50 protein-coding genes and 1 tRNA gene (1 of these 51 running past the window's edge) are annotated in these 57,671 nt (G+C 48.7%); 23 read left to right on the top strand and 28 right to left on the bottom strand.

The genetic code is table 11. The annotated features are described in order from the left end of the window. The 4 genes in view from H6F93_RS20130 to H6F93_RS20115 are tightly spaced (at most 19 nt apart) and all read left to right on the top strand, a layout consistent with a single transcriptional unit that may run on beyond the window. Window positions 1-1,462 carry the 3' portion of a DEAD/DEAH box helicase gene (locus H6F93_RS20130; protein ID WP_190684403.1) on the top strand. It extends 152 nt beyond the left edge of the window, so the window shows 1,462 of its 1,614 coding nt (coding positions 153-1,614); its start codon lies off the left edge, out of view; its stop codon occupies window positions 1,460-1,462. Further along, window positions 1,462-3,282, top strand: a complete 1,821-nt coding sequence (locus tag H6F93_RS20125; RefSeq protein WP_190684400.1) for an ATP-binding protein — start codon at window positions 1,462-1,464, stop codon at window positions 3,280-3,282. The genes H6F93_RS20130 and H6F93_RS20125 overlap by 1 nt, the downstream gene beginning before the upstream one ends. Before the next feature lie 19 nt (window positions 3,283-3,301). Then, window positions 3,302-4,255, top strand: coding sequence for a phospholipase D family protein (locus tag H6F93_RS20120; RefSeq protein ID WP_199313848.1), 954 nt, complete (start codon window positions 3,302-3,304; stop codon window positions 4,253-4,255). 2 nt (window positions 4,256-4,257) lie between these two features. Further along, window positions 4,258-5,430, top strand: a complete 1,173-nt coding sequence (locus tag H6F93_RS20115) for a cysteine desulfurase family protein (RefSeq protein WP_190684397.1) — start codon at window positions 4,258-4,260, stop codon at window positions 5,428-5,430. Between the two features lie 33 nt (window positions 5,431-5,463). Here H6F93_RS20115 and H6F93_RS20110 read toward each other — a convergent pair whose 3' ends face one another. After that, the gene (locus tag H6F93_RS20110) at window positions 5,464-6,120 is read right to left on the bottom strand and encodes a PD-(D/E)XK nuclease family protein (RefSeq protein ID WP_190684394.1); all 657 of its coding nucleotides are present in this window, start codon (window positions 6,118-6,120) and stop codon (window positions 5,464-5,466) included. A gap of 151 nt (window positions 6,121-6,271) precedes the next feature. Then, window positions 6,272-6,643: a hypothetical protein gene (locus H6F93_RS20105; protein ID WP_242043537.1), complete on the bottom strand. Its 372-nt coding sequence runs from the start codon at window positions 6,641-6,643 to the stop codon at window positions 6,272-6,274. Window positions 6,644-6,947: 304 nt separating this feature from the next. On the opposite strand from H6F93_RS20105, the gene cas12k reads away from it, so the two are divergent. Continuing rightward, a complete protein-coding gene (cas12k, locus tag H6F93_RS20100) occupies window positions 6,948-9,038 on the top strand; it encodes a type V CRISPR-associated protein Cas12k (RefSeq protein WP_190684390.1) in 2,091 nt (696 codons plus the stop codon). 1,185 nt (window positions 9,039-10,223) lie between these two features. Here cas12k and H6F93_RS20095 read toward each other — a convergent pair. From H6F93_RS20095 to H6F93_RS20085, 3 genes are all read right to left on the bottom strand, one after another. Continuing rightward, a tRNA-Ala gene (locus tag H6F93_RS20095) sits at window positions 10,224-10,296 on the bottom strand. Window positions 10,297-10,332: 36 nt separating this feature from the next. Next, the gene (locus H6F93_RS20090; protein ID WP_190644002.1) at window positions 10,333-11,055 is read right to left on the bottom strand and encodes an HAD family hydrolase; all 723 of its coding nucleotides are present in this window, start codon (window positions 11,053-11,055) and stop codon (window positions 10,333-10,335) included. Between the two features lie 7 nt (window positions 11,056-11,062). Further along, window positions 11,063-11,929, bottom strand: a complete 867-nt coding sequence (locus H6F93_RS20085) for a class I SAM-dependent methyltransferase (protein ID WP_190684387.1) — start codon at window positions 11,927-11,929, stop codon at window positions 11,063-11,065. 206 nt (window positions 11,930-12,135) lie between these two features. On the opposite strand from H6F93_RS20085, the gene H6F93_RS20080 reads away from it, so the two are divergent. Together H6F93_RS20080 and H6F93_RS20075 are read left to right on the top strand one after the other, a co-directional pair. After that, window positions 12,136-13,806: an FAD-dependent oxidoreductase gene (locus H6F93_RS20080; protein WP_190644000.1), complete on the top strand. Its 1,671-nt coding sequence runs from the start codon at window positions 12,136-12,138 to the stop codon at window positions 13,804-13,806. Window positions 13,807-14,126: 320 nt separating this feature from the next. After that, window positions 14,127-16,340 (top strand): ATP-binding protein, encoded by a 2,214-nt coding sequence (locus H6F93_RS20075; protein WP_190684383.1) that lies wholly within the window; start codon window positions 14,127-14,129, stop codon window positions 16,338-16,340. Between the two features lie 14 nt (window positions 16,341-16,354). On the opposite strand, the gene H6F93_RS34760 is transcribed toward H6F93_RS20075, so the two are convergent. From H6F93_RS34760 to H6F93_RS20060, 4 genes are all read right to left on the bottom strand, one after another. Beyond that, window positions 16,355-16,489: a hypothetical protein gene (locus H6F93_RS34760; protein WP_277881960.1), complete on the bottom strand. Its 135-nt coding sequence runs from the start codon at window positions 16,487-16,489 to the stop codon at window positions 16,355-16,357. Window positions 16,490-17,094: 605 nt separating this feature from the next. After that, on the bottom strand, window positions 17,095-17,523 hold the full coding sequence (locus H6F93_RS20070; protein WP_190643998.1) for an ATP-binding protein: 429 nt from the start codon (window positions 17,521-17,523) through the stop codon (window positions 17,095-17,097). 3 nt (window positions 17,524-17,526) lie between these two features. Then, window positions 17,527-19,242, bottom strand: coding sequence for a SpoIIE family protein phosphatase (locus H6F93_RS20065; RefSeq protein ID WP_190684380.1), 1,716 nt, complete (start codon window positions 19,240-19,242; stop codon window positions 17,527-17,529). Between the two features lie 275 nt (window positions 19,243-19,517). Next, entirely contained in the window at window positions 19,518-20,231 is a 714-nt protein-coding gene (locus H6F93_RS20060) for a response regulator (protein ID WP_190643996.1), read from the bottom strand. Window positions 20,232-20,512: 281 nt separating this feature from the next. Between H6F93_RS20060 and H6F93_RS20055 the strand changes: the two genes are divergently transcribed. Next, the gene (locus H6F93_RS20055; protein WP_190684375.1) at window positions 20,513-21,940 is read left to right on the top strand and encodes a PAS domain-containing sensor histidine kinase; all 1,428 of its coding nucleotides are present in this window, start codon (window positions 20,513-20,515) and stop codon (window positions 21,938-21,940) included. A 49-nt stretch (window positions 21,941-21,989) separates the two neighbouring features. On the opposite strand, the gene H6F93_RS20050 is transcribed toward H6F93_RS20055, so the two are convergent. The 3 genes from H6F93_RS20050 to H6F93_RS20040 form a co-directional block, all read right to left on the bottom strand. Continuing rightward, the gene (locus H6F93_RS20050) at window positions 21,990-22,691 is read right to left on the bottom strand and encodes a Crp/Fnr family transcriptional regulator (RefSeq protein WP_190643994.1); all 702 of its coding nucleotides are present in this window, start codon (window positions 22,689-22,691) and stop codon (window positions 21,990-21,992) included. A 400-nt stretch (window positions 22,692-23,091) separates the two neighbouring features. After that, window positions 23,092-24,153 carry a helix-turn-helix domain-containing protein gene (locus H6F93_RS35360; RefSeq protein WP_190643993.1) on the bottom strand — a complete coding sequence of 354 codons (1,062 nt, stop codon included), beginning with the start codon at window positions 24,151-24,153 and terminating at the stop codon, window positions 23,092-23,094. 945 nt (window positions 24,154-25,098) lie between these two features. Continuing rightward, a complete protein-coding gene (locus H6F93_RS20040) occupies window positions 25,099-25,965 on the bottom strand; it encodes a pentapeptide repeat-containing protein (protein ID WP_190643992.1) in 867 nt (288 codons plus the stop codon). 230 nt (window positions 25,966-26,195) lie between these two features. Here H6F93_RS20040 and H6F93_RS20035 point away from each other — a divergent pair, with 230 nt between their 5' ends. Continuing rightward, complete coding sequence (locus tag H6F93_RS20035) at window positions 26,196-28,031, top strand: hypothetical protein (protein ID WP_190684372.1); 1,836 nt, start codon at window positions 26,196-26,198, stop codon at window positions 28,029-28,031. Window positions 28,032-28,159: 128 nt separating this feature from the next. After that, window positions 28,160-28,813 carry a lipase family alpha/beta hydrolase gene (locus H6F93_RS20030; protein WP_190684369.1) on the top strand — a complete coding sequence of 218 codons (654 nt, stop codon included), beginning with the start codon at window positions 28,160-28,162 and terminating at the stop codon, window positions 28,811-28,813. Here the strand turns inward: H6F93_RS20030 and H6F93_RS20025 are convergent. Then, window positions 28,767-29,198, bottom strand: a complete 432-nt coding sequence (locus H6F93_RS20025; RefSeq protein WP_190684366.1) for a VOC family protein — start codon at window positions 29,196-29,198, stop codon at window positions 28,767-28,769. The genes H6F93_RS20030 and H6F93_RS20025 overlap by 47 nt on opposite strands. An 18-nt stretch (window positions 29,199-29,216) precedes the next feature. Further along, a complete protein-coding gene (locus H6F93_RS20020) occupies window positions 29,217-30,104 on the bottom strand; it encodes a DUF1963 domain-containing protein (protein ID WP_190684364.1) in 888 nt (295 codons plus the stop codon). 92 nt (window positions 30,105-30,196) lie between these two features. On the opposite strand from H6F93_RS20020, the gene H6F93_RS20015 reads away from it, so the two are divergent. Both H6F93_RS20015 and H6F93_RS20010 read left to right on the top strand, forming a co-directional pair. Then, on the top strand, window positions 30,197-30,979 hold the full coding sequence (locus H6F93_RS20015; protein WP_190684359.1) for a TIGR00297 family protein: 783 nt from the start codon (window positions 30,197-30,199) through the stop codon (window positions 30,977-30,979). A gap of 57 nt (window positions 30,980-31,036) precedes the next feature. Further along, a complete protein-coding gene (locus H6F93_RS20010; protein ID WP_190684355.1) occupies window positions 31,037-32,563 on the top strand; it encodes a thioredoxin-like domain-containing protein in 1,527 nt (508 codons plus the stop codon). 52 nt (window positions 32,564-32,615) lie between these two features. Here the strand turns inward: H6F93_RS20010 and H6F93_RS20005 are convergent, their stop codons facing one another. Both H6F93_RS20005 and H6F93_RS20000 read right to left on the bottom strand, forming a co-directional pair. After that, a complete protein-coding gene (locus H6F93_RS20005; RefSeq protein ID WP_199313847.1) occupies window positions 32,616-32,912 on the bottom strand; it encodes a hypothetical protein in 297 nt (98 codons plus the stop codon). A 99-nt stretch (window positions 32,913-33,011) separates the two neighbouring features. Continuing rightward, window positions 33,012-33,533, bottom strand: a complete 522-nt coding sequence (locus tag H6F93_RS20000; RefSeq protein ID WP_199313846.1) for a DUF1643 domain-containing protein — start codon at window positions 33,531-33,533, stop codon at window positions 33,012-33,014. A gap of 136 nt (window positions 33,534-33,669) precedes the next feature. Here H6F93_RS20000 and H6F93_RS19995 point away from each other — a divergent pair, with 136 nt between their 5' ends. Next, window positions 33,670-34,539, top strand: coding sequence for a DUF4349 domain-containing protein (locus tag H6F93_RS19995; RefSeq protein ID WP_190684352.1), 870 nt, complete (start codon window positions 33,670-33,672; stop codon window positions 34,537-34,539). Here the strand turns inward: H6F93_RS19995 and H6F93_RS19990 are convergent. Further along, window positions 34,523-34,792, bottom strand: coding sequence for a hypothetical protein (locus H6F93_RS19990; RefSeq protein WP_190684349.1), 270 nt, complete (start codon window positions 34,790-34,792; stop codon window positions 34,523-34,525). The genes H6F93_RS19995 and H6F93_RS19990 overlap by 17 nt on opposite strands. A gap of 141 nt (window positions 34,793-34,933) precedes the next feature. Between H6F93_RS19990 and H6F93_RS19985 the strand changes: the two genes are divergently transcribed. Both H6F93_RS19985 and H6F93_RS19980 read left to right on the top strand, forming a co-directional pair. Next, the gene (locus H6F93_RS19985; RefSeq protein WP_190684346.1) at window positions 34,934-35,839 is read left to right on the top strand and encodes a double zinc ribbon and FHA domain-containing protein; all 906 of its coding nucleotides are present in this window, start codon (window positions 34,934-34,936) and stop codon (window positions 35,837-35,839) included. Window positions 35,840-36,043: 204 nt separating this feature from the next. Continuing rightward, window positions 36,044-38,173 carry a serine/threonine phosphatase gene (locus H6F93_RS19980; protein WP_190684343.1) on the top strand — a complete coding sequence of 710 codons (2,130 nt, stop codon included), beginning with the start codon at window positions 36,044-36,046 and terminating at the stop codon, window positions 38,171-38,173. 157 nt (window positions 38,174-38,330) lie between these two features. Here the strand turns inward: H6F93_RS19980 and H6F93_RS19975 are convergent, their stop codons facing one another. Next, window positions 38,331-38,567 (bottom strand): DUF4327 family protein, encoded by a 237-nt coding sequence (locus tag H6F93_RS19975; protein WP_242043536.1) that lies wholly within the window; start codon window positions 38,565-38,567, stop codon window positions 38,331-38,333. A gap of 480 nt (window positions 38,568-39,047) precedes the next feature. Between H6F93_RS19975 and rpsD the strand changes: the two genes are divergently transcribed. After that, entirely contained in the window at window positions 39,048-39,656 is a 609-nt protein-coding gene (rpsD, locus tag H6F93_RS19970) for a 30S ribosomal protein S4 (RefSeq protein ID WP_190684338.1), read from the top strand. A gap of 137 nt (window positions 39,657-39,793) precedes the next feature. Here the strand turns inward: rpsD and moaA are convergent, their stop codons facing one another. Further along, window positions 39,794-40,780, bottom strand: coding sequence for a GTP 3',8-cyclase MoaA (gene moaA, locus H6F93_RS19965; protein WP_190684581.1), 987 nt, complete (start codon window positions 40,778-40,780; stop codon window positions 39,794-39,796). A gap of 122 nt (window positions 40,781-40,902) precedes the next feature. Between moaA and cbiD the strand changes: the two genes are divergently transcribed. Next, window positions 40,903-42,036, top strand: coding sequence for a cobalt-precorrin-5B (C(1))-methyltransferase CbiD (gene cbiD, locus H6F93_RS19960; protein ID WP_190684335.1), 1,134 nt, complete (start codon window positions 40,903-40,905; stop codon window positions 42,034-42,036). Between the two features lie 117 nt (window positions 42,037-42,153). Beyond that, on the top strand, window positions 42,154-43,761 hold the full coding sequence (gene guaA / locus H6F93_RS19955) for a glutamine-hydrolyzing GMP synthase (RefSeq protein WP_190684332.1): 1,608 nt from the start codon (window positions 42,154-42,156) through the stop codon (window positions 43,759-43,761). A gap of 241 nt (window positions 43,762-44,002) precedes the next feature. On the opposite strand, the gene H6F93_RS19950 is transcribed toward guaA, so the two are convergent. The 4 genes from H6F93_RS19950 to H6F93_RS19935 form a co-directional block, all read right to left on the bottom strand. Beyond that, a complete protein-coding gene (locus H6F93_RS19950) occupies window positions 44,003-44,200 on the bottom strand; it encodes a hypothetical protein (RefSeq protein WP_242043535.1) in 198 nt (65 codons plus the stop codon). Window positions 44,201-44,207: 7 nt separating this feature from the next. Then, window positions 44,208-45,008 carry a pyrroline-5-carboxylate reductase gene (proC, locus tag H6F93_RS19945; protein ID WP_190684329.1) on the bottom strand — a complete coding sequence of 267 codons (801 nt, stop codon included), beginning with the start codon at window positions 45,006-45,008 and terminating at the stop codon, window positions 44,208-44,210. 209 nt (window positions 45,009-45,217) lie between these two features. Next, complete coding sequence (locus tag H6F93_RS19940; protein WP_190643978.1) at window positions 45,218-45,805, bottom strand: cell division protein SepF; 588 nt, start codon at window positions 45,803-45,805, stop codon at window positions 45,218-45,220. 677 nt (window positions 45,806-46,482) lie between these two features. Next, window positions 46,483-47,163, bottom strand: a complete 681-nt coding sequence (locus tag H6F93_RS19935) for a YggS family pyridoxal phosphate-dependent enzyme (protein ID WP_524537978.1) — start codon at window positions 47,161-47,163, stop codon at window positions 46,483-46,485. A 320-nt stretch (window positions 47,164-47,483) separates the two neighbouring features. Here H6F93_RS19935 and H6F93_RS19930 point away from each other — a divergent pair, with 320 nt between their 5' ends. From H6F93_RS19930 to H6F93_RS19920, 3 genes are all read left to right on the top strand, one after another. Beyond that, window positions 47,484-47,852, top strand: coding sequence for a response regulator transcription factor (locus tag H6F93_RS19930; RefSeq protein WP_190644127.1), 369 nt, complete (start codon window positions 47,484-47,486; stop codon window positions 47,850-47,852). 125 nt (window positions 47,853-47,977) lie between these two features. Continuing rightward, a complete protein-coding gene (locus H6F93_RS19925) occupies window positions 47,978-48,892 on the top strand; it encodes an alpha/beta fold hydrolase (RefSeq protein ID WP_190684326.1) in 915 nt (304 codons plus the stop codon). A 49-nt stretch (window positions 48,893-48,941) separates the two neighbouring features. Beyond that, complete coding sequence (locus H6F93_RS19920) at window positions 48,942-49,643, top strand: esterase/lipase family protein (RefSeq protein WP_190684322.1); 702 nt, start codon at window positions 48,942-48,944, stop codon at window positions 49,641-49,643. Window positions 49,644-49,656: 13 nt separating this feature from the next. On the opposite strand, the gene H6F93_RS19915 is transcribed toward H6F93_RS19920, so the two are convergent. Further along, entirely contained in the window at window positions 49,657-49,845 is a 189-nt protein-coding gene (locus H6F93_RS19915) for a ribbon-helix-helix domain-containing protein (RefSeq protein WP_190643975.1), read from the bottom strand. A 142-nt stretch (window positions 49,846-49,987) separates the two neighbouring features. Between H6F93_RS19915 and map the strand changes: the two genes are divergently transcribed. Next, window positions 49,988-50,845: a type I methionyl aminopeptidase gene (gene map, locus H6F93_RS19910; RefSeq protein WP_524537977.1), complete on the top strand. Its 858-nt coding sequence runs from the start codon at window positions 49,988-49,990 to the stop codon at window positions 50,843-50,845. Here the strand turns inward: map and H6F93_RS19905 are convergent. The 3 genes from H6F93_RS19905 to H6F93_RS19895 all read right to left on the bottom strand — a co-directional run bounded on the left by H6F93_RS19905 (window position 50,840) and on the right by H6F93_RS19895 (window position 55,241). Continuing rightward, the gene (locus H6F93_RS19905; RefSeq protein WP_190684320.1) at window positions 50,840-52,582 is read right to left on the bottom strand and encodes an ATP-binding protein; all 1,743 of its coding nucleotides are present in this window, start codon (window positions 52,580-52,582) and stop codon (window positions 50,840-50,842) included. The genes map and H6F93_RS19905 overlap by 6 nt on opposite strands. A 362-nt stretch (window positions 52,583-52,944) precedes the next feature. Then, complete coding sequence (locus tag H6F93_RS19900) at window positions 52,945-54,270, bottom strand: HetZ-related protein (protein WP_190684317.1); 1,326 nt, start codon at window positions 54,268-54,270, stop codon at window positions 52,945-52,947. Window positions 54,271-54,596: 326 nt separating this feature from the next. After that, window positions 54,597-55,241, bottom strand: coding sequence for an L-threonylcarbamoyladenylate synthase (locus tag H6F93_RS19895; RefSeq protein WP_190684314.1), 645 nt, complete (start codon window positions 55,239-55,241; stop codon window positions 54,597-54,599). A 127-nt stretch (window positions 55,242-55,368) separates the two neighbouring features. On the opposite strand from H6F93_RS19895, the gene larC reads away from it, so the two are divergent. Then, entirely contained in the window at window positions 55,369-56,826 is a 1,458-nt protein-coding gene (gene larC / locus H6F93_RS19890) for a nickel pincer cofactor biosynthesis protein LarC (protein ID WP_190684311.1), read from the top strand. Here larC and H6F93_RS19885 read toward each other — a convergent pair. Further along, window positions 56,823-57,275: an ATP-binding protein gene (locus H6F93_RS19885; protein ID WP_190684309.1), complete on the bottom strand. Its 453-nt coding sequence runs from the start codon at window positions 57,273-57,275 to the stop codon at window positions 56,823-56,825. The two genes, larC and H6F93_RS19885, sit on opposite strands and share 4 nt — an antisense overlap. Between the last annotated feature and the right edge of the window lie 396 nt (window positions 57,276-57,671).

Raw genomic sequence — 57,671 nt, 5'->3', positions numbered from 1 at the left:
GAGTCTACTTCTATCTAAAGAATACCGAAATCTACTGATAGAGTTACTACGTCCGGAACAGGCAAAAATTCTTGCAGTTATTCTAAACCAACCTAATCACTCAGATACTTTTGAACAACTGAAGAAGTTAAGAATACGGCATGGTTCAGAACAAGAGCGTACCTTGCTTGAGTTTTTTGAAGTTTCTTTTATTGAACCTGAGCTTACCAATAAAACTTCTCCAACAGAGCCAATCACTCCAGCTTATTCACTATTTAGTCACCAACGTAAAGCGGTTCGGAAAGTTAAACATTACCTTAATTTAGAACCTAAGCGAGTTCTGCTTCATATGCCTACAGGTTCGGGAAAGACTCGTACAGCAATGAATATTGTTACAGACTACTTGCGATCGCAAGAACCAGCTTTAGTTGTTTGGTTAGCGTATAGCGAGGAACTCTGTGAGCAGGCTGCTACTGAGTTTCAGCGAGCTTGGCAATATTTGGGCGATCGTGATGTCTCTCTCCATCGATTCTGGGGGAATCATGATCTTGAACTCGATCAAGTGCGAGACGGAATTGTTGTGGCAGGTCTATCCAAAATCTACAGTCGGGCTAAGACCAGCATCCAGTTTATCAATAGACTGGGAAGTCGCAGTTCCCTCGTTGTTATTGATGAAGCCCATCAAGCGATCGCAGAAACATACAGGCTAGTTCTTGATGCTCTCGTAGTGCCTTATGACAAAATAGGGCTACTAGGGTTAACAGCAACTCCAGGACGTACTTGGGCTGACGTTAGTGCTGATGCAGAATTAGCAGACTTCTTCGCACGGCGTAAAGTCACCCTCGAAATACCAGGATATGACAGTCCAGTCGATTATCTAGTTGCTGAAGGATACCTAGCAAAAGCAAATTACCGCCCCTTATTCTACGAAAGTGGTTTGAGCCTTACTGAGCGTGACCTCAATCGCATTAAGGATGAACTAGAACTACCGCAGCACTTGCTTGATCGTCTCGCTGAGGATGAACAGAGAAACCTCCGTATTTTGCTGGAGATTGAGGATCTTGCTTTACGGCATCAGCGAATTATCGTCTTTGGTATCTCCGTTCAGCACTCCAAACTGCTTGCCGCAGTACTTCGCGCTAGAGGCTTTGTTGCCGATGCCGTAACAGGCGATACTCCCCCACAAGAGCGAGAACGCCTCATCTCTAGCTTTAAAGATAGTTCTCCTGAAACAAAAATCCTTTGTAACTACGGTGTCCTGACAACTGGCTTTGACGCACCTCGTACCAGTGCCGCAGTGATTGCCCGTCCAACCAAATCCCTCGTTCTCTACAGCCAAATGGTAGGACGTGCCATTCGAGGAGTTAGGGCAGGCGGGAACGAGACGGCTGAGATCGTAACCGTAATTGATAGTGATTTACCAGGATTTGGTTCCGTTGCAGAGGCATTCAGTAATTGGGAAGACGTTTGGAGGCAAAACTAATGGCAAGCAACCCGCATGATATCGTTCCCGCTCACCTTGCAGTTCAAGCGATGCGTGACAACGGCTATAAAAACGCCGCTTACGCGATCGCAGAGTTGATGGATAACGCAATTCAGGCGGGTGCAACCCAAGTTGAATTACTTTGTGGAGAGAGAAAAGAAGCATCAGGACAACGGAAGCGATCGCGAATTAACCAAATCGCCGTACTGGATAATGGTCGTGGTATGGACACGGCTGTTCTCCGGCTAGCCCTTCAATTTGGCAATGGAACCTATCTGGATGAGGACAAGCATGTGGGTATTGGAAGATTCGGCATGGGCTTGCCGTCTTCCTCCGTGTCTCAATGTGAAAAAGTAGATGTTTGGTCTTGGCAAAACGGTGTAGACAATGCTCTCTATACCTACCTTGATTTGGAGGAAATTAAACAGAAGAAATTAACTGAAGTACCAGAACCAAAATCTAAGCCAATTCCAGCAATTTGGCAACAAGTGGGTAAGAACTTTGGTAAGACAGGTACTTTAGTTGTCTGGTCACGTATCGATCGCTGCATTTGGAAAACTGGTTCTGCCATCATTGATAATTCCGAATTGATTATTGGCAGAATGTACCGAAAATTTTTGGAAAGCGGTCGAGTCTCCATTCGGATGTTAGCTTTTGACTTGGATAATCCAGGTACGGCAATTGTTCCACTCAAAAAAGCTGCACCTAACGATCCTGGTTATCTTATTGCAGAAACCTCTTGTCCTGCTCCATTCGACAACCAACCGATGTTCCAGCCTTGGGAGGGGGACAGCGAATATGAATGGACTTGCCCAATAGAGTTTCGTGATAAAATCCATGAGGTCAAAGTACGTTTTTCTTATGCAAAGGAAGAAGCCCGTGCTGGACAGAATCCTGGTAGCTTACCGCATGGGCAGCACGCAGCAAAAAATGTAGGCATTTCGATAGTTCGTGCTGGACGAGAACTAGAACTTGACCAAACTCTAGTGATTAAATATGACCCAACTGAAAGATGGTGGGGAATTGAAGTTGAGTTTCCTCCATCTTTAGACGATCTTTTTGGAGTTACTAATAACAAACAATCTGCTCGAAATTTTGCCGAACTCGTCAAGTTTGACATTGAGTCTCTTCTGAAAAATGGAAAGACCATTAGCCAACTTAAAGAAGAGTTTCAGGAGGATGAAGATCCACGAGGACCACTGTTGGATATCATCCAAAAAATTGATTCTCAATTAAACATTATCCGTCGCCTCCTTAAAGCTCAAACCAAAGGAACGCGGAGCGGTAATAAACGCCATACAGGACCTGTTGCAGAGCAAGTTGCTACTGCTGCTACAGAGGAACGAAAAAAGGAAGGGCACGTTGGTCAAAGCGATCGAGACGAGTCCAAACCTAAAGAGATTCGCCAAACTGAGATTACAGAGACGCTAACTGATCAGGGAGTCACAGAGACTCAAGCAAAGGAACTGGCAGCAAAAACGATCAACGATGGACTGAAGTACACCTTTGCTGAAGCTGATCTAGAGACAGCAGCTTTTTTCTCCGTTAAACCTAGAGGTGGCGCAATCATTGTCACCCTAAATACAAGCCATCCTGCCTACGACAAGCTTGTTGAGGTTATGGAAAAAGATGTAGACAACGTTGATGCAGAAACACTTAGGACTCGGCTTAGCAACTCTTTAGAAGGTCTCAAACTTCTACTCATGGCTTGGGCGAGGTATGAGGATGAGCAACCGGATGGTAAACGGCGACAAGCAGCCCAAGATACTCGTGTTGACTGGGGAAGGATTGCCCGCCAATTTTTAGAGCTTGAGGAGTAGACAGGAAAAGGCAGGAAACATGGTTCTCCCTGGAAGCCAGTTAGAGGAGTTGTGTGCCCAAGCTTGTAACGAAGTCATTCTTGTTGCTCCATTCATCAAGGCTCCGGCTTTGGCAAGACTGCTATCTAAACTCCCCCCTCAAATCTCCCTCAAGTGTGTAACTCGTTGGCGACCAGAAGAGATCATAGCTGGTGTAAGTGATCTAGAAGCATGGACTTTGCTTAAGGAACGTCCCGACGCTTCACTCTGGCTAAGACCTGATTTACACGCTAAATATTACCGTGCTGACCAAAAGTGCCTGGTTGGATCAGCCAATCTTACATCTACAGCCTTGGGTTGGGTCAGGCAGATTAACTTGGAGCTTTTAGTTCCTCTGCCTACGAACAATGCTCAACTATTAGAGTTTGAAAAGGAGTTGTTTGCTGGCTCTATCCAAGTTGACCAAGCCATTTTTGCCCAAATGCAGTTAGCTGTTCAATTATTAGGGGAGCAATATCCCAAAATTCTCCCTCTTGAGGCTTCACCTCAGTTAGAGTCTGAAGAAGAATCTCAGGAAGCGATCGCTACTGATGCTTGGCTTCCAACTCTACGAAATCCTGAAGATCTTTATCTTGCCTACAGTGGGCGTTCAGAGGAACTCAGTACAGCCAGTCGGGAGGCAGCTTTACTGGATTTAGGCGCATTCCCAATGCCACCAGATTTGCCTAAAGCCGCTTTTCAAGTATATGTAGGTTCCCTGCTCCTTCAGAAACCAATTGTCCGTCAAGTAGATTTACTTCTTTCAACTCCTCAAAGATTTGGAGCGGTAACAGATTTATTATTCTCTTTGGCTTGCAGCCAATCTCCAAACTTTGATGCTGATCGTGCTTGGCAGACTCTAATGCGTTGGTTACGTTATTTTCTTCCAAATCGCTATACTTTGTCAGTACCTAATCATTCCGAGGTTTTCGGCAGAGTCAAAAGCGATTTCTAAAAATGGGAAAAAGTCTTCCACAGACCCAAATCTACCTCGATTACCACGCTACAACTCCGGTTGATCCCAGAGTTGCTCAGAAGGTGCTGCAATACATGACAGAGGAATTTGGTAACGCTAGCAGCACGGATCACGAGTGGGGTGATCGCGCTGAGACTTCTGTTAAGCAAGCTGCCAAACAAGTTGCAGACCTCATAGGAGCTTCACCGAGGGAAATTGTTTGGACATCCGGTGCGACTGAAAGCATCAATCTCGTAATTCAGGGGAGCCTAACCTCTAACCCAACGAAACCCTATCGAATTGGCTTAATGCCGATCGAACACAAAGCTGTCCTCGATACCTGTCGTGCTTTGGAGAAACGAGGTTGGGCTGAATTGGTTTATCTCCAAGTAGATTCCAGAGGCAGACTTGACCTGGAATATTTGGAACAGATCTGTGCCGAGGGGCTGTCCTTGCTCTGTGTTATGGCAGCTAACAATGAAATTGGCAACATTTACCCTATTCAGAAAATTGGGCAGATCGCTCAACACTACAGCATTCCTTTTCTATGTGACGGCTCTCAGGCAGTTGGCAAGATTCCCATTCAATTTGAAGAGTGGGGCATCACCTACCTAGCAATCTCTGCCCATAAGTTCTACGGACCCAAAGGAGTTGGGGCGCTAGCTGTTCGTAGAGGCTATCACTTGGAGCCGCTTATGTTTGGTGGTGGTCATCAGCGGGGAATGCGATCGGGCACCCTTAATGTTCCGGGGATTGTAGGGTTGGGAGAAGCCTGTCGGTTGCGATCGCTAGAGATGGAGGATGATGAGAGGGAAATTGGGGTCAAGCGTGATCGCCTACAGACCCTGTTATTTGAAAAAAATTCCAATCTAGTTATCAACGGTGATATCGAGCATCGCTTAGCAGGCAATCTTCATCTGTCTATGTCGGGTGTCCCTAACAGTGCTGTCATAGCCAGAATTCGCCATCAACTAGCTATTTCAACAGTCTCTGCTTGCTCATCCGGTGTTGAAGCTCCTTCCCATGTTTTGCAAGCTCTTAGTTTATCAGAGGAGCAAGTTGAAGGCGCACTCAGGATTGGGCTTGGTAAATTCACAACCGATAATGAGATTGATCAAGCCGCCGAAATCCTGTCTCTAGCAATCCATCAAATCCGTGCCCTCCTCTGTGCATAGGTCTTAAAAGAATCGCCCTATAGATGGCACATCTTAGAAGAGATCATGTTCCTCAGCAGCTAAAGCTTGCCTGCCTTCAATTCTCTCTGGGCAATACCTTCCTGCAATATCACAGTATCGGCACTCTTGAAAACTGGGCACCTTGCGAGCCGGAGTGACATCACTGAGGATAGCAATCGCCTCTCGAAACTGCGACTTAAACACCTCATCAACTTGATCCGCCTGAATCTCTATCACCTCAGTTGGATAAACCAAACGACCCACCAAACTCAACCCTCGGCATTTTGGATGACTGATAGGAAGCAACAGTAAATAAATCAGAACCTGATAGAGATCTGAATTCTTCTTCCGCCCTGTTTTACAGTCCTCTACAAAACCTTGCTGATCTGCGATCGCTATGATGTCAGGCTTACCTGAGACTTTGGCAGCATAGCTCTTTCCAGAAATCTCAAACCAGTTTTCACCTTCTACACAAACAGAGTATCCTTCTGCCTCCAGTTCACAAATTCGTTGGTGCAGTAAAGCTTGGTGACTAGCATTCCACTTGGCTGAGTCAAAGTTTGAACCCAACTTCTCATATTTATAATGAGCGCGAAACCAAATCGACCATTGACATTGAGTTTCACCTGCCATTAGTCGAGCTAGCCATGTCACCCAGATTGATGGAAATGGCTTTAGTTCGTCAACCATCCTGCAACCTCATCTGCTGATATTTCGATCGCCGCTCCACTTTCTAAATGTCAACGGCGATTTATCCTAATAATGAAATTCAGCAGGATAGTACAATCGAATTACTCGATAGGGCAAGAAAATCTTGTCATTTGGCAAGTTTCAAAGCTGTTTACTTTCTTCTAGACTTTTTCTTATACATCTCTCTCAATACCTTCAGATAGTCTGGCTCAGACTCGACTGTGACCCAAATATGGTGCGCCAAAGCTAACCGCTGCTTATGCTTCTCAGAGGGAATTCTTCGATGTTCCCCTTGAGAGAACCAGTGATTCACAGTCGTTAACGAGCAGTCGCAGATAAAGGCTAACTCTTCGCGTGATATATCCCAGTTCTTAAGAAACTCATCGAGTTCCATCTGCTCATCATCCAGAGGTTGAAGATACGCTCTTAACGCATTCCAGTGTCGGTGAGTCGGGGGACGAGGAGCAAGAGTCATACCAATTAGCTTGCCACAGTGACAATCCGTGAAGTATGATTCTCTCATAAAGTTTCAGTACAAATGAACTATCCTCTGAACGCTACAACTATTCAGTAGTTTGTCGCACCAAGTCATTGCTACATCTGAGCATCATTAGAAATTGTTTATGGATGAATTTATAGATGAACAAGAACAAGGGCATTGTTGCAGCAATCACTAAACAACTTGACTTGGAAATTCAATCCAATTAATTTTGCAGAATAGTAAAACTTGGGTACATTTCAGAAGTCATAAATAGAAAAGCTTTGATAGGTATTGAATCAATCAGAATTTTGATCGAATTCAATCTTCCTACTTTGGAGATTTAACAATGAGCTTGTTTACAATTCGAGCTAGAGTAATTCCTAGTGAAAGAACAGCAAGTAGAAAAGTAAAGCGAGACGTTTTTGCCTATCCTAGTGAGACAGTAAAGCGAGAATTCTGGAATAACTCAGTCATTGTTTCAGATTTAGCTGAAGATTTGCGAGTAGCGGTCGCTGACCACAAGGAGTTTGAAACTTGGAGGCGAAAAGGAGAAATTTCTGGTCAGGAATTGAAAAAACTTTGGAATACTTGTAGAGCTAACTCGCCCTATAAAGAGCTACCTGAGCGACTCGCGCGATCGGCTTGGTTCACCATTGAAATCGTTTACAATAGCTGGTTTGCCTTACGACAGGATTTGCAGCTTCAGATTGACAAACTGACTTTCTGGCTGAACGTGGCAAAAGCTGATGTTGAATTAGTTGAAGCCTGCGGTTGTGAACTAGAACAAATTAAAACTAGGGCACATGAAATCCTTACAGCAGTCAAAGCCCAGCTAGAGGCTAAAGAATCTGAACCATCTGCTGAGACAACTGGACAAAATCAACCCCAAGCTCAAACAAAAACGACGCAGAAAAAACAATCAACTACCGCAGCTACGCGAAGCAGCAAGACTGTAAACTCCCTGATTGATGCCTTGATAGAAAAGTACACTGAGCTTAAAAGCAGCGATCCTTTAAGTCAGTGTGCGATCGCACATCTGATTAAGAACGAGGGCAGAGTTGCGAAGCGAAAAGAAAACACCAAGCAGTTCTTGAAAAGAGTTAATGCCAAAAAGAAGCGAGTTGAGCGGCTAGAAGTGCAGTTAGCAGGCAGTATGCCAAGAGGGAGAGATCTAACTGGCGCAAAATTTGTAGAGGCTTTGGAGACAGCAACTCACCAGATCCCGAAAGACAATGACGAATTTCAAGCTTGGCAGGCAAATCTTTTAAGAAGACCAAAGAACGCTCCCTATCCTATCCTGTTTCAGAGCAGTGATGATCTCAATTGGTGCTTGTTAAAACGAAGGAATTCAAGCACCGCTCAGGAAGCGAAAGACCGGATTTATGTTCACTTCAAAGGCACGCCGGGAGAACAAGTCTTTGAGATCTGCTGCGGATGTCGTCAGCTATCGCACTTTCAGCAATTTTTGAAGGATTGGGAAATTTTTTCTTCTAATCAAGATGAATACTCAGCCAGTCCGTTCCTATTTCGCTCAGCTGCATTGATCTGGAAAGAGCGACAAGATACTGAATCTAATCGGCGATCCCAAGAAGATGCTCATCCTTGGGATCGCTATGACCTCTACCTGCACTGTGCGATCGAGCATCATGCACTGACAGAGGCAGGAACAGAGCTATTGATTGCCCAAAAAAGTGCAGAAGCCAACCGGCTGATTAAGAGCTATGAAACCAAACAAGAAACCGAAGAGTTAACCGAAAAACAACAGGAGCATCTAAACAAACTTCAAAGTCAGCTTAAGAAGCTTGAGAATCCCTATCCTCGCCCTAAAAAGCCGCTCTATAAAGGCAACTCCGATATTGTAGTTGGGCTTGCTTTTAGTCGAAAAGAAGTGGTGACGGTGGCAGTCATTAATGGGGCAACAGGTAGGTTAATCACCTACCGAAATGTTTGTCAACTGCTAGGCAAGAATTACTCACTGCTTGCTGAGTATCGGCTCAAGCAAAAGCATAATGCCCATCAGCGTCATAAGGACCAAGTCCAAGGTCGAACTCGACAAATTACTGAATCAGAGCAGGGAAAGTATCTCGATCGCCTAATTGCGAAAGCAATTGTTGAACTCGCTTGCAAACATCGAGCAGGCAGTATTGCCATGCCCAATGTGAAAGGAATCAGAGAACGCTTAGTCAGTGCGATCGAAGCGAGAGCAGAAGAAAGTTTTCCAGGCGATGTTGAGAAACAGGATGCCTACAGTAAGCAATATAAAATCAATTATCACAACTGGAGCTACGGCAGGCTAGCTCAATTTATTACAGACAAGGCTGAACAATCAGAAATTAAGATCGAGCGTGGTTTTCAGCCGATAGACGGGATGTTGACTGCCCAAGCCGAAGCAGTTGCACGTTCAGCCTTAGAACGTAGAAAGCCGCACACGGCCTAGCCAAAAATTGAACCTTGACAGTAGAATAAGTGGCAATCGCGCCTCCACTCAGGTTTGAAGGAACCTCTGAGTGGAGGAAAGGGGTGAGTTTTACCACCGTTAGGTGGGTTCTTTCCGACCCTGGTAGATGGCTCCTACTTGGAGTCCTGCACGCCCTGAAGCTGCCCTTGTGGACAGGTCTTCCTGTTAGCAAGTTGTGTTTGTTAGTAGGCTCGCCTTACTGACAAGCCGGGAAGCCATGCGTATTGGAGTTTGTCCTCTAGCAAGTATGGCATAGGTCGCCCCCACGCAAAAGGGTAAGACTCTCACTTGTCAAAGTTGCTTTGGCGGTGAGGGCGAAGATTACTTCGGTATCGGGCTCACCTTAGTGGTGAGTGTGCTACCACGCAGCTACCGAACCGCCCACTAAAGCTTGGCTTGCCAGGTGATAGGTGGGTATCCACAAATCCTTCACCATTTTGGCAAACCGAAGCGGGAGCATTTTTCCCGGTCAGTTCGCCAAAAGGCTACAAATTCTTTTCCAGTCTAGCTTATAGAGATTTTGATTCTCTCTTTTGAGGGTTTGAATTTTGAAAAACAAGGCGATCGCCGAGCAATCCGAGGAGCTTTGCCAATCCCCTGTAAACAGCCCGGTCTGGATAAGGATCTGAATTAGCCAGAGTTGCGACCGCCGTTTGAGCGGTTCATGGATAGAAAGCCAAGACATTGATGAGATCTACCGTAATATCGGCAAGTTGCGACCGCCGTTTGAGCGGTTCATGGATAGAAAGTTCAGAATTTTCTGTTGACTCTGAGACTAGGGTGAGGTTTCGGTCAAAATCTCAGCAGTTTGGGCATAGAACGCTGGCTTGTCTGAGTTTACAGCCAGATTGATGCCAAGTTTTGATTGCTCGGTCAGTGGCAGGTATTGAAAAGAATAAATGTGTATAGAAAGGAGTGCTGCGATCGCATTACAGGCGATCGTTTGCCAATCACTCTGCCTATATCCCTCTACAGGGCAGCAAGGGCATGAGTGATTTGTGACAACATCTCCTTAAAACTGGAATTTCAAAGCAAAAAAAGCAGTAAATCAGGAGGTGTCGCTTGAAACCCTTGCAAATCCATTGCTCGACAAAATCTTTTGACAAGAGTTATTTAAAACTGACAAATAGCTCCTTAATGGACATCTTTACATAGAAAATTTGATGGAGAATAGGGGATTCGAACCCCTGACCTCTGCGGTGCGATCGCAGCACTCTACCAGCTGAGCTAATTCCCCAAGTTGCTTTTGCATTTTATAGCACTGTTGCTCAAGTTAGCCGACTGCTTGGCGAGGTTTTGCCCGTTCAAATACCTGCCGCACTCGATCTAGCTCCAATTCTGAAAGATAGTCCACTGCCCAGTTTGACTGACGCTGCATCATGTGAAACGGGTAAGTGTTGGCAACTCCGACAACCTGCATTCCAGCCCGTTTGGCTGCCTCAATTCCCGCTGGGGTGTCTTCGATCGCCAGACACTCTATCGGCTCTAGCTTGAGCGTCGGATATTGCTGATTTAGCTGTTCCACTGCCAGCAGGTACCCAGTGGGGTCTGGTTTGCTGGTTTTGATATCGTCTCCTGCCACAATCAATGAAAAGGCTTGGGTCAGGTCGGCTCGGCTTAACACGAGTTCCACTTCTGATCGCAAGGCACCACTGACGACCGCCATCTTGATCTGAGCCGATCGCAACTGAAAGATTAGATCGGGTAGCCCTGGATAGATCGGCAGCTTGTCGATCGCCTCTAGCTGCTGCTGATAGAGCTTTGATTTTCGGGTAATCAGTTGATCCAGGTATTCTTCTGTGACGATGCGCCCCCGACGCTGCAATAGGTCTGTCAGACAGACGCGATCGCTTTTCCCCAGGCAAACTTCCCAAAACTCTCCTGGCTTGGGGCGCAAGTTTTCCTGAATCAAAAGTTCGTCAATTAGCTTCTGGTGGAGCGGTTCATCATTGATGATCACACCATTGAAATCAAACAAAACTGCCTTGAGGGTCATACTTCCTCTAGCCCATTGCCCACTGGCGATCGCCTTCTTCCCATTCAGAATACCGCACCGGCTCCGCAGTACCAAGAATTGGTTTGACTCCGCGTGTCACCTGCTGCACCCACCAGATGTCCTCCGTTTGCACTGCGCCAAATCCAGCAGCACCCATCCAGGCATCCACGCTGCCTGCGGCGTAGTCTTTAATGTAGGGTTCTTCAAAGATTTCGGTGAGCCAAGCCGTTTGCCGTAGGGTAGCCTGATTGCCATCGAGAATAGCAACTTCACCGCCCACCTTGAGCAATCGGAAACATTCCCGCAAAATTTCACGAGAAATGGCAGGCGGCGTTTCGTGAAACAACAAAGAAGCTGTGACTAGGTCGAAACTTGCGTCAGGAAAACCCGTTTGCTCAGCCTTGCCGTGCTGAAATTGAATATCAAGCTTTGCATTGCGAGCTTTGTGGTCAGCCACAACCAGCATATAGGGCGACAGGTCTAGCCCAACCACTTCTGCCTGAGGAAAGGCTTGCTTGAGTAGCAGCGTGGTGGAACCTGTACCGCAACCCAAATCGAGGATGCGCCGAGGTTTGCTTTGGATGCGTTGAATCAACCCCTGCCGCACGATCGCCTCGTTGGGCGGTAGAACGTATTGAGTAATGGGATCATAGGAAACGGCTGCATCCACGTTTAAATAGCCATTCTGGATGCTGTGAAAATTTTGACTGCGGTAATAGTCAGGATATTGCAGGTCTGGCTGACGCAGGCGATCGCTCTCTGCCTCCCAATCAATGCTCTTGTAGAACTGCGTCAAAGCTTCTCGGTCAATCAGGAAGTTCTTAAAGATAGGAGCCAGAAACCGTTCAAATAAAGTGTCGCTTCGAACTGCCATAGATCAACTCCATTCACCTACCTTTACAAAGTGTAATAAATTCCTCTAGAAAGTGGAGAGTCAGAGTACTTTTAGCATTGCGTCAATTTCAATGCTGCACACTGCATTCATTTGTATCGACACCAGACTCAACAGTACGCGGCGCTCCATCCTATAGTGAATGTGTTGCGGCTTGCTGAACCAGATATCTAGACTCCAGATTACTCATGGCTAAACCTGCAATCTTGACCGTTGATGATGATCCTGAAGTGTTGCAGGCGATCGCCCGTGACCTGCGACATCAATATGGCGATCGCTTTCGAGTTGTGCGGGCAGACTCCGGGGCAGCAGCTCTAGAAGCTGCTCAGCAGCTTAGCCTGCGAAATGAATCCGTCGCCTTGTTTTTGGCAGACCAACGAATGCCTCAAATGACGGGTGTTGAATTTTTAGAACAGGGAATGGAAATTTTCCCGGATGCCAAGCGGGTTTTGCTAACTGCCTACGCAGACACGGATGCAGCGATTCAGGCAATCAATGCAGCCAAGCTCGACTACTATTTGCTCAAACCCTGGGATCCTCCAGAGGAGCGGCTTTACCCAGTGCTGGATGACTTACTGGATGACTGGCAAGCATCCTTTCGCCCACCCTTTGAGGGGATTCGCGTCGTTGGCAACCGTTGGTCGCCCCAATCTCACCAGGTGAAGGATTTCTTAGCCCGCAACCAGGTGCCCTACCAGTGGCTCGATTTTGAGCAATCGGAAGAAGCAACCCAGCTGCTGTCCTACGCCAACGCAGGACGAGAAGATGCCATACGGCTACCTACCATCGTATTTCCTGATGGTTCACACCTCAGCCAGCCCTCTAATGCTGAAATTGCCACTAAGATCGGGCTGAAAACTCAAGCCGATCGCCCCTTTTACGATCTAGTAATTGTGGGTGGTGGCCCGGCTGGACTGGCCGCTGCCGTCTATGGTGCCTCTGAGGGATTAAGCACGCTCATGATCGAGCGCCAGGCTCCCGGTGGGCAAGCGGGTTCAAGCTCTCGCATCGAAAACTACCTTGGCTTTCCAGTGGGGCTTTCGGGTAACGATCTGGCTCGTCGGGCCGTGACGCAAGCCAAACGCTTTGGCGTAGAAATCTTGTCTCCCCAAGAAGCCGTTGGAGTTCGGGTGGAAGACCCCTACCGCATCCTCAAACTAGTAGATGGTACGGAGATTAGCTGCCACGCACTGATGATTGCGACAGGCGTATCCTATCGCAAACTAGATGTGCCAGGCAGCGAACCCTTGACTGGGGCAGGAGTGTATTACGGTGCAGCAATGACGGAGGCGATCGCCTGTCAGGGTGAACATGTCTACATCGTCGGTGGTGCAAACTCGGCCGGTCAAGCAGCGATGTATTTCTCTCGCTATGCCAGTCAGGTGACAATGCTGGTGCGGGGCGAATCCCTCGTGAACAGCATGTCTCAATATCTCATTCACCAGATTGAATCAACGCCCAACATCAAAGTCTGTCCCTATTGCAGCGTTGTCGAGGTGCAGGGCGATGGGCATTTAGAGAAGATTGCGATCGCCAATTCCCAGACGGGCGAAACGCAGCACGTTCCTGCCAAATCGCTGTTTATTTTCATTGGCGCCAGTCCTCAAACCGATTGGCTCAGCGGTGTCGTCGAACGGGACGAAAAAGGCTTTGTTCTAACCGGACCAGACCTATTGCGCGAGCGCCAGCGACCCCGCGGTTGGACACTAGACCGCAACCCATTCCTGCTAGAAGCCAGCGTCCCCGGCATCTTTGTTGCCGGAGATGTGCGTTACGGTTCCATTAAACGGGTTGCTTCGGGGGTGGGAGAAGGGGCGATCGCTGTCCAATTCATCCACCAGTACCTTAGTAAGGTCTAAGCAAATACCCTCGTCGCAACACCTTTCTGTAGAGACAGCTTATAAGCCACAGCGTAGGGGCGGTTCGCGAACCGCCCCTACGCTGTGGCTTACGCCTCCGAGAATGGCTGTAAGAAATGATTCCTACAGGAAGCCTAGTAATTAATTTGCTTAATGAATGACAAATCTTATGACTTGAGTCACTTTAAGCGGATTTGCATCCAGATCGGAAGTAGAAACGTATAGGGAAAGACTGTTAAACTTCTGCAAAACTTCAAAGATCTTGTCACTGGGGCATCTAGCGTTTTAGTCTCTCCAACCCGATCGCTTGATCACGACCGATGCCGCAAAAATTTCTGGCTCGTCAGCTTTCCAGAGTTCCGCAAAAGCTACCGCTACACTTGATTCTGGTTGTGCCCTTCGTCTTGCAGATGTTTGCAGTCGTGGGGTTAGTCGGCTGGCTGTCTTTGCGAAATGGACAAAAAGCGGTCAGTGAACTCGCCACGGAACTGCAAGAAGAAACAGCCGCTCGCATCGAGCAGCATCTCACGACCTATCTAGCAACGCCTCAACTGATTAACCAGATCAATGTAGATGCAGTGCAGCGAGGCGAGCTAGAGATTCAATCTGAGCAGAGCAAGCGATATCTCTGGCAGCAAATTCAGCATTTTGAAACCATTAGCTGGATTTACTACGCCACTCAGCAAGATGGAGAATTCATTGGTGTGACTCGTCAGGGTCACAATCGGGAACTGCGATTGGCTCTCAACCAAAAGCAAAATGACTATCAAACTTTCTATTACACGCTCAATCTTGAAACCAACAGAGTCGAGTTTCTAGAAACTGATCCAGATCCCTATCAGCCCCAAAGTCGTCCTTGGTATCCCGTAGCAGCAAACTCCAACGAAGCAAGCTGGAGCGAAATCTACCCCGACTTTGATACGTCCCAATTGGTGATTACAGCAAGTTTGCCGGTCTACGACGATGCTGGAGCGATCGCCGGAGTTGTGGGTGTAGACCTGTTTCTCAACGACATCAACCAATTCCTCCACAGCTTACATGCTGATAAAGCAGGGCAAACCTTCATCATGGAACGCTCAGGGCTGCTGGTTGCCAGTTCCACCGCTGAACCTCTTGCAGAAAATGCTGAGGGGCAGTCAGAGCGCATCCAGGCAACGGAAAGCCAGAACGAGTTTATTCGAGCAACCGCTGAGCATGTGAATGAATCCTTTGGCTCAGTGGAGCAAATTCAGTCTCAAACCCAGATGAATTTTGTCCTGGAGGATACCTCCGGTCAAGGCTCAACAGGAAACCGTCACTTTTTACGAGTGACTGCCTTTCAGGATGGCAAAGGACTGGACTGGCTAATTTTTGTGGTGGTGCCTGAGTCTGAATTCATGTCCCAAATTCATGCCAACACTCGCACCACAGTCATGCTGTGCTTTGTGGCGCTGCTAGTGGCGATCGCCCTTGGCACTCTCACCGCTCAGTGGATCGCTCAGCCCATCCTGCAACTGAGTGAAGCCTCCAAAGGATTAACTAAACACGTTGCCCAACCCGATTTTGTCAATCAACCGTTAGATGCAGAAGTGGAAATCAACGGAGCCGACGAAATTAGAATCCTGGCAAAATCCTTTAACCAGCTATCTCGTCAACTGCAAGCTTCATTTGTAGCGCTAGAGGGGACAAACTCTGAACTGGAAGTGCGGGTTGAACAACTCAAACAAGTCCAGCTTCAGCTGGTTCAGAGTGAAAAGATGTCTACTTTAGGACAGCTCGTTGCCGGAGTCGCCCACGAAATCAACAATCCCGTCAACTTTATTGCAGGCAACCTCAAGTATGCTCGCCGCTATACCCAAGAACTGCTGAAGCTGCTGCAACTTTACCAAAAGCACTACCCCACGCCACCTTTAGAAATCGATGCCCAAATTCGGGCGATCGACCTGGACTATGTCAGCGAAGATTTGCCCAAACTGCTAGGTTCCATGACCGAAGGCACCAACCGGATTTGCAGCATCAGCAAGTCTTTGAGAACTTTTTCACGAGGGGATTCCATCCAAGTCGCTGTCAACATTCATGAAGGACTCGACAGTACGCTGATGATCTTGAGACATCGGCTCAAGGAAAATGGACAGCGTTGCGCCATTCGGGTTAACAGGCGCTATGGCTCATTGCCTCTGGTCAAGTGTTACCCCACCCAGCTCAACCAGGTGTTTATGAATATCATCGCCAATGCGATCGATGCGTTTGATGAACCCAGTGCAAAAAATCTGAAATTCTCTAAATCATCACCCGCCACAATCACGATTTACACCAAAGTGGCTGACTATGAGGACAAGGTGATCATTGGCATTGAAGATAACGGCCCTGGCATGACAGAAGAGGTGCGATCGCAAATCTTTGACTACCTCTTTACCACTAAGCCCTTAGATAAGGGAACAGGGTTAGGACTCCCTATCAGTCGCCAAATTATTGTTGAAAAACACGGCGGTACCATCACCTGCCTTTCTGCCTCCGGTCTAGGCACAGAATTTATCATCGAACTGCCGATGTGAATGCTACCTTCCCATTACTCCCATTCCTGCACACAGGAAACCTGAAAACAGCGTTCGAGGTGCTTGAGCTGGTTGTGTAGTCTCACGATCGGCAAAGCTGGTAAATGAGATAGACTCCAAATCTCAAGTCTGACCCAAATCTTCTTCACAGCTGCATTCCTAAACCTTTTGCCTCAGTTTTCCCTACGGATGTCTCCTAGACGACAGCTTAAAAAATCTCTCATGCTACTTTACAGAAAGGTGTCCTAAACAGTCCCGCCTTTGTCTGCACTAGACTCCCTGTATGAATCATTTTTTGAAGCGTGAATGGTGGCGCAGGGTGTCTATTGTTGAGGATTTTTTGTGAGGAGGATACGCACCTTGTTCCATTGCAAAAGATGAGCAATTGGATAGATGGGGTAAAGGTGTTACAGGAGTGAAAATCAGTGAAGTTTATGTAGCAACGCTTAGTTCTTCACACACTACAGGTGAACTATGGTCGGCATCTTTGCACTTTTGATTTGGCTTACCTTTTTAACCCTTCTCCCCAATCTACCCAAAACGCCTCATATTTAGCCTCATACTCAGCTTTTTTGAACGACTGAAGCCATGTGGATTTTTTGCTGTGGGATGTATCGTTCCGCCTCAACCTTACAGTTTCAAATCACAGCTCGGTTAGTTAAAGAAGCAGGCATCGGGCAACAGATAGGGTGGATAGATGCAAAGCGGTTTAACGAAGTGCGTCTGGCTATTGTCCCTCAATCTTTCTGCGAGTTTAATGTTGTTCTTGATTGGACAAGGTTGCTTCTAGTCTGAGACAGTTTCGCCCATTAACTTGAAGCCGGTATTCTACCTTATCCATCAGACGGTTAAGAATTAGCCAGCCATACCCTCCGTCTTGCTGGTCTTCTGGAGTGGGCGGCAGATATGTAGATAGGTCAAACCCCTTCCCATGATCCCAAATTTCCAGGCAGATATCCCGATTTCGAAGCTCTAGGCGAATCAGCACAGGCAAGTTGGGCTGATCGCGGTGAGCGTGACGTACTACGTTGGAATAAGCTTCTACCAAAACCAGGCGAAGCCGATTAGACTGACGTGGCCAATCAACTTCATTGCCTAACTCAGATTCCAGGGAACCTAAAAGCCAGTTTTCAACGATTGTCAAAAACTTGAGATCGCTCGGTACATGCAGTTCAGTTCTCATTAACTACAGAACCTCCAGAGAAAGAATGGTTTGGTCATCTTCCTGAACTTTATGATGAGCGCGAATTTTGGTAAGTAGGTGGGTTAGGCTAAGCTCACCTTGTTGTTGGATGAGCAGTCTCCAAAGCCCTGATTGTTTCAGCATTGAGCGAGTTGATTGCTGGCTAGTTCCAATTGTTTCGTCTGAAACGGTCGCTTCTGTGATGCCATCACTGGCGAGTAACAAGATTTGCCCCGATTTTAAGGTAAGTTCTTCAGCAGCAGCTTGCCATACTGGCAGGATACCCAGAGGAACTCCACGCACTTCTAAATAAGTTGGCTCTACAGTCACGTCTGGCTTATTTGCTAGAGCCAGGACTTGCTGCGGTGACCAGATCAGAGGATAGATATGTCCTGCATTTGCGTATACCAATTGCTGGGTCGAGGGCGTGTATCGGGCCAAGACCATCGTGATGAAACAGTTACTTCCCACCAAATCTTCTGAAAGGCTGCTGTTGAGGTGGCGCATGACGATGTTGGGTGCGGGCGGGTTTTCTTGAGATAGCTCACGCCGTAGCACTGAGATCGCACTGGCCATGAATAAAGCCGCAGGCACACCTTTGCCAGAAACGTCTCCGACTGCTAGCCAGAGGTCGCCTTGGGGATGCTGATAAACTTCAAAAAAATCTCCTCCAACTTCGCGAGCAGGATAGCAGCACGCCTGAACTTTAACTCCTTCTACTTCGGGTAGGGTTTGGCGTAGCAGGTTGCTTTGAATTTGTCGGGCTACGGCTAGCTCTGTCCGCATCTGCTCGGTCTGTTCTTGAATCTGCTGATAAAGCTTTGCCTGGGAGATGGCTAAAGATGCCTGTTGAGAAACACCTTCAATCAGCTCGATTTCTTCGACACTCCAGAGGCGATCGCCCCCCCTATAAAGCACAAGAATAGCTAGAAAATCTTGCTGGTAGCTGAGCGGAACAATGAGTTGGTTGTAGGGTGATGTTTGGTGTTCGGCTGGGATGCTCTGAATCTGGCGGGTGGCGATCGCTTCTTTTAATGCGACTGCGGCAATTGCTCCTAGTTGATTCGCATCGTTCTGGCTTAATTCTGCGGCGGATGCTTCAGTTCTGTAGGAGAAAACTTCGTCTAGCAGACGGTGATGGATGGGATCACCCACACTTTCAACAGGGCGAAGAATACAGGCATCGGCAGTAAAAGTTCGACCAATCGTGTTGACGACGGTTTGCAGCATACTGCGATAGTCCAAAGACTCTCGAATCGCAGTGGTGACAGCGTTAAATAGGGATTCTCGTCGTAGCGCACGCTGTAGCTCAGTTGTGCGCTGCTTGACGACCCGGTACGTATCAGCCGCTTGTTGCACCACCCGCTTCAGTTCGTCCGGATTCCAAGGCTTGGTGATGTATTTGAAAACCTTGCCTGTATTAATTGCGCCTACCAGGTCTTCGACATCCGTGTAGCCTGTTAATACAATCCGAATCGTATCGGGGAAACGCTCAACCGTGCGGCTCAGAAACTCAGTGCCGCTCATTTTTGGCATTCGTTGGTCGGAGATGATCACTGCCATCTCCCCTTCCTGGTCTAGAAGTCTCAGGGCGATCAGTGCGCTCTCCGCCTTGAACACGTCAAACTCACGCCGAAAGGTTCGATAGAGCAAGTCAAGGTTGTCAGATTCGTCATCTACAACCATTAATCTCAGCTTGCTCTCGCCTGCTTGAGTCATGCGGTTACTTCACTCCCCCAATCGTGTGACGCGATCGCAAGAAATTCTCAACCAAAAATGGCAAAACTTCTAATTGAAGTCTGCTGTGTAGATAGTTTGACTGAATTGGATGGCAAAGACATAGATTCAGAGACGACATCAGCAATTCTTCTAATGTTCTACCGGATATTAAACAGTAGATGCCTCTGCTATATGTTGATTACCACACAATTAGGTCAAGCGCTTTTTGTGTGCTTGACCAAAACTGCCCTGACTCAAACGATAAGAGATGAGCTTTAGCCAACTAGCCCAGAGCGAAGTGCCCGAACAGCAGCCTGAGTGCGGTCATCAGCGCAGAGCTTGTTGAGAATGTTGCGGACGTGCGTTTTGACAGTGCCTACAGTGATGTAAAGACGGTCAGCGATCGCCGCATTGCTACAGCCCGCCACAATTAGCTCTAGCACCTCTAGCTCACGCTCGGTCAGAGGATAGGTCTCTAGAATCTGGTTGTATTCTGGGGCAGCGGCATTAATCGCAACGGTCGGCTCTACCTCGACGGCAGCGGGCTGAGGTTGACGGGCTTGAGATAGCACAATTCGGGCGATCGCCGGATCAATCCAGCTATTGCCTTCATGGGTCACTTGCAGCGCTTCCATCAGCTTGTCAAGGCTGACATCCTTCATGCAGTAAGAATCTGCCCCTGCCGCAAAAGCCGCCAAAACAGTCTCTTCATTGTCATTTAGAGTCAGAATTAAAACTTTTGTCTTAGTCTCTTCTGAGCTCGCCTGAAAATCGCGGAAGCGGCGAGTCAGCTCAACCCCATCCATATCTGGCAAGCCAATGTCCACAATCGCGACATCGGGCTTGGAAGACTGTAGTAACTGTAATCCTTCTGTGGCGTTGGCTGCTTCGCCAACCACTTTTACACCTTGTTGCTGTTGTAAGGCAGTTCGCATTCCAACTCGCGTCAGGTCATGATCTTCAATCAGGGCAACGTAAATTTCACTCATGATCTCATTTGTGCAACTTTCTGCAACTTTGTGACGATGGCAAAGGAAGGGGAGCAGTTGAAGAATGTATCTAGACTAGCTAACGGCTAGCCAACTATATCGACTATACCGACAAGTGAGCCAGCTTCATGGGTTCAACGATACGAAGTGTAGCAATCGAGCCGTTTGTCTAGAAGTCCACTAATTTGTGCCTCCACGTCCAACCTAAACCGAGAGGTAACATACGACTACCGAACTGCATGTACGGTTTAGCGACCTGTTGCTTTTAAAACAAGAACGTTATGAATCCTGCTTTCAATCAGCAGATGTCTGAGTCTACCCCCTCTCCAGTAGAAGAACCGCCTTCAGTTGAGGTGGAGCAACTGAGATTGCGTTTGCAGGCTTATGAAACCAGGCAGCAGCAGTTGCTTCAAGCTATCCCCCACCTCATCTGGCTAGCAGATGCGAATAAATCGGTTGTTTGGGTGAATCAGCACTGGTGCAGCTACACTGGCTTGACAATGGCAGCATCGCTGAAGCAGGATTTCCTCCAAGCTCTTCATCCACAGGACCGCGATCGGTTTTTAAGCCTCTGGCAGCAGGCTGAGATTGCTGCAAACCAGTTCACCCTAATTTACCGTTTATTTCAGCCGAATGGTACATGTCAAAAATTTCTGGTTCAGCTTGTTCCTTTGAGCAGCACAGGTCAAATTGAAGCTTGGGGCGCAATTCATACTCACTTGCCTTTAGCAATGCAGCCAGATGGAATTCAACTGAGAGATGAAGGTGAAGGCGGTGAGGTAGTGCCAAGCTACGCGGCTTGGCAGGGTGTATCAACAATAGCAAGCGTTATTGGACAGTCTGCCAACCTGCTGACGCAGGGAGCGCTCGCCTCTCAACAAGCTCAACTTCTAAATACTTTGAAGGAGCGAGAAAATCACTTAACGGCTCAAAATGAGCTACTGCTCCAGCAAACCTCTAAACTGGCGCAACAACAGCAGCAGATTCAGCAGCAGCAGCAGCAGCTTCAACAAAGTGCCCGCCTCAAGTCGCAATTCTTGGCAACTATCTCACACGAGCTGCGAACTCCGATGAATGCGATTATCGGATTCTCGCAACTGTTGCTGCGTCAGCGTCGTTATCTCAGCGATTCTTCTCAGGAAGACATGCTGCAGCGGATTTTAAGTAATGGCAGAAACCTGCTCTCACTGATCAACAACATTCTTGATCTCTCTAATTTAGAAGCAGGGTATTTAGCCTTAAATCCAGAAAATCTAGATTTAGGGCTTTTAATTAGAGCTACGGTTGAAGAGATGCGATCGCAAGCCGAGCAAAAAGGGTTGTCCTTACAGGTGCAATCCGACCTGCAAATGCTAATGGTCTCAAACGACCGCACTCGGCTCCATCAAATTTTGGTCATCCTAATCTCTAATGCGATCAAATTTACTGAGTCCGGTGGAATTCTAGTGTTGCTAGAGCCGATTTCTGGTGATCGCGCTCTGATCACAATCCAGGACACCGGGATCGGCATTAGCAAAGGCGACCTTTCCTACATCTTTGAAAGGTTTCGGCAGGCAGACCAAAGCCAATCCCGACGCTATTCTGGTGCGGGACTGGGTCTGGCGATCGCAGATTGGCTAATTCGGATTATGGGCGGCGACATCAGCGTTGAGAGCAGCCCTGGGCAGGGTTCAACCTTTCGAGTGGAATTACCTCGGCAAGTGAAGTAGAAGGATGAGGCAGTACCTTCTTGCCTTAGCCTTCAACTGCCAGTCCCTACTAAACCAACAGACGCTCCAAAGCATAAACATCAGGAATACAGAGAATATCCCGTTCGCGCAGGATCAGCCCTTTACGCTCCAGCTTACTCAGCACGCGAGTTACTGTCTCCCGTGCCAGTCCGCTAAGGCTGCTGAGTTCGCGGTGGGGCAAGTTTGGAATCTCAATTCCCTGCTCTCCCCGCTTTCCCTGACCATCCGCCAAAAATAGGAGAATGTCTGCTACCCGTGAAACGCTATCTGACTCTCGCAGTCTCAACCGTCGATTGACCTGACGCAGTCGTCGCGCCATTAGCTGAGCTAACCGAATACCCGCTTGGGGCTCTGAGTTGATTAGCTGCACAAAATCCTGGGCAGGCATGTTGCCGATCGCCGTTGGAGCTAATGTAATTACATCCGTTGAGCGTGGCACCTCATCTAGAGGAGCCATTTCACCAAAGACTTCGCCCTTACCCAGAATATTGAGTGTGACTTCCTTTCCATCCAAGTTGTAAGTTCGAATCTTTACCCACCCTTCCAGGATGAAGTAGACTGAGCTGCCCCAGTCGTTTTCCAGCAAAATTACCTGATTCGGCGGGTGGCTCCGAATAACAACGTGAGCAGTTGCCTTATCTACAAGGGCTTCTGGCAAACCGTCGAAAAAAGGAGCAGATCGAATCAGTGAATCGTTGCGGGATTCACGGGGGCTGTACCGGTCTTCCATGAAGCCATCATACTCAAACTCTGAGGTCAATAAACGCTTGATTGGGGAGGCGAGGGGTGCTGGCAACAGCTTGTCTGGTTAAGCAAATGCCCTATTCAGAGCATCTTCCAGCGCTAAGCAACTTAATGAAGCGTTCAGCTAAGAACACAACCTAACCTGTGCTTACCAGGATGCTCCTTGTTTAGGCGTTAAAACGATCGCCCTAGCAGCATACCGCTTCAGCAATACCAGCGTCTAGGTAAGCGAAGTAGGAAGCCAAAATCTCCCAATGTCGCCTTGACAAGTTGTCCAGCAACCTCACAGCCATCATAACCCAGAGTCATCCTAAGACCGGAAGAAGCGCCAGGTGTTAGGGGGCTTCACCCCCCATCAGCGAATAGCTACTGTGTTGAGAATGAACCTAGAATGGCATCGTTTCTGGTGGAGCTAGATCTGTTCCGGCGATCGCCCCTGCCCCACTTGCTCTCATTCCTGGAATCACGTCCAGCCGCTGATTTCGACTAGTCGTTTGAGCGAGTTCCTGTGAGGAGTCCGGCTCAGGGTTAAATGCCCCATCCGGGAAAGGCTGCTGAGCCATCCATGCTAGTCCTCCTACGGCTCCTGCCATCAATGCTGCATATCCAAAATATAGGTGGACAGGACGCAAGCAGGAAGACGTTTCGTCTGAAATTTGCCAGGAGGGAAGCACCGTCTTAGCGGTGTCAGGAGCTGGCAAAGCCTCCGCCATGGTTGCCCCATCTAGCTCTAAAGCATCTCCCACACGTCGAATAAAACCGCGCACATAAACGTCTTCGGGCAATTGCTCAACCTGACCGTCTTCCAATGCCTTGAGTTGATGAATTGGAATCCAGGTAAGGCTATGAAGTTGGTTAAGAGAAAGAGATTTAGCTTGACGGGCATGGCGCAGTTCTTGACCAATTTGTCGCACTAAAATCTCGCGCGGTGGGCTAGAAGGCTGAGCGGTCGCATCAGGCTTACTGGGATCAACCTTCGCCAAGATGCCAGCACGCGATCGCTTTGATTTTGAACGCAGTTCTGCCTTTGGCGAAATTGCCAAACCACTCGACGAAGCTACCTCAGACTTTTCACGCAAGTTTGAGATGGCTTGAGGAATACTATCTTGGATAGGCTCTTGGGCAGAGGAAATGCCCTCCTGCTGGCTTAACAGGCTAGCAGCATGTTGTACCTCCGACTGATTGGCAGTTGCAGGTACCTGATATTGTTTGACAAGCTGACGGAGAGCTAAACGAATTGCCTCTCTGCAAGCTGATTTGATCAGTGCTTGAGGACCTTCGATCGCCTCTCCTACAGTTTTTTGTAAGCTCGACAAAGCCCGACGGTAGGTTTCACTGTGATAAAGCTCGGCTTCGACTTGGTTGAAGATGGTCCTTAACTTTTCTTGTGAAAGTGCAATTCTTGTATTCTCAGCCCCTTCAAGGCAGTAGGTAGGTGTTAGTGCCACGATTCTCTTATCTCCGTTGCTCAATCAAACAGCGTGTAAAGTCAGGCAACATAGGCTGAGACGGAAGCACAACTCCAGACTCCCCCCTCAATCCTGCGAAATCTTCTTAATTAGCCAATTTCCAGGACTCCCAGGTTGTCGTATCACTTTTCCTACGGATTGGTAGCAATTCCGGAATCAAAAGCAGAAATCTGGAACTTTGCCCCAGGTAACGGAGTTGCTGCAGAAAGGCTTGGCGCAGCACCCCCCTTAAAAGCAAAAAGGGGACGTATTGCGCCCCCTCCCTATTTATTTATGTTCATGAATTATTTCTATTCATGAGGTAAGTAATGCTTTTGGTAGAAGCGGGTTCAAATCGAAACGCCCTATTCTAGATACGAACAGGAGATGTTAATGGATGAGTGGGCGTTTAAGTAACCTTTAGCTACGAAAATGCTCTTCCGGCCGGTAGGCGTTTTGCAAACAGCGTTCCAGGTGGCGAATGTTGTGAGAATACCAAAATCTTCGAGGACGGAGGATTAGTGGTTTCTGAGCGCTGAACAGCGGCTGGTTGAGATAGCTCCACAATGGGAAGTGATTCCTATTAGGTTTACGATTCATAGCTAATGGATGTGAGAAGAGAAGAGATAAGAGGGGATCAGTCTTTGGGTCTGCACTAGAACGTGCGACTTAATGACCTAGTATAATCGTGCCCAAATCTACTGCAAAATTTCTCAAACTCAGAAGGTGCTATTCTGTCTGCTTTCGACGAAATTGTGCGTTGCTATTTGGAACGAGGGGCGATCGCAGGTAAATCTGTAGTCGCCCTTCTTAGTCTTACTGCGTGAGATTGAGCAGAACGTAATTTTTAGGTGGAAATATGAGTACCTTCATCCAAAAATTACATTTCAACAGCCGTTGATTCCTGATCGACAGGCGGCAAAGTTCAAGAAACCATGACTAAAATTAGTCTCTGACAGTGCCATCTGGCATAATAGTCCGGCTTAAATCAGCCCCTTCCAGGACAGTTTCTTCTAAATGAGCATCCTGTAAATTTGCGTCACTCAAGTTAGCTCCCTCCAAAGTTGCCTGTTGTAGGTCAGCCCCGCTTAAGTTGGCATTACTAAGATTAGCTCCACTCAGCTTGGCACGCGGAAGTTTTGCTCCCAATAGATTAGCCTGATTTAGATTAGCGCTAGACAAGTTGGCGTCGCTTAAGTCAGCCCGATTTAACCGAGCGCTAGTTAAGTTAGCTTCACTCAGGTTGGTTCCACTGAGGTTGGCGTTGAGCAATCTGGCATTGTTTAAGTTGGCGCTGGTTAGGTTTGCCTGCTTTAAATCAGCCCGACTCAACTCAGAGCGACTTAACTCGGCTTGGCTTAGGTTAGCGCTGCTTAAGTTGGCGCTGCTTAGGTCAACTCCAAGCAAAACAGCGTTTTGCAAGTTTGCTTCACTCAGATCAGCACTGCTTAAATCTGCTCGGTTGAGCCGGACTTCGCTGAGGTTGGCATAACAGAGGATTGCACCGCTCAAATAAGCGGCAAGTAAGTTGGCGCTGCTCAAGTTGGCATTGCTTAAGTTTGCCTGATTTAAGTCAACTCCACTGAGGTCGGCACCGCTAAAGTCAGTACTGTGCAGGTCGGCCTTGCTGAGGTCGGCACCGCTGAAGTCTGAGTTTTGCAGATTGGCTCCACTGAGGTCAGCCCCAGCAAGTTTGCTTTTGCTCAGGTCGCAACTGCTAAAGTCAAGAGTCACTTGTGGATTTTCTTGTCGCCACTGATTCCAGCGACCGACATCTTGTTTGAGTAGAGTGAGTTGTTCCTCATTTGCCATAGCAAGCGTTTCCTAAAACCTGGCGCTGATTCTACAGAGGCATGATAGCCAACTTCAACGAGGGGGGTTGCCTTCCTTTTAAGACTATACGCAGACGGTGATATTTCTCCACGTAAATCACGATTGCTGTAACACGCGGTCAATCCTGTGCTAGAAATTATTTCAGTTTGCGATCGCCCGCACCGGGTTGGAAGCTTAAGCCAGGATTGCAGTGCTTCAGGGAGAGAGTTGTGAATCCAAAAAATATCTTGCTGCTGTCTGGAGCTTCGGTCGCGCTGTTAGTTCCCCCAGCGATCGCCAACCAGCCCACCGAATCGATCCCCAATTCATCTCCTGCTATCGAAACCGATTTACAGACACCCGGATCGATTGTGGTGGAAGTGCAGGTTGCTCAGCCAGAGCAAATAGTGGAGGCAGTGGAGGAAATCGCCCCAGTTGCTCCTGTGCCTTCCGTCAGCCCTCCAGAGCCATTTGCTCCAGATTTTTCTGCGCCTGCACCGGAAGCGATCGCCCCTACTTCCCCTGAGCCCTTAGAAACAGAGATTGAGTCTATTCCAGTTGCTGCTCGAGCCGATGAAATAGTTGCCTCTCCATCAGAGGAGCCACTAGAGCTGGATGAGAAATTGGACAAATCGGTTGCTGCTGTAGCTGAAGCAAGTCCTATTTCCCCCGCAGCTTCCTCTGAACCGATTGAGTTAATTGAGACAGTTGAAGAAACTGAGTCAACTGAAGAATTGGATGAGCCAACTGAAAATCCTTCATTTGAGGCGATCGCTCCCAATGCAGAATTCCCTAATGAACACTCTGAGAATTTGCCTGTTGAGTCGCCAAGTGAATCAAGTAATCAATCAGACCACGAATCAGATCGTGAGTTGTTCAATGAATCTTTGAATCAGTCTGAAAATGAATGGACCGAGAATTCTCCTCGTCTCTATGGAGCGTCTGAAGCAGAAGTAAACCTGATCGAGCGGCTGGCTCAAGACGACCTTGATCACTGGACATCCGACGAGTGGATTGACCTACTGTTGTCTGAAGATGACCTAACAGAAGAAGTTCCTGGGGATGGAGATGACTTATCTACTGATCCCGCAGTCCCAGAATCGAATCAGGAGACAGAACTTTCTCAAACACAACTTGAAGCGGCACAACCCGATCTACCAAGGGATGTCACCTTAGATTCTGATCCCCATTTGCCTGAGTCCGATGCACCACAAACACTTAACCCAGCTAGTACTGCTTCAGCTAGTGCCAATACCAATAGTATCGATAATAATTTGGATACAAGCTTTGCTAATGAAGCTGAAACAGCACCGAGATATCGTTTGGTAGTAGACGATCGCGTCATCCTCAACGTCGAGCCCTACCGCTTCGATTGGAAGCCATCTTATAATTCTGACTCAATTCGTAAGCAAAAACTGAGAGGGCGATCGCCCGCCGTCAGTCCAACTTCTCAAACTGCCATCAGTGCAGGCATTGGCTTTAATTTACGAGTATCTAACCGGGCACAGTTGCAGTTCGCTTACGGTGCCCAACATGCAAATGAGTTGGAGCCAAAGTCAAAACCAAGTCCGTCTGTCCAACCAGCAACGGAAACGCCCATTTCTGCTCAGGGTGTAAAAGTAGGGCTAACTAGGGCAGATCAGCCAATCAAGACAAACAATTTGATTGAGAAAACCGAGAAAGCCGATTTAGTAGAAAGAATTAAACCAGTAGAAGGAAGTAGTCCCGTCAGGGAGACTACCAGTTCCAGCACTTCTACTAATCAATCCACTAATCCTGTTAAAGAAATTCAGTTTGTTCCTCTCAAAACAGAAAAGACTAACGTTGCGAGTGAGTTGAGCAAACCCGCCTTCAGTTTCAACCGTTCTTTTGAATGGCGGATTGCCCCTACCGTTGTTTTGAATACTTGGGGTGGCTTGACCGTTAATCCCTTGCCGCCAGAATCTCCCATTCTTTCTTTGACCTATTTGTTTTACCTGGGCTTTCCTGATCCCCTTGACCAGGAAGGCGATCGCCTAGTTTTCATGGCTGGGCAACCCTCCCGTTCAACAGATGACAGAGAGTAGGGCAAGGGAGTACGTGATTACCTCCGCCTTATTTCGTCCTTCCCCTATGCCATTGCAGCAGGTGTCCTCCCAAAGACATAGAAGCGATCACCGCTGTCTAAGCTAGAGATACATCACTCCACTTTCCCATGAGCAACTCCCCCTCTCGCAATCCGGTTTTGCTAATCCACGGCATTGACGACACTGCTATCTTGTTCAACCGCATGACCTCCTATCTTCACCAAGGAGGTTGGGCAGTTCACAGCCTGGACTTGATCCCCAATAATGGCAGCGTCGGGTTAGACAGACTAGCTCATCAGGTTGCAAATTACATTGAGCAAAACTTTGCGCCCGACCAGCCAATTGACCTGATTGGATTTAGCATGGGTGGGATTGTCAGCCGCTATTACGTGCAGCGTTTGGGTGGAATTGACCGCGTGCAGCGATTTGTCACAATTTCGTCTCCTCACAATGGCACCTGGACAGCTTACTTTCGCCCCAACCTGGGCGGCAACCAGATGCAGCGAAATAGCGCCTTCTTGTATGACCTAAATCAAGACGTGGCAGCGCTGGCACAAATCAACTTCACCTCGATCTGGACACCGATGGATCTAATGATCTTGCCTGCCGTGAGTTCCAGACTGCCCGTTGGTCGTGAAGTGATCCTCTCTGTTCCCAGTCATCCTCAGATGGTGACAGATGTTAGATGCCTGAAAGCTGTTGCAGATGCTTTGTCAGAACCGCTGCAAGTGTTGCCTAGCCCAGATCTCCGACTTGAGCAAATGTTGCCTCTCCAAAAATAGCGCTGGGATGACAGTAAAACTTAAACTCCAGCAGGTTGTAGAACGGATCTTCTAAAAAGAAAGTGCAGTGTTCTAGGGGTGAATCAATAAATCTGCGCTTGGGCTGTTGATGAAACTTCAGCCCTTTGTGTTGCGCTCTTTCTAACAACGTTTCCCAGTCCGCTTCAGCAGTAAACACTAAGCCAAAATGTCTGGGGTAAATTCCCTTTTGCGGCATCAGCGGTTCCTGCGTTACCTGTGCCACAATTTGGTGTCCGTGGAGATTGAGGATGAGCGATCGCCCCCCTTCCCGCCCTGGCTCACAGCCCAATCCATCCACATAAAACTCCCTGGTCTGTTCCAAGTTGCTCACCGGAAAAGCCAGGTGAAATAAAGTCTGTTGCATAACACCCTCGTTTACGCCTCATGTGAATTGACAGAAAAAAGTAACCTGTTCTCGATGCCCCGGACATTGCACTAAATATCCAACGCCCAAACCATCATGAGGATAAGGAAAATTTGTGCCGTGACTCCACTCAAGCTGAAAAATAAGCTGATTCATGGCTTGATTACAGATCGGACAGGAAAGATAATCAACAGCCTGCGCCCAACCGACCCAACCACCTAACTTATCTCCGGCTTGAGGATGTAGCTCGCTTTGGAGTAAAAGCTCGATTTCCTGGTCATTCAAAGCAATACCAAAAGTTTCAAGCTCTTCAATGTTTGGATATTCCTGACTTTCCTGCCAACCAACGATTTGTTTTGCAGGAAAATTCTCCTCCATTGCAGGCACCGGAACATCTGCTGAACCTTCTTGTGGCTGAACAATTCTAGTTAGTTGACTGCTAGAAAACGCTTCGCAAGCCCACATCCGACAAGGGCGAATTTCTGGAATTGAGGTTTCTGTCGCGTCGGAAACATCCAAATCAAAAGTGTCAACAACCGTTTCACTCATGTCGGTTGTGTAGGCAACGATTTGAAACTCGGAACGAACGCTACTGGAGAGTACTGAGATATATTCGCCTGTGTGAATCTCAAAATCGCTTTCACAACAAAAGAGTTGCAACAAACCTTCCCCAAACTGCTGATTCAAGGAAACAGGTAACGCTTGGAGATTGAGCTGAAGCACAAGCCGCATTGGGTTCTGGCAATTGGGACAGGTCGGCCAAATTTCGCCTGGAGTCAACCACACCTTCCCTGATGTTTTGGAGGCATCAACCGGACTTTCCCCAACCTGAATAATTGGTTTCCAGGTCAATCGCCTTAACCCTGCCAGTTTTGCTTCCACGTTATTTAAAGTAAGATCACCCATCTCCCGATAACATGGCTACTGGATACTTCAACCTATGGTAGCTTTTCGTAAAAATTCGATAGAAAATTGCTCCAATCCCCTACCCCAACGCCATGCCCTCCTACCTCACTCCCCTTACTCCCTGGCTAATTGGAATTGGACTAAATACAGTTTTGCTGGCGATCGCCTATTTTGCCCCCAAAAAGCTCCTGACCCCAGCGGGATACATTCACGCCTGGATTTTGGGAGTCATTCTCTGGGGAACGTTGGGCTGGCGAGGTTACGTAGTGATGATGTTCTACTTCCTGGTTGGCTCTGCCGTGACACGAATCGGCATGGCAAAAAAAGAAGCGGCGGGCATTGCCGAAAAGCGATCGGGGGCACGCGGACCAGAAAACGTTTGGGGATCTGCCCTGACGGGTACGGTTTGTGCCCTGGCTGCCTATGCACTCAGCTTTAGCGGATCGGCGGAGCTACAAACATTCATTCCCCTGCTGCTGTTGGGATATGTTGCCAGTCTCAGTACCAAACTTTCGGACACCTCTGCTAGTGAGGTTGGCAAAGCTTACGGTAAGCACACCTTTTTGATTACCACGCTCAAACCCGTGCCACCTGGAACTGAGGGAGCGGTTAGCCTGGAAGGAACGCTGGCAGGTGTAGTCGCTTCGGTGGCGATCGCTCTAATCGGTTGGGCAGTCAATCTGATCAATCCGCTAGGTGTGCTGCTGTGCGTGATTGCGGCCTTCATCGCCACCAATTTAGAAAGCGTGATCGGTGCAACCCTGCAATCCAAGTTTGACTGGTTGACGAATGAAGTAGTCAACATTCTGAATACCCTGATTGGAGCGATCGCCGCCATCCTATTGGCTTTAAGCATTAGGGCGATCGCCTTGTAGAGAGGCAACAAATTACGTCTCCCTAGTGCCAATCCTTCTCACCCCAAAGGAATTTTTATGCAGCGCGATCGCGTTCGAGCACCAGAATTACCCCAAGACTATCCCTGGTTGAATAGCGATCGCCCCCTTGCGCTCAAAGCATTGCGGGGCAGAGTTGTTCTATTAGATTTCTGGACGTATTGCTGCATCAACTGCCTGCACGTTCTGCCAGATTTGAAATATTTGGAGCAAAAATACAAAGATTGCCTCACCGTCATTGGCGTTCACTCTGCCAAATTTGACCACGAAAAGGATGTAGAGAACGTGCGTCAGGCAATTCTGCGCCATGACATTGAGCATCCAGTGCTGTTAGACCAAGACTTCAATGTTTGGCAACAGTACGCAGTTCGAGCCTGGCCAACGTTGATGGTAATTGACCCAACTGGATATGTGGTTGGCTCCGTTTCAGGTGAGGGACATCGGCAAGCGCTCGACGACCTGATTGAGCAGATGATCCAGGAGCATCGCCAAAAAGGAACCGTTAATTTTGAGAAATTGAGCTTAGTGCTGGAGAAGGAGCGATCGCCCCTCACCACCCCACTTGCCTTTCCCGGAAAAGTTTTAGCAGACGCAGCTAGCGATACCCTCTTCATCGCTGATTCTGGATATCACCGCCTTGTTGTCACCAGCCTTGATGGAGCCATCAAACACACCATTGGCACTGGAACAGTGGGACTGCAAGACGGCAGCTTTGCCGATGCTCAGTTTGCTTCACCCCAAGGCATGGCGTGGGATGCAGAAACTCAGCTTCTCTACGTTGCAGACACAGAGAATCACGCAATTCGCCAGGTTGACTTCCAGCACCAAACCGTTCTTACCCTGGCAGGAACTGGAGAACAAAGCCGCAACATCCGTCCTCACAGCGGCATTGGGCTAAAAACTGCCCTAAATTCTCCCTGGGATTTGGTCAAACTGGGTAATCATTTGTTTATTGCAATGGCAGGTTCACACCAGATTTGGCAAATGAATCTGGAAAGCGGCATCGTCAGTACCTACGCAGGCACAGGAGCCGAATCTTGCGTAGATGGGCTAGTCAACGATGCCGTTTTTGCACAACCCAGCGGCATTGCAACTGATGGGCAGGAACTTTATGTGGCAGATAGTGAATCCAGTTCAATTCGGGCGATCGGTTTAGCTGAAATGCCCAAAGTGCGAACTGTTTGCGGTAGTGGAGAACTGTTTGGCTTTGGTGATGTCGATGGGAAGGGCACAGAAGCCAGACTGCAACACTGCTTAGGGGTGGAGACTGGAACCAACGGACAGCTTTGGATCGCTGACACCTACAACCACAAAATTAAGCAGGTCGATTTACAAACCGGATTTTGTCGAACCGTTTTGGGGAATGGCGAGGCTGGGCTGAGGGATGGAGAGGCGATCGCCACCCAATTCTCAGAACCCTCAGGCTTAAGCTTCGCTGGAAACTTCTTATACATTGCCGACACCAACAACCACGCTATCCGCCGCGTTGCGCTCGATACTCTGACTGTGAGTACCCTCTCTTTCGCTGGACTCTGTGCCCCTAACGTTTGCTTTCCGGCAAGCTAGAAAAAACGGGAGAGGGCTTAAGCCCTCTCCCGTTTTTTAGTTGGAAGCGATGTTAGTTGGGACAGCTAGGAAGCGATCGCCCACCATACTCACAATCAAAATAATTCAGCGCATCCCGGCTTGATTCAAAACTGCCTGATTGAAAATGACTGCCATTAGGATAGCTGCGCCGACTCCAGATTTTTAGGTAGTACTGAGTACCGTCATCCGTTCTCCAAAGTTGATAGGCGTAGTTGCCACCTGTGCCATTGCTAACCCGAAAGTCAGCTAGTGCTGCTCTCGTAGTCAACAAAATTGTAGTCATTGCCAAAATCGAACCAAACGCAAGCATTAATTTTTTCTGACTCATTGGGAAAATGCTTAGATACAGGCTGAATGTCTGCATCTAGATTGCCCAAGCTCCTGCCTAGATTAGAGAAAGTTGCGTTAAAGCGGCTTGAAGAAATCGTCAAGATTGAAAAGGCATAGGATAAGTATCACTTCTTACATAGAGCGGATGGCGTGGCTGTCCTGATCGATTGACACTCAGACAGCAAACATGGCGATGCTCAGAGACTAACTGCAAAACAGCTTGATCTCGTTGGTTCAAGCTACCCCAGTTACCCCATGCCACAACCAGCATTTCAGCAGTTTGCATGGCTGCATTCAGATAACGGTCATTTTTGTCCCCAATTGGGTCAGTTGCTTGCAGCAAATCCTTCAAGTGCGTTGCACGATAGGCAAACAGATTGACCACTTCCAAACAGCCATACCCCCAGAACTGAGCAAAACTGATGCAGCGGCGAATCGTTGGATCGTTCTTTTCAGCATCTGCGGAACTAGGGTTCAGCATGATGAATCCAACCTTTGGTGCGTTTGCATCCCATTCTCGCCATAGGGAATAGCGGTAGGTGCCTGTGGGGTCGAAGGTTGCTCCTGTTTTAAGCTGCACTGGAGGGGTGGAGGGATAGGCGTGTTTCTTAAATTGCAACTATCCAAATTTTGGCATTGGAAATAGTCATACTCGCAGCATTCAACTTTGAAGCTTAAGGAAATTAGCTACAGTGAACGACTCTAAATACTTGCTCAGGCGAGGTTTGCTTGGTGTAGCTCTGTGTGGAGGTGCAATGCTAGTTGGTTGTGCTAGCTCTCCCTTGCCTGCGGGTGATTCAACGGCGAGTGCCCCAGCTTCAACGGGAACTCCAATGGCAGGGCAAAATTTTGCTGAAACAGCCGACGTAGCGGCAGCACCTGTGGTTGCTGAAGTGCCGCGACTGCTTCCTCAAATGATCAAAACGGCAGACATTACAGTTGTGGTGGATGCAGTGGATGAGAGCCTTCAACGGGCAACGGCGATCGCTCAACAGCAGCAAGGCGATATATTAGGTTTACAAAACCAGACTCCGCCCAATGACTACTACCGCCACACCGCTTCACTTCAAATGCGAGTGCCTCAAGAGCGGCTAGAGCTAACTTTAGAGGCACTCGGCGAATTGGGAACTGTACAGCGGCAGTCCATTACGGCTGAAGATGTCTCAACCCAGCTTGTAGATTTTCAGGCGCGGCTAAGAAACCTGCGAAAGTCAGAGGAAATGCTGCTGCAAATTATGGAGCGATCGGGCGACCTCGGTGAAGTGCTGAAGGTCGCTCAAGAACTCAGCACAATTCGCAACTCGGTTGAGCAGATCGACGCTCAGCTTAGCAGCCTGCAAAATCGGGTAGCATATTCAACCATCAACTTGAGCTTAGAAGGGGCAATCGCCGATGCTCCAGCTCAGCGGGCGCTCGGCATCCAGCTTCGGGAAACCTGGGAAAGCGCCTCTCACTCAATGGGCAAGCTGACAGTTGATTTCATTCAGCTCAGCATTTGGCTAGCGGTTTATAGCCCCTATCTTTTGATCTTTGCAGGAGCCACTGTTTGGGGATATCGCCACTTAAAACAGCAGCGATCGCACTCTGCTCCTGCTACCTCAGAAGCAACTACGCGAAACACTTAACTCGGTGCCAGTTCTTGTCTTCATCCTGGCAATAGTAGCAACCTTCCCACCAAGTACACTGAATATAGGAATCGTCCACCATGCGGCTTTTAGCTGGCTGCTCATTGCTCAACACATTAACAACTTCATCCTTCCGATCAGCCGCTTTAGCTGCAATGCTATCTAGCGTCTTTTTCAGAGATTCAGGAATTGCATTGTCCTCAATTGCTAAGTTTTCCTGCTTTACCTTGATTTGCTTTATATCTGGTTTCATCTCTGATAGATCTCCCTCTATCATTGTCATCATTTCATTACTACCTACCACGGTTCTAGCGGATCAACCGCACTGTTTGGGATATTCTCAACTTTATTTAAGGTCAACGTAGGCAAAACTCTCAGAAACTTGACGTTTTTTATGATTACTTGTCCAAATTGCGCCCACGCCAATCCAGAAACGGCAACAGAATGCGAGGCTTGCTATACGCCTTTACCAGCGCTGATTTCCTGCCCTAACTGCAGCGCTAGAGTGTCAGCAGCGGCTCACTTTTGTGGGCAATGTGGACACGACTTGCACCAGAGCGAATCTCAGGGACAGCTTCCAGTGCAGCCTCCGGCACCGCCATCTCAACCGCTTGCTCCTACCATAATTGGAAATACAGGAGAAATTGAGAATACAGGAGACGAAACTTCTATGCCTCAGCATCCTGTTCCACCTGACCCTGTCTCTTTGCCACCAGATGTTCCTCCTGCGTTAGCTGGGACTTCAATGTCCTCGACGGAAGCACCGGGGTCTGAGGCTCCTGATCCGCTATCACCCGCTGCACAGATGGAACCTGCCGTATCTCAAAATTCTTCTGACTTGCCTCCCATTATTTCCGGCAGTGCCGATTCTGGTCAGGCTGCTGGCAGTGCTTCCGCCCCTGATGTCACTCAACCGCCATCTCCAGCGGCTGCGGGTAGTAGAGTTCCAGATACTAGCACTCGGCTCCAGCAAACGGCTGCTCGTTTGTTTCACGTTCAAAGCAACAGCGTGATTGAGTTGCCACTTCACGTCAACGTCATTCACATCGGTAAGCCCAATGGTCAGATTCCACCCGATATTGATCTGTCAGGCATGACCGACTCCGATATTGTGTCGCGCGTACATGCTGACATCCGGGTTGAGGGAGATATGTTCTATTTGGAAGATTTGGGCAGTTCAAATGGAACTTATGTGAACAACCTGCCGCTGCAACCGGGCGATCGCCATCGATTGCGTCCGGGCGACCGGATTTCGTTTGGTAAAGGCGATAAGGTTAGTTTCTTGTTCCAGTTTTCCTAAACCTGGGTACCCTAAAAAAAATTTACCGAATACGGGTTTTGCTTATATCGTGTAACCTGTACACAAGGCAGCTTTTAAGGCGTTTCGCAGCACTCACTGGGTGTTGTGTACTTGCTTAGGAGCCGTGCATTAAAGGGTAATGGGCTGGTATGTGTCCCCTCTGGTGCGATCGCTAGAGTAAAGAGTCCCCAAGGAAGTCTCAAGATGCTTGTTTGTCCTAACTGCCAGTTTGACAACCCTGACAGCGGGAAGTTTTGCCAAAACTGCGGGCTTTCTTTGACCGAGCGGGTCTGCCCAGTTTGCGAATCTGCAAATCTGCTCAATGTCGAAAATTGCTCACACTGTGGTGCAGTCGTTGGTACGACCTGGCAGGCAATTGTTTCTAGGTCTTTACTGGCTCAAGGTTCTGCTAGTGCAGCAGTGCAGCAGTCCACGCAAGCAGAAGTTGCTAACTCCTTGAAGTCTCTGCCAGTCGGAGCTTATCTTGACATTCAGCAGCGCTATCGACTCCTTGCGCCTCTACCAGCATCGTCAATGGCAACGGATGTAGAGGTCAGGGTACTGGACTGCCAACCGTTTCAACTTTCCCCCCTGGAAGTGTTGTTAGGCTACCCTCTAGATGAAGAATCGATCGAAGCAGAAGATTCGACTGCCACTGCTGCTGAGTCTGATTCTATTCAAGCAATTGACTTAATTGGACAATCTGAAAGTGCTGTAAAGACGGCTATTTCACCGATCGCTCAAATCTATTTAACGCTACAGGAACAGCTTTATCCCTCCTTGCCGCTGATTCATGATGCCTGGGAACGTGACGGGCAAACTGTAGTTCTGCTGGAGGATCGAACACATTTACCGCTGCTAATGGATTTGTGGAGTGATCCAAATGTGCTGCCCATTCAGGTTTTACATTGGCTCCATGAAATGACGGAACTTTGGGCCGTGTTACAGATTCAACATTGCTGTCAGAGTCTTTTGGAGCTGAACAACTTACGGGTGGATGAAGACCAGCTTTTGTGTTTGCAACGCCTGTATTTAGAGAAACCCGAAGGCCCACTGGAGCTAAAGGACTTAGGGCGGGTGTGGCTACTGTTGTTTCAGCAGTCTCAACGAACTCAGCTTGGATCTCTAGCGCAGTTGTGCCAGGATTTGGAGGTGGGGAACATCTCGGCTCTGAATGAACTGCGATCGCGTCTAGAAGCGATCGCTAACGAACTTCAGCCTGACGACCATACACCTGACTTAACGCCAAAGGCTATGCCCGAACTTCCTATCGATCCAGCTAATTCTGATGCAACACCCAGCGCGGTGGAAACCTCCCAAGGGGCTGCGTCTAACTTGAACCCTAATGCGGTTGGCGTGACGGACTTAAGCATGAACCCAGCCATACCCTCTTCAGCTGCAGATCTGAGTGATTCTGATAGCCCCACTCGGCTAGAGTTGGGTGTGCCCGACGAGGAGATTCCAGGTGACAGTGACGATGTGCCAACTGTTGTGTTGCCTATGAAGCTGATGAGCCTGGAAGATGCAGGGCGTACTGATATTGGTCGCCAGCGCGACCACAACGAAGATTATTTCAGCGTTCAAACTGAAACAGAGAAATTAGAAAGCCCAACCGGACGCACTCTGCACGCTAGAGGGCTGTACATTCTTTGCGATGGCATGGGCGGACACGCAGGGGGTGAGGTGGCAAGCGCCCTGGCTGTTGATACGCTCAGGCAATATTTTGCTGAAAACTGGCGCGACAATCAGCTACCCAACGAGGAAGCTATCCGAGCGGGCATTCACCAGGCAAACAAAGCAATCTACGACCTGAATCAGCAAAATGCTCGCTCTGGTAGCGGTCGTATGGGGACGACACTAGTTTTGGTGCTAATTCAAGATACGGAAGCAGCGATCGCCCATGTAGGAGATAGCCGCCTTTACCGCTTTAGCCGTAGACGGGGGCTAGAGCAGGTCACGGTCGATCACGAAGTTGGTCAACGAGAGATCCAGCGCGGCGTAGATCCTGCGATCGCCTATGCTCGCCCTGATGCCTATCAACTTACTCAGGCACTAGGGCCCAGAGATGAGAACTTTATCAGCCCAGATGTAGAGTTCATTGAACTCAACGAGGATTTGTTGCTAATCCTCTGCTCTGATGGCATGACAGACAACGATTTGCTCGAAACTCATTGGCGAACCCATCTTGACCCCTTGTTGAATGCTCAAACCAACCTGGAGCTGGGCGTTCAACAGTTAATTGAACTGGCAAATCAGTACAATGGGCACGACAATATTACGGTTGTGACAATTCGAGCTAAGGTACGTCCTAACCTTGAACAATTGAAGTCTTAAGATTCCTAGAATTCAGGCAAAATAAAAACCTTGGGGGAAAACAAACGTCGTTGCCCCCAAGGTTCAAATTATGTGATTGAGGTTAGGAACATTCTTGAGTGGGCGTGCAGCTTTGCTTAACTCCTCTCAAAAATTATTCCTACTAAACACGATTGCTTTAGTTGTCTTCCTCCCAAGTTTCAACCTCTATGAGGTCAATAACCGGGTCTTGCATGGAAAATTCGAAATCTTCCAGTTCTTTTTTCCAGTATGACCAGTCGTCGCCATACAGAAGGGCAATCTTCCAAATGCTGTCTGTTGGCTTTAGCAGCTTTGAGTCTACAAGCGATCGCACTTGACGCTGAAGCTTCACCATTGGGTGAGCAACTTGTTGCTCCATAACACTTTCAGGCATGATGATTGAATTTTTCAAATATCTTCAAAGAAATTGCCTAATTGAAATACAGCACCTCTGTATGCGGCTTTACGAAATGCTGTTAGGCCTAATCTCTAATATAGTAACATATCACGAAAAATCTTGCTGTTACAAATTTCAGCAGTTTTTCTGTGCGCCTTGTTACTCTGTACATTATGACATTATGCGACCGCATAATGTGGGCTTCCCAAAAAAATTAAGATGGGCTTCCCGACAAATAGGTTAACTTAAGGAAATAGCCTTAAGATATTGACTCTCCGTTGAAATGGCTGTAACGTAGGCATCCTGCCTGCTTATATAAAAGTCAGGAGAAGCTTGAGCAAGCTGTCTGTGCTAGAAGTAGATTTGCAGATTTGCTCGGCTTTTATAGCGAATAATGTCTTGTGCGGTTTCAACCTGAGATTGTTGAGGCTATAATAAGGGTTTTGGGAAGCTTTAAGGTTACAGAGGGAGAGCTAAATGTCGCGATATCGAGGTCCGCGCCTCAGAGTTGTACGCCGCCTGGGAGAATTACCAGGTCTGTCACGCAAAAGTCCTAGACGGGCATATCCACCGGGGCAACACGGACAGGCGCGGAAAAAGCGCTCGGAGTATGCAGTTCGTCTGGAGGAGAAGCAAAAGCTGCGGTTTAACTACGGTTTGACTGAGCGTCAGCTTCTTCGCTATGTGCGTAAGGCAAGACGAGCATCTGGTTCTACTGGGCAGACGCTCTTGCAACTGCTTGAAATGCGTTTGGACAATACTGTTTTTCGGATGGGTATGGCTCCTACCATTCCTGGTGCGCGACAGCTGGTCAACCACGGGCACGTCACAGTGAATGGACGGGTTGTAGACATTGCTAGCTATCAGTGCAGACCTGGAGACGTGGTCGGGGTAAGAGATCGCGATCGCTCTCGTAAATTGGTAGAGCAAAATCTCCAGTTTCCTGGCTTGGCTCACCTCCCCAGCCATTTAGAGTTTGACAAGAACAAATTTGTTGGCAAGGTCAACAATGTGGTTGAGCGGGAGTGGGTCGCTCTACAAATCAATGAACTGCTTGTGGTTGAGTACTATTCTAGACAGGCTTAATGCTGCTTCTTTAGAATGTGCTGGCTACTTAGAATATAAAAATGGGGCATGATGGTTTTCAATCTCATGCCCCATTTTTTAGTTTCAACTTTTGGGGGTGCAATTCGATATTGCGACCTGCTGAATTATCTGTGTGCTTAGCCTCCTATCTGAGACATCGTGCGAGCATAAGCTCCGCCCGTGCCGGATTCTCGCTCTTTGTAGTTGATTTCAGGTTTGGCGGACAGCAGTTGCTGCACCTGTAACCGAATTTCAGAGAGCGGGATGCCTGACCGCAGAGCCGTTTTCAAATCAAGCTGACCGATTTCATTGAGCAGGCAGGGACGAAGCCACCCGTCTGCTGATAGTCTCATGCGGTTGCAGCGATCGCAAAAACACTCGGACATCTGGCTAATGAAACCTAAAGTACCTTTTGCGCCAGGAATTTTAAAGACATCGGCGGGACCATTGCCGCAAACCGTAGCTTCAACTAACCCCCAGCGATCGCGGATTTGCTGTCGCAGTGCTTCTGAGGCAACCCAGCCTTTGTCCTGAAATAAGCCAGCATTGCCAATTGGCATGAATTCAATGAATCGGACGTGCCATTCTCGCTCGATGCTAAGGGCCGCAAGATTCGGCACTTCATGGTCATTCACTCCTGGAATAACCACTACATTCAGCTTCAGCGGGTCAAACCCAACCTGATGGGCAACCTGAATGCCCTGCCAGACTTGCTGCCAGCGCGATCGCCCTCGATTGCCTACAATTCGATCAAAGGTTTCTGGCTCTAGCGAGTCGAGGCTAATGTTGATGCGGCGTAGCCCAGCGTCGTGTAGGTCTTGGGCTAGGTCTGTCAGCAAAAATGCGTTAGTGGTCATGGAGAGATCTTGGGTTTGAGGCAGAGCAGCGATCGCCCGCACCAATTCCACCACACCCGGACGCAGCAGCGGCTCCCCTCCGGTCAAGCGAAAGCGAGTAAACCCATTGGGGATGAATACTTCACGTAGCAGCGTCAGTAACTCATCCTGACTTAAAATGTCCTGTCGTCGAACATATTCCAGTTCTGAGCCTTCAGGCATACAGTACTGACACTGAAAGTTGCAGCGGTCAATCAGACTAATGCGAAGATAATCGACCTGGTTCAACTTCTCACTCCGACACACTTGTGATAACTGCCCTTCTTCCATCGTACAGAAAGCATCGAGGCTGTATATGAGGCTAGGCTGAGATGTTTGTATAACTATAGCGGTCTGATACCGTTTTCATAATGACCCGTGACCCTCTCGCTTACTCTAAAGCACGCCCAGGATATACGCTGCCTGTGTTTGCTTGTGCTGCTGCGATCGCTGCACTGCGGCGCATTCATCAAGTTACTTCCCCCATTTCATCGGTATTGGTCGATCTAGTGGAGCCCTCAGAAACGGTTGAGATTCCAATCGAGCAAAGTGCTAGCCTTCGTGCCGATGCTGCATTAGCGATTGCTTACAGCGATCCGGGAGACAATCTGGATTTGACTCGCGATACTCCCATTTGGGCACTCGTGGAGTTTGGATTGCCAGAACAGACGGAGGCGATCACCCTTCAAGGAGGTGAGGGGATTGGACGGCATGATCAGAACGACAAGCCCGCAATTTATGCCTATGCTCGTCGGCTGCTGCACGAGAACTTGAGCCGGGAACTGGAGCCAGGAGAAAAGATTCGAGTGACAATCATTTTGCCAGAAGGTCGGGCACTGGCTGAACGCACCTCTAACGCAGCTTTTGGCGTAGTCGAAGGCCTTTCCTTGCTGGGAACTTCGGGAATTTCCCAACCACTCAGTGCGCCAGATCAGCTTGCTGTTTACCGAGAAACGTTGCGACAACGAGCAGAATATGACTGTCTGGTGTTTTGTGTGGGCGAAAATGGGCTGGATTTGGCGAAGCAGATGGGTGTGAAGGGCGATCGCCTGCTCAAAACTGCAAACTGGCTTGGTCCGATGCTGGTCGAAGCCGGACTGCAAGGAATTCAAAAGATTCTGCTATTTGGCTATCACGGCAAGCTGATTAAGCTTGCAGGAGGCATTTTTCACACCCACCATCATGTCGCCGACGGACGACAGGAAATCTTTGCGGCTCATGCTGCCAATCAGGGATTGCCGACCGCAGACGTACAGCTTGTTTTTAAAAGCCCGACCGCAGAGGCAGCACTTCAGCACCTCCGCCACCTCGACTCGACCACCGGAAGTTGCTGGGTTGAGCAAATTTATGGTGCGATCGCCCAGCAAATTGACCAGCGATCGCACACCTACATTCATGCTCATAGCGATCGCCGGGTTCAAGTTGGCTCTATTTTGTTTGATCGCGATCGCCAAATTGTCGTTCAAAGCAAAATTGGCTCCACATTCCTCACTCAGGTTTGTTAAGCTAATCAGAATATCGAATTTCCTACACAAGCTTTATAAGTTCCCTTCGTTTCACAAAGTTGTTTCTTATAAGTTCCGTTATCTTTGTCCACTACTGACTTTCATCAGGACTCATCGGTGACTCTACAAACTGAACAACCGCCGTATACGCCATCCGTAGAACGGCTCGATCGCCAGATGATTGTGATTCTGGATTTTGGCTCTCAGTATTCTGAACTGATTGCCCGACGCATCCGTGAGACTCAAGTCTACTCAGAGGTGCTGTCCTACCGCACTACGCCTGAGCAGCTTCAGCAGCTTAACCCCAAAGGCATCATTCTCTCCGGTGGTCCCAACTCGGTATATGACGCAGGTGCGCCTCATTGTGACCCGGGTATCTGGGGTTTGGGCATTCCTATTTTGGGCGTGTGCTATGGAATGCAGCTGATGGTGCAGCAACTTGGCGGCGATGTAGAGCGGGCTGAAAGAGGAGAATATGGTAAAGCCTCGCTCCGCATTGATGATCCAACGGATTTGCTGACCAATGTAGAAGATGGCACCACAATGTGGATGAGTCACGGTGACTCGGTGACTCGATTGCCTGAAGGGTTCGAGCTATTGGCCCATACCGAGAACACCTCCTGCGCGGCGATCGCCCACCACGATCACAAGCTGTATGGCGTTCAGTTTCATCCTGAAGTTGTGCACTCGCTAGGTGGGTTAGCGCTGATCCGCAACTTTGTCTATCACGTCTGCGAGTGTGAACCAACTTGGACAACTGACGCATTTGTCGAAGAGTCAATTCGGGAAATTCGCGCTAGAGTCGGTGACAAAAGGGTGCTGTTGGCCCTATCAGGTGGTGTAGATTCTTCTACCCTAGCTTTCTTACTGCACAGAGCAATTGGCGATCAGCTAAGCTGCGTATTTATCGACCAGGGCTTCATGCGAAAGTATGAGCCAGAGCGGCTGGTCAAGCTGTTCCAGGAGCAGTTTCACATTCCGGTCGAGTACGTCAATGCTCGTGAACGATTCCTCCAGAAAATTGAAGGAATCGACGATCCCGAAGAAAAACGAAAGCGGATCGGGCATGAGTTTATCCAAGTATTTGAAGAAGAATCCAAGCGTCTCGGACCATTTGACTATTTGGCTCAAGGAACGCTTTACCCAGATGTGATCGAGTCGGCCGACACCAACATTGATCCCCAAACTGGAGAGCGAGTTGCGGTCAAAATCAAAAGTCATCACAACGTTGGCGGGTTACCTAAGGATTTACGCTTTAAGCTAGTAGAGCCATTGCGAAAGCTGTTTAAAGACGAAGTTCGCAAGCTAGGGCGATCGATTGGTTTGCCCGAAGAAATCGTAAGACGACATCCATTTCCTGGTCCAGGCTTGGCAATTCGGATCTTGGGTGAAGTCACAGCAGAAAAGTTAGATATCTTGCGAGACGCAGACTATATCGTGCGGCAAGAAATCAACCGACAGGGTGTATATCACGATTATTGGCAGGCGTTTGCAGTTTTACTCCCTATCCGCAGTGTTGGTGTGATGGGCGATCAGCGCACCTACGCTTATCCAATCGTGTTGCGATTTGTCTCTAGCGAAGATGGCATGACCGCTGACTGGTCACGAGTTCCTTACGATTTGCTGGAAACCATTTCTACGCGGATTGTGAATGAAGTTAGGGGCGTTAACCGTGTTGTGTACGACATCACGTCTAAGCCGCCCGGCACAATCGAGTGGGAATAGTGCTGTCTACCTTGGGATGTGTACATCGTCACAGTTTCCCAAAGTTTTTTGTGGAAAACCTACGGAAAGCTGTGGAAAACTAGATCGTTCTGTGGAAAACTTTTGGGGGTTGGGGAAAAGTCCGTTCTCTGATCCCCAATTCTCATTTGTAATATCTTCCCCATTTGAGAAAGCTGGTTACCAGATAGAGAATGACGGCTGAGCCGATGATAGCGAGAAAGATGGGAACCCCTTCAATGCTTCAGTTTAGGAAGCTGTAGTTGATGCCATAGCGCTGTCGCAACAGCCCAGTTCCCCATTCGCCTAGCCAAACTCCAGTTAGCCCGATCACAATCATGCCGATTAGCTTGCCCGGAATGCGGCGAGGAATCAGGATGGTAGCAATTCCGGCACAAAGAATGGCAATCACAATCTGAACAATCAGATGGGGAATGTCCATTGGAGTGTCAGCCTCCTAACGCCTGCGATCGCCGATAAGCTGCAACCACCGCTTCGATCAGGGCAGAGCGAAAGCCTGCTTTTTCCAAGTGAGCAATTCCGGTAATCGTTGTACCACCAGGGCTGGTAACTCCATCTTTCAGTTCGGCGGGGTGCATTCCTGTAGATTGCAGCAGTTCGGCAGTGCCACGCACAGTTTGTAGTGCTAGTTGAGCAGCGATCGCCCTCGGCAACCCTGCCGCCACGCCGCCATCGGTCAAGGACTCAATCATCACTGCCACGTAGCCTGGTCCAGACCCCGACAATCCGGTGACTGCATCCATCTGAACTTCTGACACCTCAACGACTTCACCTACCGCCCGAAAAATTTGCTGCGCTAGCTCTAGATGAGAAGGTTGAGTGTGTTGTCCAGGAGCGATCGCCGTCATACCTGCTCCCACTCGTGCTGGCGTATTGGGCATGGCTCGAATCACGGGCTGCCCTGGAAACGCCGCTTCTAATTGACTGAGCGGTGTACCTGCCAGAATCGAGATTACGACCTGCTCCCTGAGAGTAGGCTTTAGAGTGGCAGTAACCGTTTTGAAGAGTTGAGGCTTAATTGCGAGTAGCAACGTTTGTGCGTCTGACACAACAGCCTGGTTATCTGCCGTAACGCCAACCCCATATTCTTTTGACAAAAAATCTTGACGCGATCGCTGAGGATCGCTGACTAGAATTTGGTCAGGTGAATAAACTTGCTGCTGAACCAGGCGAGAGAGCAGAGCTTCTCCCATTACGCCGCCGCCAATAATGCCAAGCTTTACAGACACCTGGACGACATTCTCCTGATGCTTAACAAATTACCAAAGAAAAAATAAAGCAGTTTCAAACAACCAAACATTCGGGCTGGTGAAACCTTTGAAGTGCGATCGCAGGAACAATCCTTAAACCAGTTCACCTTTAGTTCACCAACCCGCAGTTAGCTCAACCACCGCTTGCCTCCAACGGATGGATTCTGACTTTCAACAACCCTTGCGTTTTAAGCCATGCGAGCCTGATCGCTGCCAGTCCATGCAGGTGCAGGAGTGGTTGGGCGAGCAGTTCTAGGTTGAGGCTGGTGAATTGGGATGTCGTTTGGAACGCCCAGTTGAGTGCTGACTTGAACGCAGTTAGGTGTGAACAAAAAGATGCTTTCACCAATTCTTTCTTGATGACCGTCAATTGCGTAGGTGCCGCCTGCCACAAAATCTACAGCACGCTGCGCCTGATCTGGGTCCATGATGGTCAGGTTCAGCACAACAGACTTGCGCTCACGCAGTGCCCGAATCGCTTGGGGCATTTCTTCAAAGGTGCGCGGCTCCATCACAACTACCTCAGACATGCCATTTACAGCACCAGGCATTCCGATTACATTGCTCATGGTTGGTGTGGCTCCGGGTTCAGTAGAAAGCATAGCCCGCTCTCTTAGACGACGGCGGCGAGGTTCTTCTTCTTGAACAGGGTGAGCGTTCTCTTCTTGGTAGAGATTCTGGTACTCTTCACCATCCATTTCGTCATACTCATATTCATAATCGACTGGGTCGTTTAGCCCAACAAAATCTCGTAGCTTTGTGAAAATATTGTTCACTGTTCGCGCTCCATAACGACTACTAGGGTTTATTCAAAGAGAAGAGCCTTTGGCCAAGTGGCAAATATAGAAAAAGTCCAGATTTTTGAAGAATCGCCTCAGGTCTCAGGTCTTGGGGCAGGATCAAACAAGAAATTAACGATCTTCACCCCTAGAATGGAATCACAATCACCCTGTTTTAGTGCTGTAGATTTGAGTCATCAGTATACATCAATTTCTTGAATCCAATACCTTAATTGCATTGACTTTCGGAAAATTCGAAATCCAGCCTCAAACCCTTCATTCATTTGCTAGAGAATTTTAACCAATTCATTTGAAATTGAGCAAATTTAGAAATGCTGATTGGTGACTGAACGGTTGCAATCTTACAATACCTCCTGGCTTAAAGATTAAGCTGCAAAAACGTATTTTGTTTTGCTGTCTAACCACTGATAAGTAGTGCTGATTTATAGAACCACGTGTTTAGGTATTGCACTACACAATTGAGGTGATTCGGTAATGCCTGTAAGCCAGCAATGGTGCCTGTTAAGAACCTTCTAGCATTGGATTCAGCGATTCGATTCCTACAGGCTAAAGCCAGTCTAAAATATTGAACCGCGTTCTCAAGTTTATAGTAGCCTTTGGTTTCGACAGCCAATGCTGAGTTCAATACTAGGGGTTGAGAAAGGGCGATCGCCTCATGCTCGTTCCCCAAACAAGATTCGTCCCAGACGAATCATCGTCGCTCCTGCTTGTACTGCTAAGGGATAGTCTCCTGACATCCCGATCGATAGCTCTTGCATTTGGATATTGTGCCAACTTTGCTGGCGAATCTTCTCAGCTAAGTCGTGTGTTTGAGTGAACACAGAAAGGGTTTGATGGGGGTCTAACCCATAGGGGGGAATTGCCATCAATCCGACAATATTCAAGTGAGAATATTGGTCCAGCTGCGGCAAATCATCCAATAATTCAGAAATAGTCCAGCCATACTTGTTTGGGTCTGGCAAGATTTTTACCTGAAGGCAAAGATTCGGTTTTTGGGGTAAGTTTGCGGCAAGTTGGTCTAACCTCTGGGCAAGCTTGAGGCTATCAAGCGAATGAATCCATTGAAATAGCTCCAGTGCCTTTGCCGCTTTGTTGGTTTGGAGGTGCCCAATCAAGTGCCATCTGATATCAGTCAAATCTTGAAGTTGGTCTTGCTTCTGGGTGGCTTCTTGAATACGACTTTCACCAAAGTCCCGCACTCCAGCAGCATAAGCATCTCGCATTGCCTCAACGGAAACCTGCTTGGTCACGGCAATCAAACGGGTAGAAGGGGGAAGCGTTTGCCGAATTTGAGCAAGGCGTTCTGCGATCGCACTCATTGTAAGAAAAACCAAACCCTAATAGGCGTTACTAAACTACAGTGGTCTTTTTGTAAAAGTTTCCTTCATAACTTCATAAAAGGAATTTCTACGAGACCAAATCTAAAGGCTTTCTAAAGAAGAACTAGAAATCACTCCCAAGTAATACTATGCGGGGTCCCAGAAAATTTATACCTGAAATAAGGGTATTTCAGTGCATCTAAGTGTGCCTCCATTTGGGAGGACGCTGTGACTGCCAGATTCATTGTTCGTCAAGTTTATTGAAAGCGATGAGTTAAGGCAGTCGCAGCTAAAGCTGTTCTTCGGTGTGATCAACAAAAAGGTTGTTTGATGTGATGCGTTCCTCAGGCTATCAAATTTTAGTAGTGGATGATGTTGAAGACAATTTGCTCTTACTGCAAATGTTTTTAGAGGCAGAAGGGTATGGCGTTGAAACTGCTGATAACGGCAGTGCAGCGATCGCCAAGGTCGAAGCTTCACCCCCCGACCTGCTTCTGCTGGATATCATGATGCCAGACATGAATGGCTATGAGGTGACACGCCACATCCGCCACAACAAGGCACTCTCTATTCCGATTATGCTGGTGTCTGCTCACGATGAAGCCAACGCCACTGAGGGCTTAGAGATTGGAGCGGATGACTTCATCCGCAAACCTATCGACTTTGACGAACTGCTGACCCGGATTCGAGCATTTATTAAGTAGAGCGATCGCCTGCTCAGACAATCTGCTTAGACAATCCAGGTGTTGAGGTTACGTCTCCCCTTGACAAAACAGCAATGCCAGGAAGCAGTATTATGAAGGTAGTTTAAGAATCTTTAAAAACTACCGTGACGACTCAGCAACTTGGCCCTGTCAGCCCCTTTCCGCTGCTGGATTGGACCTGGAAAGGATACCGGATTCGTTATACCGCTGTAGGTAGCGGTAGACCTTTGATCTTAATTCACGGGTTTGGGGCGGCGATCGGACACTGGCGCAAAAATATTCCCGTTCTGTCCGCAGCAGGTTACCGTGTATTTGCACTGGATTTACTGGGCTTTGGTGGCTCTGAGAAACCGCCTCTAGACTACAACCTGGAGCTATGGGAAGAACTGCTCAAAGATTTTTGGACTGAGCAGGTACAGCAACCTGCCGTGTTCGCAGGTAATTCGATTGGCGGATTGCTGTGTCTGATGGTGATGGCTCATCATCCCGAAATCGCAGCAGGTGGCGTTTTGCTGAACTGCGCTGGAGGGCTAAATCACCGTCCTCAAGAGTTAAACCTGCCGCTCAGAGTTGTGATGGGTACATTCACGAAGTTGGTTAGCTCGGATGCAATTGGCCCACTTTTGTTTAACCGAATTCGTCAAAAGACCCGATTGCGGCAAACCCTGCTTCAGGTGTATCGCGATCGCCAAGCTGTAACAGACGAGTTAATTGACCTGATCTACCAGCCTTCGTGCGATCCGGGCGCGCAAAAAGTGTTTGCCTCTATCCTGACTGCTCCCCCAGGTCCTTCACCCGAGGAACTGTTGCCTCTGGTAAACGCTCCGCTGTTAGTGCTGTGGGGAGAAGCAGATCCCTGGACCCCGATTAAGGGCGCGAGAATTTATCAAGATCTAGCAAAGCAGGCAGTTGATGCAGGGCGTAGCGTACAATTTGCTTCAATTCCCAATGCAGGCCACTGTCCCCACGATGAATGTCCAGACAAGGTTAATCAGCTCATGTTGAATTGGCTTAACGTTAAGTTTCCCACAGGGACATAATCTAAACGTTTCTGCACTTTCTAATAGCCCCTAACAGCCCCTAATTTCCATGTCTTTACCGACTGTGATCTTGCCAGGATATTTAGCTGGCGCAAATGCTTACTTGGAGATGGAGCGAGCTCTGGGAGATTTGGGTTTTCCCACTACCACTGTTCCTTTAAAGCGGCGAGACTGGGTGCCGACCCTGGGCGGCAGGTCAGTGACTCCGATTTTGCAGCAGCTTGACCAGACGGTAAAGCGGGTAATGCAGCAGTATGGCAGCGATCGCATCAATTTGGTCGGACATTCAGCAGGCGGCTGGATCTCGCGGATTTATCTGGGCGAAAAGCCGTATAGCGTGCATCCAGCAGATAAAAACCGGGTTTGTCTATGGCAAGCCCACCCGACCGTAGCGACCCTAGTTACATTAGGAACGCCCCAGGTTAGCCGCGAACGTTGGACGCTGAGAAACCTGGACTTTGTTAAAAACAACTATCCGGGCGCATTCTACCCATCTGTTCGCTATGTTTGCGTGGCGGGAAAGGCTCTGTATGGCGATCGCAAGTGGCAAAACTGGTTTGCCCACAGTAGTTATGAGATGACCTGCGGCACGGGTGGCTGCTGGGGAGATGGCATCACGCCTGTCGTGGCAGCCCATCTAGAAGGTGCAGAAAACCTCGTGTTAGAAGGCGTGTTTCACTCGCCGCGTCCTGGAAGACTTTGGTATGGCTCTCCTCAAGCGCTAGAAGTTTGGGCAAAGTACCTGGCGTGAATTTACAGCCTGGTTATTTTGTTTCAGCATCGACAGCTTCCGGTTGCGATTGCTCACGGCGTTCTTGAAGGGCGCTGCCAATCAGCTTGGAAACTAACCATGAGATAGAACGCTCTTCTGCCTCTGCCCATTCCTCTAATTCTTGCTTCCATTCGGGAGGAACGTAAGCCGTCACTCTATCTAGATCTGTCTTGCCGCCCATACTTTGATGTTGCCTGCGTTGAGAGATAGGATGCTTACTGTATCTTATCTTAACGCCTCAGCCTACGCTCTCACAGCATAGCTTACTCCTTGCTATTCCTTGCTGTGTTATGCTGTAACAGCAGTTCGTCAGGTTGAAAGCGATGAAAGAAGATAGGCTTCAGGTTTGGGAAAAACAGTTGAAGCAGCGATCGCCCGCCGAAAAAAGTTTGCCGCTGATGCGATCGCAGCCCTCCAAAGGACTCGTCCTGCTTTCTGACAAAGAGCTAGACAAAATGCGTCGGGTAGGTCGCCTCGCGGTTGAGTTGCTGAATCACCTTGAACCGATGGTGCAACCAGGAATCAGCACTCAAGCCTTAAATGACGAAGCAGAACGGTGGACTCAAGCACACGGAGCAACCAGCGCTCAGCTTGGCTACACTCCCCCTGAGCATCCTCCCTTTCCTGGCTCAATCTGCACCAGTGTCAACGAAGTGATTTGTCATGGTATTCCCAGTCGCCAACAAATTCTCAAAGCAGGAGACATCGTCAATATTGACGTTACACCTCTCCTGGAGGGCTATCACGGTGACACCTCCAGAACATTTTTTGTAGGAAATCCTTCCCCCTCTGCCCAAAAGCTGGTTCAGGTGACTCATGAGTGTATGCTGCGAGGAATTGCTGAAATCAAACCAGGAGCACGCATCGGTGACATCGGAGCAGCTATTCAAGCACACGCGGAGGCAAATGGCTTTGCAGTGGTTCGAGATTTTGTCGGTCACGGCGTAGGCAGGCAGTTTCACACAGAGCCTTCTGTTCCCCATTTTGGTCAACGCGGGCGCGGGTTACGGCTCAAACCCGGAATGGTGTTTACGGTGGAACCAATGCTCAACGAGGGGACGTATGATTTCAGAATTTTGGGCGATCGCTGGACAGTAGTTACCAAAGACGGCAAGCTCTCCGCCCAGTTTGAGCATACGGTCGCTGTCACCCCTGATGGAGTAGAAATCTTGACTTTATAAGCATTCTTGTGTTTCGAGATCGAGGGGCAACCGCAGGGTAAAACAGCTTCCCTTGCCCAGTTCTGAAACAACAAGGATATCGCCCTTGTGAAGCTGAGCGAGTTTGCGGGCTAAGGCTAATCCTAAACCCGTTCCTTCGTAGCGGCGATCCAACCCGCCATCTAACTGCTGGAAAGACTGAAATAGTTTCGTTTGATTGGCAACTGAAATGCCGATGCCTGTATCGATTACGGCAAATTCGACAAAGCCTTCTCGCTGCCCAACTTCTAGACGAACTGAGCCGGCAGTCGTAAACTTAACTGCGTTAGAGAGTAGATTAAATAGAATTTGCTTGAGTCGTCGCTTATCGGCGGTGCAAGTCATTAAGTTTGGATCGATGTCCAGGCTCAGCTGTAGTTTGCGATCGCTTGCCAGTTCTCGAATCATGCTGATGCAGGCTTCACAGACTTCCTGAATGACGACGGGCTCAAACACTAGTTCTTCTTTGCCCGCCTCAATTTTAGACAGATCCAACAAATCGTTGATCAGTTCGAGTAGGTGCTGTCCACAGGAAGAGATGCCGTTAACATACTGCAATTGTTTCTCATTGAGCGACCCAAACACTTGTTTTGAGAGCAGGCTAGAGAAACCCAGTATTCCGGTTAACGGTGTCCGTAGTTCATGACTCATATGTGTCAGAAATTCAGTCTTAGCGCGATTGGCAGCGTCGGAGAGCAATTTTTCTTGCTCTAGCTGTTGGGTGCGTTCTTGAACCAGTCGCTCTAGATGTTCATAGCTCTGGGCATTATAAAGAGCGATCGCCGTCTGCTCGGCAATTCGCTGAAGCAGATGAATTTCGGCCTCTGTGAACGTTCTGTAGGCGGTCGTCATTTGCAGAACCAAGCCGCCAAAGAGCTGATCGCGAATAAAGATCGGCACTCTGAGCACAGAGAGCGTTTGCGTTGCCTGCACTTGGGCTTGATAGTCTGGAGCGCGAGGACTCTCTAAAAATCTGGGTGCGTGCAGCACTCGATACCATGATGTTTCCGAGTTTGGCACTAAATTCTCAGGTAGCACCGATAAAAGAAGCTTGAAGTTTTTAACAGAAGGAACCTGGTCATTAGCTCGCCACTCATTCAAGACCTTTACGTATTCAGAGTCAAGCGAGAAAATGGTCACCCGATCAACGCCGAAGCACTCTCCCGTGCGAGTTACAATCTGCTGCAGAATATAGTCTGGATCGAGGCTGGAATTAAGAGATTGGCTAATCTGGTTAAGCAACTGCTCTCGCTGAGCTTGCTGTTGGATCTGGGCGATCGCCTCCTGCTTTTGACGACGCAGGGCAACTTCCTGGAGCGATCGCTCCAGCACCGTCGGCAGCCGAAACAACCGATCTTTCAATACATAGTCTGTCATTCCTGCTTTGATGCACTCTACTGCGGCCTCTTCGCCCAGCGTCCCGGTCATCAAAATCAGGGGAATGTCCTGTTTCGACTGCTGAAGTAGCTCCAGAACCACATACGCGTCAAAACCAGGTAACCGATAGTCAGACAGCAGCGCATCATAGGTGTGCTGCTCTAAACACTGTTGGCAATCAGCGATCGTGTCTACATTGTCGTAAGTAATTTGAAGACCTGCTTCCTCAAGCGTGATGATTGCCAGATTCAGGTCTGCTGGTGAATCTTCAACAATCAGCAGATGAAGCAACTGTTCTGACTGTAGCGAGGGCATCGGTTCGGCAAGTTGGTGCTCTAACATAGCTTAATTCCCCCATCCCTATTCCTATAAGAAAGGATGCCACTACATTTTCTTTCATGACTGAAGTTCAGGATTAAGGTAGAGACAAGAGCATAGAAACTCTTCTCTTTTATGCCCTCTCAAGCAGAGAATACCCACTCATTAATAGACGTAAACACAGGTTTAAGTTTTTTTAGGAACGAAGCCTTGAGATGAAGCTTTTTTATTACTTTGAAACTTTTCTAAGCTCTCCTATACAATGCTTTGCCCCTGTACAAGAAATATTTACCCTGATGGATTTTGGTTTAAGTTGCAGGTACAAGTTGCACTGCGGTTCTGTAATGGGAACATCACTTTAAGAGCACTTCAAGAGCGTTGGTAGATTAATCTACGTTGCTGTGGTTGCGGGTTTGCCAAGCTAATTCTAGGATCTGTACCCAGCGCTTGTGGACCTGCTTAGGAGTGCATTTGAGCGTTTTGGCGATCTCTTCGTCAGAGCGAGGGGACAAAGTGTTGGGATTAACGGGACGCTGCTCTCCAATCTGCATTCCTTTGAGCTGCATTAATTGGCGCTGTTCGGGCGATAGCCGCTCAACAAAAGCTCGCCATTCTTTTTGGGGCATTCCCAGATTTTGATCCAGGTCTGCACCGAGCCACTGATGTACCAACTGCCAGCGATGAGAGCGAGCAAACTTTTCAACATGATACTTAAATCGCTGCTGTAAGTAGTCGCGCTGGCGGGCAGACAGTCCCAAAATTGAGTCAATTTCAGGAGCAGACAGGTCTTGCAGCTTCAGGGTGAGATAGTCGATGCAGTCAGACTGTCCCTGAGATTCTAGATATTGCACCAACTCGGTAACTACGCGATCGCGCAATACCGATTCTGCCGGATCAGTTGCATCTGCAACCATTTGCTCTCGCACCTGCTGCACTACGGGGGCGCGGCTGTAAGCTTCTGCCTCTTCGCCTTTAGCAGACTCAACCGCCATCTCAATATCGAGGGCTGTTTCTGGAGGTTGGCGGCGAGAAAAGCCTTGAGCTCGCAGTACCACCAACTGCTGATTGCGATGTCCTGGTAGCGTGATCCGACGTTTGGCGTACTGTTCAGTGAATGCCATGTATTCCGCCAGTTCTAGCCGTGTGCGGGGGCTATAGTTCTCAGGGAGCTGGTTCTCTCGCCGGAAGGCTTTTAGCACCTCAATATAGAAGCCCTGCAAGAAGTCTTCGATCAGGCTGTAGCGTCCCTGAAACCCTAGCTGCGCTCGACTGGTTGCCACATGACGATAGACAATCGCACTCAAATGGCTGTGTAGATCGACCCTGCCACGCCGGGAGCCTAGCCGATAATATTCGATGCACTTTTGTAGCCGATGGCGGGCCAGGGTGTTTTGCCAGGACTGAATTTGACCCGAGGTTTGAATGCGATCGCTTTTTGCACAAATTCGCTCAACCTCGGTTGCAATGCGGGTTGCGACCGCCTCAGCGCTTGCCGATAAAGTGTGAATTTCTGCTTGAAGTTCAGAAAGTATGAGTTGCACCAGCCTGATGGTTTGCGATCCGGGTTGGACTTGAGAATTGGAGGCGTTAAACTCGTCGTTTGCAGATTCAACGGAAGCAATGGACTGATCATCAGGTTGCAGCCCTATGTGCAGGGCATCGCCTTCATTCTGGCTAGAGGAGCCAGCAGAATTCACAGGTTCGACATTCATGGCTTGACCTTGGGTGATGCACGTTAACAAGTGTAGAGAATTGGGGGCAAGGGAGCGTTTAGGTTTCACCCTCCCAACCGACTACACTTTGACTTTATGCGGCTATGCCAGTTTACTGTGACAGTCGTGTGTCACTCTTTGAATTAGCCTTCGGGGTAGCTGTCTGGGCCGGAGTCGATAGAAGGGGCGATCGCTCCTTCTAGGTGGCTAGCTCTCCTATCAAACCCTTTGAGAATCAGCTCCATACTAAATTCTGCCGAAAGTTTTTATCCGGCAACAAAGTCTTCCAATCCTGCGTCTGCATAGGACAATCGGCTAACTGGTTCTTAACTTGCCTCTACAGCCCATGCCGCTGCCGCTTCCCATCCCAATCCTTTTCGGGTAATGACGGGTTCCTTTCCGGTCAAATCCAGCATCGTGGAAACCTGATAGCCAACCGGCTCACCGTCCTCAATCATCACGTCGACCAACCCATCGAGCTGGTCAAACAGCTCTGCCTTGGAAATTTGGGTGTCAGCCTTGTGACAGGCGGTCGGTGCAGAAGTTGAAATAATCGGGTTGCCCAAAGCCTGAAGCAACGCCTGACAAATAGCATTATCAGGAACACGAATGCCTGTCGTCTTACGCTTTGGGCTCATCACCAGTCGGGGAACCAGCTTGGTCGCAGGCAACAAGAAGGTGTAGGGTCCAGGAATCAGCCGTTTGAGAGTGCGGTAGGCTGAATCCGTCACATAAGCATAGCTAGCAATGTCAGATAGCGAAGAACAAAGGAAGGTTAAGGGTTTGTCGCTGGACAGTTGCTTAATCTGCCGTACCCGCTCCACTGCCGATTTAACATTGAGATCACACCCGATCGCGTAGACTGTATCCGTTGGGTATAGCAACACTGCCCCGTCTCGCAAAGCGTCCATAATTTTCTCTATCCAACGCATTTGAGGCGTGTCCGGATGGATTGTAAAAACCGTTGCCATAATTTTCTCTTAGGACTTTTAACTGCAAACCGCCACACTGCTTGGAAATTATCTTTATAAGAACCGGGGAGAGCCCCAAAGGGACGCTTCCCTGGTTCTTAATTGTGTCTATCGGACTTATTAAACTATGAAGAAACTAGCGTATTTGGAGTGCCCAACGGGTCTGGCTGGAGATATGTGTTTGGGTGCTCTAGTGGATGCAGGCGTTCCACTAGACTATTTAATTGACAAACTCAAGCTACTGGGAATATCTGAGGAATATCGCCTCTGGACAGAACAGGCTCAGCGCAATGGTCAGCGAGCAACCAAAGTGCATGTCGAATTAGTCGCGGCGGCTAATCTTCCTACCCAATCAAACCTGGAAGTAGGGGTTGATCCCACTCCTACGTTTGATCGCACTCGCTTTCCCATGATATCGCCACGCAGTTCCGATCCAGGCAGTCATAGTCACGATACCCATAGTCGAGGCAGTCACAGTCATGATGCTCATGGTCATGGCGATCGCCCTCACGACTCAACCAACCCTGCTCATGGCACTCGTCATTTGCCAGAAATTGAGGCGATGATCCGAGCCGCAGGGTTACCTGCAAGAGCAGAAGCCTGGAGTCTAGCCGTATTTCGTCAGTTGGCAGAGGCAGAAGGCGCAGTACACGGTATTCCGGCGGACCAGGTTCATTTTCATGAGGTGGGAGCAACGGATGCGATCGCCGATATTGTAGGCACCTGCCTCGGGTTAGATTGGCTGGGAATTGACCAACTCTACTGTTCACCCTTGCCAACCGGCGGTGGCACAATTCGAGCGGCACATGGACGGTTACCTGTACCTGCACCTGCCGTCCTCAAGCTATGGGAAATGCGCAAGGTGCCAATTTACAGCAATGGCATTGAGCGAGAACTGGTAACACCAACTGGGGCTGCGATCGCCACTACCCTTGCTGTTCAGTTTGGTGCTCCTCCCACCATGACGCTGCAACGGGTTGGACTCGGTGCAGGCTCTCGCGATTTGCCCATTCCCAACATCTTGCGGCTCTGGTTGGGTGAGGGACCAGGAACTACAGAAGAAACCAAGCTGACCTTCCATACCAACCCATCGCCGGAGGCTCCACCCTCACACTCCCCCACTTCCACCCTCCCATCCCAACAATCCATTGCAGTGCTAGAAACCCAAATCGACGACCTGAATCCACAGGCGATCGGCTACATCTTTGATGCTCTGTTTGCAGTAGGTGCAGTAGACGTATTTACGCAGGCGATTGGAATGAAAAAGTCGCGTCCTGGCATTCTACTCACAGTTATTTGTCATCCGGAGGGGGTGCAGCAGTGTGAAGCCGTGATCTTTCGGGAAACCACAACGTTAGGAATTCGTCACGCTGTTCAGCAGCGCAGCGTTTTGCATCGAGAGATGCAGACAGTGCAGACAACTCTAGGAGAAATCAGGGTGAAAGTGGCTTGGGGGGAAGGAGGGGCGATCGCCAATGTGCAGCCAGAGTACGAGGACTGTGCAGCTTTAGCAAAAAAGCACACCATTCCCTGGCGTGAGGTTCATCAGCTTGCTCTGACAACCTGGCAGCAATCCAAAAACTAGTGCCCTAAAGAGAGCTTTGAACGGCTCTTAATCTGCTTACAAAGCCTTAATTCCGTGCCCTGCTGATTCCAGTGAACCTGATCAAAAACTTGATGAAGGATAAAAAGCCCTCTGCCACATTCACCTACCTGTTGAATATCTTTGCCCTCAGGGCGGTCAAGCGTATGGGAACAAGTAGGAGAAAACCCAGAACCTTGATCAGAAATGACCCACCAGTATTCGTTTTCTAGAATGTAAAATTCAACCAAAACCGTTTTATTTGGATCTAGCTTGTTACCGTGCTTGGCAGCATTGACCAGAGCTTCTTGTAATCCAAGTCTGACTTCCGCTCGCCATCGAGCCGGAACATCCGTCATGAGCAGATCTAAAACGGGACAGAGATGAAGAGTGGAGGCGAAGCTAACTGTGCCCCACTTGCGTCCGGTCGGGCGCAGTGAGATGGCAATCACAAGAAAAACCTCACAGTTTCAGGGGTATAAAACAAACATTTCCTGACCTTATGCAGCAGCATACTCAGTTCTGGAGGCTTTCAGGGACAATTATTGAAATAACTCTGCAAATAGCTACAAGTTAACCCGATCGAATGTCAAGCTAACCGAAGCTATCGCAATTAGAATAAGCAGCAAGACTTATCCTTTAAAGCTAACTCTCGCAGTATTTGCTAGAGCTTAAGCCCATATATTTAAATACTAACATATCTATCTTGGCGCCCATATTCTGAGAAATGCTTACAACTGGAGTTTAGACTAATCAGAAATTAGCGCAGCTCGTGTTTCAGTGCTGAGCCAGGTTCGAGAGATAGAGTGCTGAACGCTTAGGCAGAGATAGGAGTCGGTTTTCTGCGT

The sequence above is a fragment of the Leptolyngbya sp. FACHB-671 genome (assembly GCF_014695745.1).
Taxonomy (GTDB): Bacteria; Cyanobacteriota; Cyanobacteriia; order Elainellales; family Elainellaceae; genus JAAUTN01.
The sequence above is the reverse complement of the archived record's forward strand: the minus strand, read 5'-3'. Positions and strand labels throughout refer to the sequence as shown.

What these genes read in the sequence shown, in the direction of transcription:
- H6F93_RS20075 (WP_190684383.1), top strand. Translation starts at nt 14,127, where the DNA reads ATGCCGCAAAAATTTCTGGCTCGTCAGCTTTCCAGAGTTCCGCAAAAG.
- H6F93_RS19930 (WP_190644127.1), top strand. Translation starts at nt 47,484, where the DNA reads ATGCGTTCCTCAGGCTATCAAATTTTAGTAGTGGATGATGTTGAAGAC.
- H6F93_RS19980 (WP_190684343.1), top strand. Translation starts at nt 36,044, where the DNA reads ATGCTTGTTTGTCCTAACTGCCAGTTTGACAACCCTGACAGCGGGAAG.
- H6F93_RS19995 (WP_190684352.1), top strand. Translation starts at nt 33,670, where the DNA reads ATGCTAGTTGGTTGTGCTAGCTCTCCCTTGCCTGCGGGTGATTCAACG.
- H6F93_RS20120 (WP_199313848.1), top strand. Translation starts at nt 3,302, where the DNA reads ATGGTTCTCCCTGGAAGCCAGTTAGAGGAGTTGTGTGCCCAAGCTTGT.
- H6F93_RS20005 (WP_199313847.1), bottom strand. Translation starts at nt 32,912, where the DNA reads ATGAGTCAGAAAAAATTAATGCTTGCGTTTGGTTCGATTTTGGCAATG.
- H6F93_RS19920 (WP_190684322.1), top strand. Translation starts at nt 48,942, where the DNA reads ATGTCTTTACCGACTGTGATCTTGCCAGGATATTTAGCTGGCGCAAAT.
- H6F93_RS20015 (WP_190684359.1), top strand. Translation starts at nt 30,197, where the DNA reads ATGCCCTCCTACCTCACTCCCCTTACTCCCTGGCTAATTGGAATTGGA.
- H6F93_RS20125 (WP_190684400.1), top strand. Translation starts at nt 1,462, where the DNA reads ATGGCAAGCAACCCGCATGATATCGTTCCCGCTCACCTTGCAGTTCAA.
- H6F93_RS20030 (WP_190684369.1), top strand. Translation starts at nt 28,160, where the DNA reads ATGAGCAACTCCCCCTCTCGCAATCCGGTTTTGCTAATCCACGGCATT.
- H6F93_RS20060 (WP_190643996.1), bottom strand. Translation starts at nt 20,231, where the DNA reads ATGAGTGAAATTTACGTTGCCCTGATTGAAGATCATGACCTGACGCGA.
- H6F93_RS20020 (WP_190684364.1), bottom strand. Translation starts at nt 30,104, where the DNA reads ATGGGTGATCTTACTTTAAATAACGTGGAAGCAAAACTGGCAGGGTTA.
- map (WP_524537977.1), top strand. Translation starts at nt 49,988, where the DNA reads ATGAAAGAAGATAGGCTTCAGGTTTGGGAAAAACAGTTGAAGCAGCGA.
- H6F93_RS19915 (WP_190643975.1), bottom strand. Translation starts at nt 49,845, where the DNA reads ATGGGCGGCAAGACAGATCTAGATAGAGTGACGGCTTACGTTCCTCCC.
- H6F93_RS19895 (WP_190684314.1), bottom strand. Translation starts at nt 55,241, where the DNA reads ATGGCAACGGTTTTTACAATCCATCCGGACACGCCTCAAATGCGTTGG.
- H6F93_RS20040 (WP_190643992.1), bottom strand. Translation starts at nt 25,965, where the DNA reads ATGGCAAATGAGGAACAACTCACTCTACTCAAACAAGATGTCGGTCGC.
- H6F93_RS19900 (WP_190684317.1), bottom strand. Translation starts at nt 54,270, where the DNA reads ATGAATGTCGAACCTGTGAATTCTGCTGGCTCCTCTAGCCAGAATGAA.
- H6F93_RS20025 (WP_190684366.1), bottom strand. Translation starts at nt 29,198, where the DNA reads ATGCAACAGACTTTATTTCACCTGGCTTTTCCGGTGAGCAACTTGGAA.
- H6F93_RS20105 (WP_242043537.1), bottom strand. Translation starts at nt 6,643, where the DNA reads ATGAGAGAATCATACTTCACGGATTGTCACTGTGGCAAGCTAATTGGT.
- H6F93_RS20010 (WP_190684355.1), top strand. Translation starts at nt 31,037, where the DNA reads ATGCAGCGCGATCGCGTTCGAGCACCAGAATTACCCCAAGACTATCCC.
- H6F93_RS19950 (WP_242043535.1), bottom strand. Translation starts at nt 44,200, where the DNA reads ATGGACATTCCCCATCTGATTGTTCAGATTGTGATTGCCATTCTTTGT.
- H6F93_RS19990 (WP_190684349.1), bottom strand. Translation starts at nt 34,792, where the DNA reads ATGAAACCAGATATAAAGCAAATCAAGGTAAAGCAGGAAAACTTAGCA.
- H6F93_RS19905 (WP_190684320.1), bottom strand. Translation starts at nt 52,582, where the DNA reads ATGTTAGAGCACCAACTTGCCGAACCGATGCCCTCGCTACAGTCAGAA.
- H6F93_RS20055 (WP_190684375.1), top strand. Translation starts at nt 20,513, where the DNA reads ATGAATCCTGCTTTCAATCAGCAGATGTCTGAGTCTACCCCCTCTCCA.
- H6F93_RS20110 (WP_190684394.1), bottom strand. Translation starts at nt 6,120, where the DNA reads ATGGTTGACGAACTAAAGCCATTTCCATCAATCTGGGTGACATGGCTA.
- H6F93_RS20070 (WP_190643998.1), bottom strand. Translation starts at nt 17,523, where the DNA reads ATGAGAACTGAACTGCATGTACCGAGCGATCTCAAGTTTTTGACAATC.
- H6F93_RS20090 (WP_190644002.1), bottom strand. Translation starts at nt 11,055, where the DNA reads ATGACCCTCAAGGCAGTTTTGTTTGATTTCAATGGTGTGATCATCAAT.
- H6F93_RS19975 (WP_242043536.1), bottom strand. Translation starts at nt 38,567, where the DNA reads ATGCCTGAAAGTGTTATGGAGCAACAAGTTGCTCACCCAATGGTGAAG.
- cas12k (WP_190684390.1), top strand. Translation starts at nt 6,948, where the DNA reads ATGAGCTTGTTTACAATTCGAGCTAGAGTAATTCCTAGTGAAAGAACA.
- larC (WP_190684311.1), top strand. Translation starts at nt 55,369, where the DNA reads ATGAAGAAACTAGCGTATTTGGAGTGCCCAACGGGTCTGGCTGGAGAT.
- H6F93_RS20065 (WP_190684380.1), bottom strand. Translation starts at nt 19,242, where the DNA reads ATGACTCAAGCAGGCGAGAGCAAGCTGAGATTAATGGTTGTAGATGAC.
- H6F93_RS20085 (WP_190684387.1), bottom strand. Translation starts at nt 11,929, where the DNA reads ATGGCAGTTCGAAGCGACACTTTATTTGAACGGTTTCTGGCTCCTATC.
- H6F93_RS20115 (WP_190684397.1), top strand. Translation starts at nt 4,258, where the DNA reads ATGGGAAAAAGTCTTCCACAGACCCAAATCTACCTCGATTACCACGCT.
- rpsD (WP_190684338.1), top strand. Translation starts at nt 39,048, where the DNA reads ATGTCGCGATATCGAGGTCCGCGCCTCAGAGTTGTACGCCGCCTGGGA.
- H6F93_RS19985 (WP_190684346.1), top strand. Translation starts at nt 34,934, where the DNA reads ATGATTACTTGTCCAAATTGCGCCCACGCCAATCCAGAAACGGCAACA.
- H6F93_RS20050 (WP_190643994.1), bottom strand. Translation starts at nt 22,691, where the DNA reads ATGGAAGACCGGTACAGCCCCCGTGAATCCCGCAACGATTCACTGATT.
- cbiD (WP_190684335.1), top strand. Translation starts at nt 40,903, where the DNA reads ATGACCCGTGACCCTCTCGCTTACTCTAAAGCACGCCCAGGATATACG.
- H6F93_RS20080 (WP_190644000.1), top strand. Translation starts at nt 12,136, where the DNA reads ATGGCTAAACCTGCAATCTTGACCGTTGATGATGATCCTGAAGTGTTG.